Source organism: Arthrobacter mangrovi (assembly GCF_026011795.1).
Classification (GTDB): Bacteria; Actinomycetota; Actinomycetes; order Actinomycetales; family Micrococcaceae; genus Crystallibacter; species Crystallibacter mangrovi.
The window spans coordinates 1-53,239 of record NZ_BRVS01000022.1 but is presented as its reverse complement, the minus strand read 5'-3'; the positions used below and the strand labels follow the sequence as shown (position 1 = coordinate 53,239).

Annotated in this window: 45 protein-coding genes; 19 read left to right on the top strand and 26 right to left on the bottom strand. The window is 63.9% G+C overall.

Features of this window, described 5'->3' with window-relative positions; all coding sequences use genetic code 11:
- The 7 genes from AHIS1636_RS16070 to AHIS1636_RS16040 all read left to right on the top strand — a co-directional run.
- Positions 1-1,194 (top strand): acetate--CoA ligase (locus AHIS1636_RS16070; RefSeq protein ID WP_264796854.1); only part of this gene is annotated, 1,194 nt, incomplete at its 5' end.
- Between the two features lie 728 nt (positions 1,195-1,922).
- Complete coding sequence (locus AHIS1636_RS16065; protein ID WP_264796853.1) at positions 1,923-2,132, top strand: hypothetical protein; 210 nt, start codon at positions 1,923-1,925, stop codon at positions 2,130-2,132.
- 58 nt (positions 2,133-2,190) lie between these two features.
- A complete protein-coding gene (locus AHIS1636_RS16060; protein ID WP_264796852.1) occupies positions 2,191-2,388 on the top strand; it encodes a hypothetical protein in 198 nt (65 codons plus the stop codon).
- Between the two features lie 32 nt (positions 2,389-2,420).
- The gene (locus tag AHIS1636_RS16055) at positions 2,421-3,071 is read left to right on the top strand and encodes a hypothetical protein (RefSeq protein ID WP_264796851.1); all 651 of its coding nucleotides are present in this window, start codon (positions 2,421-2,423) and stop codon (positions 3,069-3,071) included.
- A gap of 159 nt (positions 3,072-3,230) precedes the next feature.
- A complete protein-coding gene (locus AHIS1636_RS16050) occupies positions 3,231-4,409 on the top strand; it encodes an IS30 family transposase (RefSeq protein WP_309298618.1) in 1,179 nt (392 codons plus the stop codon).
- A 142-nt stretch (positions 4,410-4,551) separates the two neighbouring features.
- The gene (locus AHIS1636_RS16045; RefSeq protein ID WP_264796850.1) at positions 4,552-5,124 is read left to right on the top strand and encodes a recombinase family protein; all 573 of its coding nucleotides are present in this window, start codon (positions 4,552-4,554) and stop codon (positions 5,122-5,124) included.
- A gap of 166 nt (positions 5,125-5,290) precedes the next feature.
- Entirely contained in the window at positions 5,291-6,832 is a 1,542-nt protein-coding gene (locus AHIS1636_RS16040) for a GAF domain-containing sensor histidine kinase (protein WP_264796849.1), read from the top strand.
- Between the two features lie 384 nt (positions 6,833-7,216).
- Here AHIS1636_RS16040 and AHIS1636_RS16035 read toward each other — a convergent pair whose 3' ends face one another.
- The 5 genes from AHIS1636_RS16035 to AHIS1636_RS16015 form a co-directional block, all read right to left on the bottom strand.
- Positions 7,217-7,399 (bottom strand): hypothetical protein, encoded by a 183-nt coding sequence (locus tag AHIS1636_RS16035; RefSeq protein WP_264796848.1) that lies wholly within the window; start codon positions 7,397-7,399, stop codon positions 7,217-7,219.
- A gap of 652 nt (positions 7,400-8,051) precedes the next feature.
- Complete coding sequence (locus tag AHIS1636_RS16030) at positions 8,052-8,576, bottom strand: hypothetical protein (protein ID WP_264796847.1); 525 nt, start codon at positions 8,574-8,576, stop codon at positions 8,052-8,054.
- A gap of 291 nt (positions 8,577-8,867) precedes the next feature.
- Positions 8,868-9,173: a hypothetical protein gene (locus tag AHIS1636_RS16025; protein ID WP_264796846.1), complete on the bottom strand. Its 306-nt coding sequence runs from the start codon at positions 9,171-9,173 to the stop codon at positions 8,868-8,870.
- On the bottom strand, positions 9,173-10,159 hold the full coding sequence (locus tag AHIS1636_RS16020; RefSeq protein WP_264796845.1) for a caspase family protein: 987 nt from the start codon (positions 10,157-10,159) through the stop codon (positions 9,173-9,175). Before AHIS1636_RS16020 ends, AHIS1636_RS16025 begins: the two co-directional genes overlap by 1 nt.
- Before the next feature lie 6 nt (positions 10,160-10,165).
- On the bottom strand, positions 10,166-10,537 hold the full coding sequence (locus AHIS1636_RS16015) for a TIR domain-containing protein (protein WP_264796844.1): 372 nt from the start codon (positions 10,535-10,537) through the stop codon (positions 10,166-10,168).
- Between the two features lie 281 nt (positions 10,538-10,818).
- Between AHIS1636_RS16015 and AHIS1636_RS16010 the strand changes: the two genes are divergently transcribed.
- The 7 genes from AHIS1636_RS16010 to AHIS1636_RS15980 all read left to right on the top strand — a co-directional run bounded on the left by AHIS1636_RS16010 (position 10,819) and on the right by AHIS1636_RS15980 (position 28,432).
- Complete coding sequence (locus AHIS1636_RS16010) at positions 10,819-12,864, top strand: hypothetical protein (protein ID WP_264796843.1); 2,046 nt, start codon at positions 10,819-10,821, stop codon at positions 12,862-12,864.
- Positions 12,864-14,480 carry a class I SAM-dependent DNA methyltransferase gene (locus tag AHIS1636_RS16005; RefSeq protein ID WP_264796842.1) on the top strand — a complete coding sequence of 539 codons (1,617 nt, stop codon included), beginning with the start codon at positions 12,864-12,866 and terminating at the stop codon, positions 14,478-14,480. Before AHIS1636_RS16010 ends, AHIS1636_RS16005 begins: the two co-directional genes overlap by 1 nt.
- A complete protein-coding gene (locus AHIS1636_RS16000; RefSeq protein WP_264796841.1) occupies positions 14,477-15,592 on the top strand; it encodes a restriction endonuclease subunit S in 1,116 nt (371 codons plus the stop codon). Before AHIS1636_RS16005 ends, AHIS1636_RS16000 begins: the two co-directional genes overlap by 4 nt.
- Positions 15,593-15,738: 146 nt before the next feature.
- Positions 15,739-18,945: a type I restriction endonuclease subunit R gene (locus tag AHIS1636_RS15995; protein ID WP_264796840.1), complete on the top strand. Its 3,207-nt coding sequence runs from the start codon at positions 15,739-15,741 to the stop codon at positions 18,943-18,945.
- Between the two features lie 117 nt (positions 18,946-19,062).
- The gene (locus AHIS1636_RS15990) at positions 19,063-21,216 is read left to right on the top strand and encodes a GmrSD restriction endonuclease domain-containing protein (RefSeq protein WP_264796839.1); all 2,154 of its coding nucleotides are present in this window, start codon (positions 19,063-19,065) and stop codon (positions 21,214-21,216) included.
- A 95-nt stretch (positions 21,217-21,311) separates the two neighbouring features.
- Positions 21,312-26,600, top strand: a complete 5,289-nt coding sequence (locus AHIS1636_RS15985; RefSeq protein WP_264796838.1) for a PDDEXK-like endonuclease domain-containing protein — start codon at positions 21,312-21,314, stop codon at positions 26,598-26,600.
- A gap of 1,688 nt (positions 26,601-28,288) precedes the next feature.
- Positions 28,289-28,432: a VOC family protein gene (locus AHIS1636_RS15980; RefSeq protein WP_264796837.1), complete on the top strand. Its 144-nt coding sequence runs from the start codon at positions 28,289-28,291 to the stop codon at positions 28,430-28,432.
- 749 nt (positions 28,433-29,181) lie between these two features.
- On the opposite strand, the gene AHIS1636_RS15975 is transcribed toward AHIS1636_RS15980, so the two are convergent.
- Positions 29,182-29,595 (bottom strand): hypothetical protein, encoded by a 414-nt coding sequence (locus AHIS1636_RS15975; protein WP_264796836.1) that lies wholly within the window; start codon positions 29,593-29,595, stop codon positions 29,182-29,184.
- Between the two features lie 479 nt (positions 29,596-30,074).
- On the opposite strand from AHIS1636_RS15975, the gene AHIS1636_RS15970 reads away from it, so the two are divergent.
- Positions 30,075-30,515 carry a VOC family protein gene (locus AHIS1636_RS15970; protein ID WP_264796835.1) on the top strand — a complete coding sequence of 147 codons (441 nt, stop codon included), beginning with the start codon at positions 30,075-30,077 and terminating at the stop codon, positions 30,513-30,515.
- A gap of 468 nt (positions 30,516-30,983) precedes the next feature.
- Here the strand turns inward: AHIS1636_RS15970 and AHIS1636_RS15965 are convergent, their stop codons facing one another.
- From AHIS1636_RS15965 to AHIS1636_RS15910, 12 genes are all read right to left on the bottom strand, one after another.
- Complete coding sequence (locus AHIS1636_RS15965) at positions 30,984-32,003, bottom strand: glycoside hydrolase family 26 protein (protein ID WP_264796834.1); 1,020 nt, start codon at positions 32,001-32,003, stop codon at positions 30,984-30,986.
- Between the two features lie 615 nt (positions 32,004-32,618).
- Positions 32,619-33,893 (bottom strand): sensor histidine kinase, encoded by a 1,275-nt coding sequence (locus AHIS1636_RS15960; RefSeq protein ID WP_264796833.1) that lies wholly within the window; start codon positions 33,891-33,893, stop codon positions 32,619-32,621.
- A gap of 4 nt (positions 33,894-33,897) precedes the next feature.
- Complete coding sequence (locus AHIS1636_RS15955; RefSeq protein ID WP_264796832.1) at positions 33,898-34,620, bottom strand: response regulator transcription factor; 723 nt, start codon at positions 34,618-34,620, stop codon at positions 33,898-33,900.
- Positions 34,621-35,019, bottom strand: coding sequence for a hypothetical protein (locus AHIS1636_RS15950; RefSeq protein ID WP_264796831.1), 399 nt, complete (start codon positions 35,017-35,019; stop codon positions 34,621-34,623). It lies immediately after the preceding gene.
- Positions 35,003-36,808 (bottom strand): Ig-like domain-containing protein, encoded by a 1,806-nt coding sequence (locus AHIS1636_RS15945; RefSeq protein ID WP_264796830.1) that lies wholly within the window; start codon positions 36,806-36,808, stop codon positions 35,003-35,005. The genes AHIS1636_RS15950 and AHIS1636_RS15945 overlap by 17 nt, the downstream gene beginning before the upstream one ends.
- Positions 36,809-36,986: 178 nt before the next feature.
- Complete coding sequence (locus tag AHIS1636_RS15940; protein WP_264796829.1) at positions 36,987-37,565, bottom strand: signal peptidase I; 579 nt, start codon at positions 37,563-37,565, stop codon at positions 36,987-36,989.
- A gap of 73 nt (positions 37,566-37,638) precedes the next feature.
- Complete coding sequence (locus tag AHIS1636_RS15935) at positions 37,639-38,184, bottom strand: TasA family protein (RefSeq protein WP_264796828.1); 546 nt, start codon at positions 38,182-38,184, stop codon at positions 37,639-37,641.
- A 195-nt stretch (positions 38,185-38,379) separates the two neighbouring features.
- Entirely contained in the window at positions 38,380-39,246 is an 867-nt protein-coding gene (locus AHIS1636_RS15930; protein ID WP_264796827.1) for an ABC transporter permease, read from the bottom strand.
- Positions 39,247-39,256: 10 nt separating this feature from the next.
- A complete protein-coding gene (locus tag AHIS1636_RS15925; protein ID WP_264796826.1) occupies positions 39,257-40,201 on the bottom strand; it encodes an ABC transporter ATP-binding protein in 945 nt (314 codons plus the stop codon).
- Positions 40,202-40,227: 26 nt separating this feature from the next.
- The gene (locus tag AHIS1636_RS15920) at positions 40,228-40,521 is read right to left on the bottom strand and encodes a transcriptional regulator (protein ID WP_264796825.1); all 294 of its coding nucleotides are present in this window, start codon (positions 40,519-40,521) and stop codon (positions 40,228-40,230) included.
- 2 nt (positions 40,522-40,523) lie between these two features.
- Positions 40,524-41,192: a hypothetical protein gene (locus AHIS1636_RS15915; protein WP_264796824.1), complete on the bottom strand. Its 669-nt coding sequence runs from the start codon at positions 41,190-41,192 to the stop codon at positions 40,524-40,526.
- A 136-nt stretch (positions 41,193-41,328) separates the two neighbouring features.
- Positions 41,329-41,688 (bottom strand): winged helix DNA-binding protein, encoded by a 360-nt coding sequence (locus AHIS1636_RS15910; RefSeq protein ID WP_264796823.1) that lies wholly within the window; start codon positions 41,686-41,688, stop codon positions 41,329-41,331.
- Positions 41,689-42,039: 351 nt separating this feature from the next.
- On the opposite strand from AHIS1636_RS15910, the gene AHIS1636_RS15905 reads away from it, so the two are divergent.
- Positions 42,040-42,492 (top strand): SRPBCC domain-containing protein, encoded by a 453-nt coding sequence (locus tag AHIS1636_RS15905; protein ID WP_264796822.1) that lies wholly within the window; start codon positions 42,040-42,042, stop codon positions 42,490-42,492.
- A gap of 436 nt (positions 42,493-42,928) precedes the next feature.
- Here the strand turns inward: AHIS1636_RS15905 and AHIS1636_RS15900 are convergent, their stop codons facing one another.
- A complete protein-coding gene (locus tag AHIS1636_RS15900; RefSeq protein WP_264796821.1) occupies positions 42,929-43,093 on the bottom strand; it encodes a copper resistance protein CopC in 165 nt (54 codons plus the stop codon).
- A gap of 366 nt (positions 43,094-43,459) precedes the next feature.
- On the opposite strand from AHIS1636_RS15900, the gene AHIS1636_RS15895 reads away from it, so the two are divergent.
- Positions 43,460-44,344: an aldo/keto reductase gene (locus AHIS1636_RS15895; protein ID WP_309298619.1), complete on the top strand. Its 885-nt coding sequence runs from the start codon at positions 43,460-43,462 to the stop codon at positions 44,342-44,344.
- A 623-nt stretch (positions 44,345-44,967) separates the two neighbouring features.
- Here AHIS1636_RS15895 and AHIS1636_RS15890 read toward each other — a convergent pair.
- From AHIS1636_RS15890 to AHIS1636_RS15870, 5 genes are all read right to left on the bottom strand, one after another.
- The gene (locus tag AHIS1636_RS15890) at positions 44,968-45,204 is read right to left on the bottom strand and encodes a hypothetical protein (protein ID WP_264796820.1); all 237 of its coding nucleotides are present in this window, start codon (positions 45,202-45,204) and stop codon (positions 44,968-44,970) included.
- Positions 45,205-45,231: 27 nt separating this feature from the next.
- On the bottom strand, positions 45,232-45,726 hold the full coding sequence (locus tag AHIS1636_RS15885) for a hypothetical protein (protein ID WP_264796819.1): 495 nt from the start codon (positions 45,724-45,726) through the stop codon (positions 45,232-45,234).
- Positions 45,727-46,103: 377 nt separating this feature from the next.
- On the bottom strand, positions 46,104-47,066 hold the full coding sequence (locus AHIS1636_RS15880) for a response regulator (RefSeq protein ID WP_264796818.1): 963 nt from the start codon (positions 47,064-47,066) through the stop codon (positions 46,104-46,106).
- Between the two features lie 475 nt (positions 47,067-47,541).
- Positions 47,542-47,967 carry a MarR family winged helix-turn-helix transcriptional regulator gene (locus AHIS1636_RS15875; protein WP_264796817.1) on the bottom strand — a complete coding sequence of 142 codons (426 nt, stop codon included), beginning with the start codon at positions 47,965-47,967 and terminating at the stop codon, positions 47,542-47,544.
- Between the two features lie 328 nt (positions 47,968-48,295).
- Positions 48,296-48,517, bottom strand: coding sequence for a hypothetical protein (locus tag AHIS1636_RS15870; protein ID WP_264796816.1), 222 nt, complete (start codon positions 48,515-48,517; stop codon positions 48,296-48,298).
- Between the two features lie 299 nt (positions 48,518-48,816).
- Here AHIS1636_RS15870 and AHIS1636_RS15865 point away from each other — a divergent pair, with 299 nt between their 5' ends.
- Together AHIS1636_RS15865 and AHIS1636_RS15860 are read left to right on the top strand one after the other, a co-directional pair.
- Positions 48,817-49,200, top strand: coding sequence for a hypothetical protein (locus AHIS1636_RS15865; protein WP_264796815.1), 384 nt, complete (start codon positions 48,817-48,819; stop codon positions 49,198-49,200).
- Positions 49,200-49,964, top strand: coding sequence for an RES domain-containing protein (locus AHIS1636_RS15860; protein ID WP_264796813.1), 765 nt, complete (start codon positions 49,200-49,202; stop codon positions 49,962-49,964). Before AHIS1636_RS15865 ends, AHIS1636_RS15860 begins: the two co-directional genes overlap by 1 nt.
- Before the next feature lie 106 nt (positions 49,965-50,070).
- On the opposite strand, the gene AHIS1636_RS15855 is transcribed toward AHIS1636_RS15860, so the two are convergent.
- Positions 50,071-50,259 carry a helix-hairpin-helix domain-containing protein gene (locus AHIS1636_RS15855; RefSeq protein WP_264796812.1) on the bottom strand — a complete coding sequence of 63 codons (189 nt, stop codon included), beginning with the start codon at positions 50,257-50,259 and terminating at the stop codon, positions 50,071-50,073.
- A gap of 244 nt (positions 50,260-50,503) precedes the next feature.
- Positions 50,504-52,711, bottom strand: coding sequence for a glycogen debranching protein GlgX (gene glgX, locus AHIS1636_RS15850; RefSeq protein WP_264796811.1), 2,208 nt, complete (start codon positions 52,709-52,711; stop codon positions 50,504-50,506).
- Positions 52,712-53,239: the final 528 nt, after the last annotated feature.

Below are 53,239 nucleotides of genomic sequence, written 5' to 3'. Positions count from 1 at the left end.
CCGGTCCCGCACGACTCGGAGCACCCGCTCTTCATCCTGTACACCTCCGGCACCACGGGCAAGCCCAAGGGCATCCTGCACACCACCGGCGGCTTCCTCGCCCAGGGCGCGTTCACGCACAAGGCGACCTTCGACCTGCACCCGGAGACGGACGTCTACTGGTGCACCGCGGACATCGGCTGGGTCACCGGCCATACCTACGTCACCTACGCCCCGCTGATCAACGGCGCCACCCAGCTCATGTACGAGGGCACGCCGGACACCCCGCACCAGGGCCGCTGGTGGGAACTGGTGGAGAAGTACAAGGTGTCCATCATGTACACCGCCCCGACGGCCATCCGCACCATGATGAAGTGGGGCGAGGACATCCCGGCGAAGTACGACCTGTCCTCGATCCGCGTCCTAGGCTCGGTCGGCGAGCCGATCAACCCGGAGGCCTGGATGTGGTACCGCCGCGTCATCGGCGCGGACAAAGCCCCCATCGTCGATACCTGGTGGCAGACCGAAACCGGCGCCCACATGATCGCCCCGATGCCGGGTGTCACCGAGACGAAGCCGGGCTCGGCCCAGGTCGCGGTGCCCGGCATCGCCGTCGACGTCGTCGACGAACTGGGCGAACCCGTGCCCAACGGACACGGCGGCTACCTCGTCGTGCGCGAGCCGTGGCCCGCCATGCTGCGCGGCATCTGGGGCGACCCGGACCGCTACAAGGACACCTACTGGTCCCGGTTCGACAACATGTACTTCGCCGGGGACGGCGCCAAGAAGGACGACGACGGGGACATCTGGCTGCTGGGCCGCGTCGACGACGTGATGAACGTCTCCGGGCACCGGCTCTCCACCACCGAGATCGAGTCCGCCCTGGTCAGTCACCCGTCGGTCGCCGAGGCCGCCGTCGTCGGCGCCACGGATGACACGACCGGCGAGGCCGTCGTGGCGTTCGTGATCCTGCGCGGCAGCGCCGCGGAGGACCCGGAGATCGTGACGACGCTGCGCAACCACGTCGGCAAGGAAATCGGCCCGATCGCCAAGCCCCGCCAGATCCTCGTCGTCCCGGAACTGCCCAAGACCCGCTCCGGCAAGATCATGCGCCGCCTGCTCAAGGACATCGCCGAAGGCCGCGAAGCAGGTGACGCGAGCACGCTGTCCGACAACACCGTCATGCAACAGATCGCCACCTCGCTCAAGGGCTGACACCTGCTACCGCGGCCTCTAGCCCCTGACCCAGAAACGACGTTGCGTGACACACCACCGTTGCAAAATCACCCTCAAGGCAGCTGCCGGTAGCGCCTGGAGTGCCCTCCAGAACCAGCTGCAGACCGCCCATAAAGAAGTCCGGTCCCCGGCCGTTTCCGGTGGAAGATACCGTACGAATTACCCGACACCGCCATGCTGCCTATCCGTCGCCGTAAGCCCTGAGGTTCCCTACGGCATGACCTATGAGCGGAACAAGCCCGGAATTTCCCCCCTAGGAATACCCCGCTGCCACACCCCGCACCCTACCGAGACCTGACGGCGCCTGACTCGGCGCCGTCGGAGACGGGCGCCTCCGCCACGGACACCGCCACCATTACCCCTGCAGGTGTTCCCCAGGCGACCGTTCCGCCGGTCACTACCCGGCAGCCACGCTGGATCCGGATTCCTATCCCCCTACAGGGGTCCGGATCCAGCGTCGGACACAGCAACGTTTATACCGACGGCCAGGCTCCGCCGCTGCCGCGCGAACCGCTCCGTCGCTGGAAACTTCCGCACGGGTTCCACCGGGGCAGGACCTTGGCCACGGCGTCCTGCCCCGGGCCCTGGATCGCATGGGTCGCCCCGAAGCCCCCTGTCACCTCTGCTTTTGACGGCTGCGCCTCCGACAGATACCACCACACCCACCCCGCCTCGCCGGCACCGGCCTACAGAAAGGCAATGGCACCATGACAGACAGCACCGGCAGTGCTTTCGACTCCGCCGTCCTCCGCCCCGGGGACCGCATCGACGTCCACAGGAGCGGGTACGTTCCCCGCAGTGGATACGTCGAAGACACGATGCCGCAGCTTAACATCGTCTGGATCCGGGAAGTGCGCACCGGGGAACGCAGAATGATCTCCACCGACGAGTGCCTCATCTTCCGATACGAGATCTGAACGATCAAGCCGATCAGCCAAGCACCTCCCAGCTCCCCCTATGGAAGGACTACGACCCATGACGCGGCAACACATCAGCGCAACCAGCGCCGAGGAGGCAGACAAACTCCTTAACGACGTCGTCGAAGAACTTCTGCATCTGGCCTGTCAGCAAGGCGGTCCCGGCATCCTCGTCACTAGGACAGGCCCGGGACAGTTCAGTGTCGAACTCAGCGACAACGTGCCGTACGGCCTCACCTTCGAGGCCATCGCCTGAGCAGGGGCCCACCGGAGCCGTACGGTAGCCGGATGGAACGCTTTGCAGGGTTCATCGCGGGTCTGGGCACCAGCACGGGTCGCCGACTGGTGGTCGGGCACTGGATGGACTCACCGCTCGGCGCCTTCACGGACGTCATGATCGAGGGCCGCGACGGGCTGCGGACACTGCTCGCCCCCAACCGGGCGGTGGCCGACTATGTGTCCGCGACCTACCGCTTCGACGACGTGGTGGTGGCGCCGCTGGACGCCAGCCTGAGCCCCGCCGGCGAACGGAGCGCGGAACCGGGGAACGGACCCGGGACCGCCGCACTGGTCCTCCGCGTTTCCGGAGGCCCGCTGGAGCTGCGCGCCGACCTGGGCCCCGTGACAGCGTTGGGCCGGATGCTGCAACTGGTCCCCGCCCGGATCGCCGTCCACCCGGCGTGGCTGGCAGCAGTGAACCGCGCCGCGGGCATCCTGCTCCCGGGGGTGGCCACCGCCGGGACCGCCGGAGGCGGACGTCGGGAGTACTATGGCGTGCGCTCCATCCGTAGCGTCGAGCGCGCCACGGTGAGCTGGAACGGGGCCGGCCTCGGGCCCCTCGCGCCGGTGGATCCGCCCGTGGGCTTCGGCTTCAGTTCCGTCCCCCGCACGCCGCAGGCCGTGGCCGTCACGACGACGATCCTCCCCGCCCGTCGCTGAGGCGGGACCGTAGCGGAAGGAGGTTAGCGGCGTTCATGGCCGGAGACAACAAGACCTATCCCTTCTCAAGGTTGGGAGTTGATCGCCTGCGAGTCGCATAAGCCAGTGGCGAGTTCAAAGGGTCGTCGCAACGCCGCGTTTTGATGTGAGGTGTTGTGTATGGTTTCCCGACGGGATTTGGCGGGTATGCGGGCCGCGTTTTGGGTGTTGATGGCCGGGGGTTCCACATTGACTGCGGCGTGTGATGCTGTGGGTGTGAACAGACAAACAGGGCGGCGTTGGCGCCTGGCAACCGGCGGACGAATACCGCGGAGACGCCTCAAACCCTCCGGGCGGTATCTGTCATTGGATGAACGCTTGCAGATCGCAGATCTGCGGTTGTCCGGTGCCTCGGTGCGTTCGATTGCCCTCGGGATCGGGAGGTCGGCTTCAACCGTAAGCCGTGAGCTGCGTCGAAACGGCAGCACCCGTAATGCCTATGCTCCTTATGCCGCGCAGAAGCGGGCAGAGTTCCGCGGACGCCGGCCGAAGGCCAGTAAGTTTGACTATCCCGAGCTGGCATTACTGGTGCAGACCAAACTGTGCGTGAAATGGAGCCCGGAGCAGATCAGTCTCCACCTCGATGAAAATTTTCCCGACCAGAGCCGGATGCGGGTCTCCCACGAAACCATCTACCAGGCCCTGTTTGTTCAGGGGCGCGGCGGGCTGCGCACCGGCCTGCACCAGCATCTGCGCACCGGCCGCGCGGTGAGGCGGCCGCGCGGACGCACCGGAAAACGCCCATCAAAGATCCCTGACATGGTCCTGATCAGTGAACGCCCTGCCGAGGTCGCTGACCGTGCCGTGCCCGGGCATTGGGAGGGCGATCTAGTTCTTGGCTCGAACTGCCGGTCGGCCATCGCCACTTTGGTCGAACGCAAGACCCGCTACGTGATGCTCGTCCATCTCCCTGATGACCACGGCGCCCCGGCCGTCCGCGACGCGCTCCTGGCCGTGATTGCCACCCTCCCGACACACCTGCGCAAGTCCCTGACCTGGGATCAGGGCACCGAGCTGGCCAGGCACCGGGAGATCACCCTGGCTACGAAGATGGACATCTATTTCTGTGACCCGCACAGTCCTTGGCAACGCGGCTCCAACGAAAACGCCAACGGCTTGCTGCGGCAGTACTTCCCCAAAGGGACCGACCTGTCCGTCCACGCCCCGGAGCGTCTGCTGGAAGTTGCAGCCGAACTGAACGACCGGCCCCGCAAGATTCTCGGCGGAATCAGCCCCGCACAAGCCATGCAGCGGCTACTGTTGGACCCCGAAGTGCCCCTCGTTGCAACGACCGCATGAATTCACCGGTCCTTCACCGCAATACTCGATCGCCGCTCCCCTGCCGAAGAAAATTCCATACAACTACTGGGCTCGTCGATTCGCATATACCCCGCCCGTTAAAAAGCCCGGTTAAGGTGCCCCAACCGCTACACTCAGTCGGGTGACTGCACACCTCGTCGGATACGCCCGGGTTTCAACTAATCAGCAGGACCTCACAGCCCAGCGCAACGGGCTAGCTGCCCTCGGTGTCCCCGAGGATCGGATCTACACCGACCACGGGCTGACCGGAACGAATCGCGCCCGCCCTGGATTGCGCGAGGCGATTGCCGCGGTCCGCGACGGCGACACCCTGGTCGTGACGAAGCTTGACCGGCTCGCCCGCTCTGTCCCCGATGCCCGGGACATTGTCGAAGAGCTGACGAAGAAGGAAGTGAAGCTCAGCATCGGCGGCTCCGTCCATGACCCCTCGGATCCGGTCGGCCGGCTCCTCTTTAACGTCCTGGCGATGGTCGCCGAGTTCGAAGCCGACCTCATCCGCGCCCGTACGCGTGAAGGCATGCAGGTCGCCAAGGCCAAAGGCCGGCTCCGCGGTAAGCAGCCCAAGCTCTCCAAGAGTCAGGAAGCCCACCTTGTCTCCCTATATAAGGGAGGCAACCACACGACCACGGAGATCGCGGAACTGTTCAAGGTTGCCCGCAGCACGGTGTATCGGATTGTCCAACGAACTCCCTAACTCAAAAACACGCTCAACCCACGGCAGACGCCGCGACGAGGCAAAGCCCTCGACCAGGGACAGGGACAGTAATGCAATCCGCTGACCGGATAAAAACGCGGGACCGGCAGGTCCCCCGGCTGGCTCGTCTTTTCCGGTGACGCCCTTGATGGGCGAACATGGTGATGTGACCGATCGTACAGACGGGCTGATTGACGCCCGTGCCCGGATCGCCGGCCTGCTTGATTCCGCCGCCGACGGAGCCGAAGAGCTCAGCCTTCGCGCCATCCTGCAGCGACTAGTCCGGGTCGCCTGCCGCCGGACCGGAGCCGGCTACGGGTTGCTGGATTTTGGTGCCGCCAACGGCCGGGACACCGGCCGCTTCATCGCTGCTGCCGGCGGAGCAGCGGCCGGGTCCGGGGTCCTGCGGCCAGAAGATCTCGTGGCTTCGTGGGATAACACAGCTTCAGGTCAGGCGGCCGGCGGTGCCGGGATCCTCAGGCTGCCCGTCCGGACGCGCAGAGCCCTCTACGCCTACCTGTACCTGGCGGATTTGCATCCTGAAGCAGGCATTGGCAGCCAGGCTGAAGAATCGGCCGGCGACCTGGCCGGACTGGCCGGCGCCGCGATCGATAGCGCCTGGCGCCGCAGGCACTGGCTGGCATCGATCATGGAACTTCCCCGGCGGCTTCCAAGGGAAGGAGACGTTCTCCGGCTAATCACCGAACAGGCCCTGAACGCCGGACACGCCGAGCTCGTCCTGGCCGCGGCACCTACCAGCGGGGGCGGGCTGCGCTGTCGGGCAGCAGCCGGGACAAACCGCGAGCTTTACGTCGGCAGAGATCTGCCGGCTGCAGACAGACCGGCAGATAGCTTTCCGGCAACCGACCGGCCCATCCTAGGCACGAGCGTGCACTGGCTGGGTCCCGCGCACCCGGCATCGGCTAGGTGCGCCCTCGTCCCCCTACACCTTCCCGGGGAACCACCCGGACTCCTCCTGCTGTTCCGCAGCCCCGGGGCCGAAGACTTCTCACCGGTTGACCTCGACATGGCCGCCGCGTTCTCCGAGCAGGCCGCCCTGACCGTGGAACTGGCCCGCGCCGAACGCCTGCGGGAGGCGCACGCGCTAAGCGCCGAACGCGACCGGCTCGCCGGGGAACTCAACGACCTGGTCATCCAGCGCTTGTTCGCGGCAGGCCTGGGCCTGCAGAGCCTGCGCCGATTCGCCAACGAGGACGAGGCCCGTCAGCGGATCAGCGCCCTGACCTCGGAGATCGACCACGCGATCACCGAACTTAGAGCTGCAATCTACGCGCTGGCACCCGAACCCGCCGACGCGGAACCGCTCAGCCGGCAGATCCTGCGCACCATATCCGACACGCCCCCTGCTTCCGGCCTCAGGACCACCGTAGACCTCAGCGGCGACCTCGACGCCGCCTCTGCCAGCCCCGCCGCCGATCACCTTTTATCCGTGCTCCGGCACGCCCTCGCGCACGCGGCCAAGACCGGGGACATCGCGGATCTGCGTGTATCTGCCGCACTCCAGGACCGCCTGCTGCGGCTCGGCCTCGAAACCAACGGACCCGCGATCGGCCTCACGGCCCTGGCCGCACAAACCGGCGCCGCCCGGCACACACTGCACATGACGAAGACCGCAGACAACACCACCCGACTGGAATGGGCCATTCCCTGGACGCCAGACGCCGCCGAAGACCCTTTACGGGACTAAACCCGCACCGCCCCGCACCCTGGGTGAAACGCCTACCCGTCGACAGAGGCTCCGGGAGACGGGCAGCGTTCTGCCTGTTCACCCGTCCGTCCGGCCTGTCCAAACAAAGGCCCAGGTCCGCTATAGCTGGGAATAGGAGCGTGAGACTCATTGATGAGACAACCTAGCCCCAAAGTAACCGCGGCTACGCGACACCACCAGTCGGCCGGCGCCCAGTCCTGATAACCGGTTGTATTTCGAGACTCAGCAACGGCACGGATAGGGCATCTTGCGTGCTTTTTTCATCGTGCGGCCTAAACGTGCATCCAAGCAGCACAAATGGACTGAGAGGTCGCATGGACGTTAGCCAGCTCGACGGCGGACCGTGCTCTTTGTGCTCGGGAGTCACGGTCGTCGCTTTGCTGCGTCGGCGAGCTTGTCTAGTGAATCAGGGTCACCCGCGATCTCCACTCTGCCTGTCTCTGTCACCACAGTCATAGCCTGGTTCCCCAGGCCAGAGACGTACTTCCGCTCCCTGCCGCTGATAGCCCGGCGCTCGGGACGCACCTCCAGAACCTGGATCTTCATGGGGCGCCCCGATGGTTCTAAGGTGTCATACACGGCGGGCTGAAAGTCGATCCATCCAACCTGAGGCGTCGCGATGCCCATATTCCAGATTCCGCTGAGGGAGCCCGGACGCGAGTCGGGGTAACGCACATAGGCCAGAACTTGGCCATGCTCGTCGAGGCGGGCTGCTGTCCTGCGAGATCGCCGAGATTCGAACGCCCACACTATGCCAGAAGCTGCGGTCCACATTCCTGATTCGATGCTCGCGTCTAGTAACGGACGCCCGAAAAGCAGGAAGACAACCGCCAGGATCAACCACTCAACAAGCAACGCCAGTGCCGTTGCCCACCGGGGATGCAGTCGGACCCATTGCTTCATGGCGAGATCTTAGACAACTGAGCTTCCAAAAACCTCAGGCACCGGTGTCGATGGGCAGCCTCATCGCAGGGGGGCGCGTTAGAGGGCCTTCTGGTAGTCGATCCCCTTGCGGGCTGCGAGGTGACAAATAGCGCTGCACAAAGACCGCCATTTACCGTTGCGAGTCACACAATATGTTGTTCGCCGATCGAAGGTGAAGGTTGAAGAGGAAATGGTCGTCTGTTGTCCATATGGCTCGCTCTGCCTTTGACACGGCTTTGCACCGCGTCCGGTTTGGGGTAGGCCGGGACAAATACTACTTCCAGCCCGCTTGGTATTGGCGAAGCTTCTTAGTTGTCTCCTTCGAAGCGCTCCCGCTCACCCGAATGAAATCACTCATCTCGGCGGCTGCGTCCCTTTCCCAATTCTCCAACTCCTGTTCCCATCCCTCGATGGTCTGGGTTAGCTTCTCAAGCTGTTCTTTCACGCCAGCCGAATAGGGATTGCCTGGGGCTAGGGATACACGACCATCACGGGCAACGAAAGTCCGGTCCGGATTCCTAATGACGTGCTCCGCCATCTCCAGTCGGAGCCCAGCTCTCATATCCCTTAGCGTGGCGATATTCTGCGCGAGTTTCTTATGCTGCTGGCGGGACTTGCGCCTTCGGGCCCCCAGGCGCAGCAGCTGGAACACACCTCTCCATGAGAAATCGGCGAATACCACCAGCCACAGCTGAGTCGCTGGAAGAACCATGACACCGAAAAGCCCGAAGTACATGGCCCAGAAGGCAAGCTTTCGCGTGAAGGGGAAGTCGAGGCCCTGTGATTCTCCCAGTAGCACCTGCAAGGATGTGACGCCGGCATAACCTAGGCCAAGAGCACGGACGAGGCAAAGAAGCCTAGACCGTATCGCCTGAGAGGTAGGAGCTTGTGCCAGCGAATAAGACGGATTTCAACGACGGCTGCTAAACCAAGCACAGGAACGATTTGTGCAACGACGGTCCAGTAGGCAACGTTGTCCTGCTGCATTTCGCTGAATCCTTATGACAATTTGCTGGTTAATCTTCGCTCCGGTGCTGTGCTACCCCAGCACCGTTCCAAATCCAGTTCAATGCAATAGCGAGCAGAGCTCTCAGTCCGGGTAATGCCGGGCCTTATTTTGCTGGACTCGGATCAGAGCGGCGAGGTACTCGCGGGCTTGCTCGCGGTCACTGTCCTTCTCACTATCGCTCAGTTCTGAGTACGGAGTGGATAGTTGCCTGCTCCACCGGTCTACGAGTGTCGCCGGAATGAGAAGGCTGCCATCCTGACCTTCGATGCACTGAGCATGCAGGTACCGCTGCCAGTGCGCCCACCGGTCATGCTCAACTGCAGCAACCGCTTCAAGGGCCGCTTCGGTTTGTAAGAAATCGACAAGGTTGGATTCGGACCGCATCATCAAATCAGCCTCTGGTCGACGAGATTCCAATAGTGCTGGCCAAGTACGGTGAGCTCGCATGCCTTGCTTCCCATGGCCGCATGGTACATATGCGGAGCATCCACTGGGCGGACTAGGTTTACCTTGACGTAGTTTTGCAGGATCTTGAACGTCGCGTTCCTCGCTGGATTCGGTGCTGGGATTGATGGGTCAGCCGTTTGTTCAGCGGATCGTTCGGGTTCGTAGGACGGATCAAGGGGAAGCTGGTACTCGGGAACTGGGAAGATCGATGTGAGCTGCTGCAACTCCGTGAGTGCGACTGGGGCTTTCGCGCGCCGCAACGATACGAAGGTCTTCACATTCGTCTTGAAGACGGGCCGTTGCTGCCACGGCCCCAGCGACTGGTCGATGTGTGCATAGACGCTACCGGGAGTGATGTCCCCGACCAGGTTTGCTGCAGCCCCATTCAACGCGTCCACGAGGAGGCTGGTGAAAACTCCCGAGCCGCCTTCCTCCATCGCGTACTGATCCGCCGTTGACGCGGCCAAGATCGTGACCCCGTCCCGGATTTCTGCCTGCCGGGCATCGATAGGGTCGGTCGCCGCAGCACCGCTATGACAGCTGTCAAGCATGATGACCTTGTTCGTCGCTGGCGATTGATTGGCCAGAGTCATCACCTCGCTCAGAGAAAGTCCATCGTCGCCAGTGCGGGCATCACTGGAGCATAGGAAGCCGCCTGTGTCTTCGAGATAGCCGTGCCCGGAGAAATAAAACAGCGCTACTTCAGCGTCGTCACGAAACAGTTCTCGGACGGCATCCTTTAGCTCCGACCGCCTAACAGCAGCTCCAGAACCTGTGCTGGTCAGCAGCCGTGGATTTGGAAAGTTGAGTGTCCCGTCTGCCTGTCGCTCCAGGACCGCGTTCACACTGTGGGCGTCATTCACGCAGCCGCGAAGACCCCCAATGTGCTCGTAGTAGTCGATTCCGACAATGAGTGCTTTACGCATCTGCTTCTACAGGGAATCGATAAAGTCGCTGATGTTCTTGTCACTCCAGGTGACCGTGCGAACGCCGGCGACGGAGGTGCGGTCGTTGGAGTAGGCCCAGATACCGAGAATGGGCTTTCCTTCCTCTTTCGCGCAGGAGATCTCCCACTTCTGGCCGGAAGATGTGAGTGAATTACTGCTGACTAGCACTATCACGCCGTGCGATCGCTTGATTCGCGTGCGGACTTTAGCCTTCCAATCAGAGTCGTACGCTTCCTTCACCGACATATCGATGAACTCGTAGGGCGCTCGGGGGGACAGCGACTGCCCCTTCAGGAAATCCCGCTGCCGCTCATCCTCAATTGCGAAAGCAACGAAAACGATCTTCTTGTCTGTCATTCCCCTTAATCCTTTCCCCAACACCATCACCGTCTCAGCCTATCGACTGGTCCTGACAAAAAGTGGTGGATCGGTTCACCGTGTAAGAGCCCGGACGATTGCTCCCCCTTCAACCGCCCGGGCAGGAACGACAATACAAACCGTTCGGTGAGACTTTCCGAAATATCCCGATAACCCCCCTTATCAGCAAATTGCAACGGAAGCGTTGCGGCTCACAGTTAGGCTGGCTCCGTTACCACCCAGGGAAATGCGAGAATGGACGACGCGCGGAAGGGGGATCAGTGCAGACACAAGCGCGCGTTCAGCTGCGCCTCACCCTTACCGACATCGCCCTGCTCACCCGGGTCCAGCGCCCGGTCGTGTCCATGTGGCGAACCCGAAGCCGCGACACCGCCGCGCCTTTCCCTGCCCCCGCCGACGTTGAAAACGCTTTGGAACTCTTCGATGCCGCCGAGCTCTTGGACTGGCTGGCCGCCACCGGCCGCGGAAACAACCCGAACGCTGCCGAGGACATTGCCGCCTTCGCGGCTCTAGACGGTTTCCGCCGGCACCCGGGTCGGCATGTAGCCGGCATCACGGCTCTGCTCACGCTCCGCAGATTGTTGGACCGGCCGCTGCACGGCCTGATCACCGACGATCTGCTGGATGAGGCGGACGCCGTCGACCCGGACGACGGATTCCTCTACTCTGAGCTCGAAGCTCTCGGAGAAGACTTGCCCCGGATTGCCGCCTACACCGATCTGCTGGCCGATGCCGCCTACAGCCCGGAGGCCGCGTTCGAAAAGCTGATGGCGGACCGCTTCCGCAACGGCCAGCGGGAACAGGCCGCCGCCGCATTCACTCAAGAGGCGATCGACCTGTTGGCGGCCGCCGCCGTCGAACTGGGTTCCAGCCAGCCGAACCGGGAGGTGCCGGTGTTCGTTGACGGCACCGCTGGCGGCAGCGACCTGCTTATGCAGATCGTGCGGTACTCCGGCGAGGACGCGCATCTGACTTTCATGACCACAGCCAACGACGACGACGTTTCCCGGCTGCTGCGGCGAAGGCTGCGGATCCACGGAGTGCAGTGGAAGAACCTGGAGGGGGACGCGGCCGGACGTTTCGGCCTGACCGGCCCGGTGGTGCATGTGGCCCAGTTCCCGCCGCCCGGTCACCGGGACATGTCCCCCGTGCAGATCCTGACCACGGTGGAGAACATCATGCTGCAGATGAACGATGAACAGCGCGGTGTGATCATCGGCCCGGCCGGGGTACTGGTCGATGCCCTGGCATCTCAGGAAGCCGATGATCTGCGCTCTGGCCTGCTGCGCCTGGGCACCCTGCGTGCCGCGGTCCGGCTGCCGCAGGGGCTGCTGAAAATGAAGCCCCGGCAGGCCCAGGCTTTGTGGGTGCTGGGACCGTCGCAGCGGGACGTGGACATCGCCGAGCGCTGGACCATGGTTGCGGACCTGTCTGGACAGGACCTGACCGCGGACGTCCGCGAGGACGTGATCAGCGACCTCGCCGCCTCCATGGGTAGCCGCGCGGTTTTGCGGGCGCACTCGTTCCGCTTCGCCCGGCTCGTCTATACCCGCACCCTGCTGGCCGGCCGCGGATCCCTGCTGCACACGGCAACACCGCCTTCTGCCACCGCGTCCGGCTCCGAAGCCGCCGCACGCATCGATGCCTTGGTGGGCGCCCTCAATGAGGAACCCGCACCGACACGGCTGGAACTGGACCTAGAAGCTGCGAATTCGGACGTGTACCCCGCACCGTCCACAGTGGGTGAGATGATCGCTGCCGGGAACCTGAAATACCTGCCGGGCAACCGCTTAGATGAAAGACTCCTGATGAGCCGTGGAACGGGACGCGTGTGCCTCCTCGGTCTCCCGGAACTGCTCGGACAGACCGAGCCTGGTGACCGGCGTATCGACCAGCTGGTGCTGGCCGCCACCTATCCAGCCGCCCGCCGGACCGAACCCGGGGACGTCGTGTTCTGTACCGGGGAGCGGACCGCAGCATGGGTGGACGCTAAGGGCGGCGCCGTCGTGTCTTTTCCGGTCCGGGTGCTGCGGATCAGCGATACCGATCCCGGCGGCCTGCTGGCCGAGGTGTTGGCCGCTGACATCAACGCTGCACCATCCAACGGCGGCCGGTGGAAGCGCTGGCCCGTCCGCCGCCTGCCCGAAACCGCGCAAGCACCGTTAAAGGCGGCGCTGCATGAACTACGAGAAGTGCGCGAGCAGGCCCGGCGCCGGCTGGACGCACTTACCGAACTTGAATCCCTGATCGTGGACGGCGCGACCGGCAGCCGCCTGAAGATCGTGTCAATGAAAGGAACCGGCTGATGCCTCCAAAGAAGAAGGTGGATGCGCTGCCATCGACCATGAAGGAACTGAAGGACACCCTGTGGAAGGCCGCGGACAAGCTGCGCGGCTCCATGGACGCGTCCCAGTACAAGGACGTGATCCTGGGACTGGTGTTCCTCAAGTACGTCTCCGACGCATTCGATGAGCGGCGCGAGCAGATCCACGCCGAGCTGGCGGGCGAAGGGATGGACGAGGACCAGATCGCCCAGCTGATCGACGACGTGGACGAGTACACCGGCCGCGGCGTCTTCTGGGTGCCCGCCTCCGCCCGCTGGGTCTACCTGGCCGAGAACGCCAAGGGACTGCCCGCCATCGGCGGCGAGCCGGCCAAGTCGATCGGCCAGCTCGTCGATGAGGCCATGGACGCGCTCATGACCGCCAACCCGTCGCTGGCGGCAACCCTGCCCCGCCTGTACAACCGGGACAATGTGGACCAGCGCCGACTGGGCGAGCTGCTGGATCTCTTCAACTCCGCCCGCTTCACCGGCGAGGGCGCTAAGAAGGCCCGCGACTTGCTGGGTGAGGTCTACGAATACTTCCTGGAGAAGTTCGCCCGTGCCGAGGGCAAGCGGGGCGGGGAGTTTTACACGCCCGCCGGCGTCGTTCGCGTCCTGGTGGAGGTGCTGGAGCCGACCAGCGGTCGCGTCTACGACCCGTGCTGCGGTTCCGGCGGCATGTTTGTGCAGACCGAGAAGTTCTTGGAGGCCCACCACAAGGAGGGCTCGGATATTTCCGTGTACGGGCAGGAGCTCAACGAGCGCACCTGGCGCATGGCCAAGATGAACTTGGCCATCCACGGCCTCAACGGCAACCTGGCCTCCCGCTGGGGCGACACCTTCGCCCGGGACCAGCATCCGGACATGCAGGCGGACTACATCATGGCCAATCCGCCCTTCAACATCAAGGACTGGGCTCGCTCCGAGTCCGACCCGCGCTGGAAGTACGGCGTGCCCCCGGCCAACAACGCTAACTACGCCTGGATCCAGCACATCATCTCCAAGCTCGCCCCCGGCGGTTCGGCCGGGGTGGTGATGGCCAACGGCTCGATGTCCTCCAACTCCGGCGGTGAAGGCGAAATCCGTGCCCAGCTGGTGGAGGCGGATCTGGTCTCCTGCATGGTGGCCCTGCCCACCCAGCTCTTCCGCAGCACCGGCATCCCCGTCTGTACTTGGTTCTTCGCCAATGACAAGGGAGTTGGAGCGCGCGGTTCCGTGGACCGGACCGGTCAGGTGCTCTTCATCGACGCCCGGCACCTGGGCCACATGATCGACCGCGCCGAACGTGCCCTCTCCGACGAGGACATCGCGAAGATCGCGAACACCTACCACGTATGGCGCGGCACCGCTTCCGCGGGGCACTCCGGGCTGAAGTACGACGACGAACCCGGCTTCTGCTACTCGGCCTCCCTGGCGGAGATCAAGGCTGCGGACTACTCGCTGACACCCGGCCGGTACGTCGGCACCGCAGAAGCGCAGGACGACGGCGAGCCGATCGAAGACAAGATCGCACGGCTGAACAAGGAGCTGTTCGAGCAGTTCGAGGAATCAGAGCGCCTGGCCAAGGTTGTGCGAGAGCAGTTGGGAAGGATGCAGTGAATATCCCTGAAGGCTGGCAAACCAAATGCCTTGCGGACGTCGTGGAAATCCAGCGGGGATTCGACCTGCCGCACCATGCCCGCCGCCCAGGGCCCTATCCCGTACTTACGTCCGGTGAGACAGGTGGGTTCCACGACGAAGGGCCAGTTGAGGGGCCCGGTGTAACCATCGGCAGGGCGACGAACCTCGGAAAGCCGAAATGGTCTGATGTCGACTTTTGGCCCCACAACACGACAATGTTCGTGAAGGACTTTAAGGGAAATAATCGGCGCTGGGTCTATCACCTATTCGAAAATACCGATCTTGCTGGCTTTGACTCCGGTTCTGTGCAGCCGATGCTGAACCGAAATTACATAGCTAGGGTTCCCGTAGCCGTTCCACCAATTCACGAGCAGGGGGCGATTGCGGAAGTACTTGGGGCCCTCGACGAGAAGATTGCCGCCAGCGCCAAGCTTGCAGGCATTAGCGATGAACTTCTGGCAGCAAGGTTTGCAACATTAGCTCAGCACGGTTCCGAAGAAGTGGCTTTAGGTTCCATCGCGAGAGTCAATGCAGAGACGCAAAAACCCGTTCCCGGAGGCCTACTGCGATACATCGACATATCTACTGTCGATGTCGGCTCATACAGCTTTCCCGAGATCTCTTCCTGGGATGACGCGCCTTCTCGTGCGCGCCGAAAGGTGAGCAAGGGTGACACAATCTGGTCAACGGTGCGCCCCAACCGGCGATCACATGCCTTGAACCTCTCCGACGATCCGTTACTGGTCGGTTCAACAGGATTGGCTGTTCTTTCTCCGGTCAAAGTCGGATTCGCCTATCTATACGAAATAACCAGACTTCCCCAGTTCACTGCATACTTGGAAAACGTCGCTGAAGGAAGCGCATATCCTGCCGTACGTGCGGATCGTTTTGCCGATGCACTAGTTCCGTTACTCCCAGTGGAGGCCAGAAACGAGTTCGAATCACTCGCTGCTCCTATGAGAGAACATATCCACTCCCTTACTGAGGAAAACATGAGACTGGATGCCACCCGCGATGCGCTGCTTCCAAAACTGATGTCAGGCAAGCTACGGGTAAAGGACGCGGAGACAATGGTCGACGACGTCGCATGATTCTGGTTAGTTGGCCACTTTCTGCAACACAGGTTGCTGGAATTTGGTACAGCATCGAGGTTGTGGATTCACAACTTTGAAAGCGCGCAGCCATGCAGCAGTAGTGTGCATAGAACAGAACTCAGTCCCTGGGGAGGACATCAGCAATGACACAGACAGTCACGAGCTTCACGGAGGCTGAGTGGGAGGGCCTGGCCCTGGACCAGTTGGCCGAGCCTCTTGGGTGGAAGCGGGCATCCGGTGATGCCATCGCCCCGGGTTCCGGTATGCGGGAGTCATGGGATGAGCTGTTGCTCCGCCAACGCCTGCTCGAGGCACTGCAGAAGCTGAATCCCACGGTCCCGGCGCAGTATCTGAAGCAGGCTTTGGCGGAGATCACCCAGCCCAAATCTAATGATGCGGTCACTGAGAACCACCGAATTCACCACTACCTAGTGGACGGATTCCGACTAACCTACATCGACTCGGACGGCACGGAGTCAAATCCGACCATCCGCCTGATCAGCGCGGATCCGGACGAGAATGACTGGCTGGTCGTCAACCAAGTGACCATCGTCCAAGGCGATTACCGGCGCCGGTTCGACATCGTGCTCTACTGCAACGGTATGCCGGTTAGCATCGTCGAGCTCAAGAAGGCCGGCAGTGCGGCGGCGGACGTTGCCGCCGCACACGCCCAGCTGCAGACCTACCTGCGCGAGTTCCCCATGGCTTTCCGCTTTTGCGTGCTCACGCTGGCCTCGGACGGGATTCTCGCTAAGTACGGCACGCCGTTCACACCGCTGAACCATTTCTCGCCGTGGAATGTCGACGACGACGGCACCGTCGTTCGCCCAGGCGATCTGCAGGACGGTGAGCCCACCACGGGTTTGGAGACCGCGTTGCTGGGTCTGTACAACCAGGAGCGGTTCCTGCAGCTGCTGCGAAACTTCACGGCCTTCGACCAGGGCTCCGGCGGGCTGGCCAAGCGGATCGCCAAGCCGCACCAGTACTTCGCGGTCACCAAGGCGGTCGGCAGCACGGTCCAGGCGGTGGAGAGCAACGGCAAGGCCGGCGTCGTCTGGCATACCCAGGGCTCGGGGAAGTCCATGGAGATGGAGCTTTACGCCAACCTTGTCAGCCGGCACCCAAAGCTGAAGAATCCCACCCTGGTGGTGATCACTGACCGCAACGAGCTGGACGGACAGCTGTACGAGACGTTCGCGCGCAGCCTGCTGCTGCCGGAGGACCCGAAGCAGATCCGCAAGCGTTCCCAGCTGCGGGAGGAGCTGAGCAACCGGACCACTGGCGGCATATACTTCACCACATTGCAGAAGTTCGGCCGCAGCAAGGACGAGAAGGACGCGGGCTTTGACCATCCGTTGCTGTCCGAGCGACGGAACATCATCGTGGTGGTCGATGAGGCGCACCGCAGCCACTACGACGACCTGGACGGCTACGCCCGGCACCTGCGCGACGCGCTGCCGCACACCACCCTGATCGCGTTCACCGGCACTCCGATCTCTTTCGATGACCGCAACACCCGCGAGGTATTCGGTGACTATATAGACATCTACGACCTCTCCCGGGCCGTGGAAGACGGGGCCACCGTGCCTGTCTATTTCGAGCCGCGGCTGATCAAGGTCGGGTTGGCGGAAGACGTAACCCAGGAGGTCATCGACGAAGCCGCGGACGAAGCCACGGTCGGGCTGGACGAAACGGAACGGGCGCGCATCGAGAGGAGCGTCGCCGTCGTCAATGCCGTCTACGGAGCACCGAAGCGCATTGCGGCCCTGGCCGAGGACCTGGTGACCCACTGGGAGAACCGCAGGGAGCAGATGTGCAAGTTCATCGAGGCACCCGGCAAGGCACTGATTGTGGGCGGCACCCGGGAGATCTGCGCCAACCTGTACACGGCCATCACGGCGCTGCGTCCGGGCTGGCACTCGGACCAGCTGGACAAGGGCAAAATCAAGGTCGTCTATTCCGGCACCGCCTCCGATGTACCGCCGGTGTCCGACCATGTGAGACGGGATTCCCAGAATGCGGTGATCAAGGAGCGGCTCAAGGACGTCAACGATGAGCTGGAGATCGTGATTGTCAAGGACATGATGCTCACGGGATACGACTCCCCTCCCCTACACACTCTGTATCTGGACCGGCCGCTGAAGGGTGCACTGCTGATGCAGACCTTGGCCCGGGTGAACCGCACCTTCCGCGGCAAGGAAGACGGCTTGCTGGTCGCCTATGCACCGCTGGCAGAGAACCTTGCCAAGGCGCTGGAAGAATACACCCGCACCGACCAAGAAAAGAAGCCCGTCGGCAAGAACATCGACGAAGCAGTGGCGTTGACGGTCACCCTGGTGGAGACGCTGCGCGGGCTGTTGGCCGGATACGACTGGAAATCGGTCTGGCTGAAGGGCGGACCCAAGGGCTTCCTCAACGCGGTCACCGGAGCGGTCAACTACCTGCGGAACCCCGCCACCCCCGGCAACCAACCATCCTCTGACGGGGAGGAGACCGTGGCCTCAAAGTATCGGCGGTTCTCCGGCCAACTGTCACGGGCCTGGGCCCTATCCTCCGGATCCGAGACACTGGCCGAATTGCGGCCGGAGATCCAGGTATACGAGGAGATCCGGGTCTGGATGGCCAAGTTCGACGCCGACGAGCGGCAGTCACGCGGCGAGCCCATTCCTGCCGAGATCCAACGGATGCTCAACGAGTTGATCGCCACCGCCACGGAAACCGGCGAGGTCCTGGACATCTACAACGCCGCCGGCATGCCCAAACCTTCGCTGGACGACCTCACACCAGAGTTCATCGCTAAGACGAAGCAGGCCCGCAACTCTCAGCTGGCGATCGAGGCCCTACGGAAGCTGATCACCGATGAATCAGCGAAAACGACCCGGAACAACCTGGTACGTCAGCGGGCGTTCTCGGATCGGATTACCGAGCTGATGAACAAGTACACAAACCAGCAGCTAACCTCGGCCGAGGTCATTGCCGAACTGGTAGAGCTGGCCAAGGAAGTGGCAGCCGAGGGCAACCGTGGTGAACACTTCTCGCCTCCTCTGAACAACGACGAGTTGGCGTTCTACGATGCCGTGGCCCAGAACGAATCCGCGGTCGAGGTCCAGGGCGAAGGCGTGCTCGCCGACATTGCCCGGGAACTGGTCTCCGTCATGCGCCGGGATGTACGGACCGATTGGACCGTGCGGGACGATGTACGGGCGAAGCTGCGGTCCTCCATTAAACGGCTGCTGGTCAGGTTCGGGTACCCGCCGGACAAGCAGCCCGCCGCCATCAAGCTGGTCATGGAACAGATGGAGTCCATGGCACCACGGTTTGCAGAAGGACGTGGGGTACATGCCAGCTAATAAGCCCGATAGTGGCGTCGCCTCAGGCGGACCCTTGAATTTAGACTCTGGAAACCCACTTTTTGTCGCGCAAAACGCACCGGCACAAGCCGACGTTCACCGCACAGGAGGCGCTGCGTGAGCACTCTTTTTAAACCCGTCGGTTGGAACGTCCAGAGCCTGGTGGACAATGTCCACAGCGGAGTTATTCAGCTGCCCGACTTGCAGCGCCCCTTTGTGTGGCCGAAGGCAAAAATCCGTGACCTGCTCGACTCGATGTATCGCGGATACCCGGTGGGCGAGCTCATGTTCTGGAATGTCTCCCAGGAGGACACGTCACGTGCCATTTCCGGGGCAACGAACCGCGCCGGTTCACATCAAATCATTGACGGCCAGCAGCGCTTGACCAGTCTCTACGCGGTATTCAAGGGCTCACCGGTCCGCGATGCCGATTACAACTCACGCAGCATGGTCATAGCGTTCAACCCCTTCACCGAAAAGTTCGAAGTCACCAACAGGGCCATCGAGAACTCTGCCGACTGGATCCCAAACGTCTCGGAGTTCTTTCTCAACCCGTTCAAAATCAAAAAGGCCTTCAAAAAACGCTACGAAGAGGCCAAGGAAGAGCTCAACGAGGAGCACGAGGAGCTGCTTGAAGACCGCCTCGGAAAATTGGACCGGCTCCGCAGCTACGAATTCACCGTCGTGGAAATCCAGCCCTCGGCGGACAAAAAGGTGGTTGCGGATATCTTCGTGCGCATCAACTCCGAAGGAGTGAGCCTCAAGGCGGCCGATTTCATCCTCACGTGGCTAAGCGTGTTCTGGCCCGAAGGACGAGAACAGCTGGAAGCGTTCGCCCGAGACTCTCGTCTGACACCGCAGCGGGCCAGCGAGATCGCCGACCGGCCGGTGGCCTGGACCCCGGTCAATAACTACCTGGCCGTGGACGCGGGCCAGCTGGTGCGTGTGCTGGTCGCCGTCGGGCAGAATCGCGCCAAACTGGGCGATGCCTACAACGCCCTACAGGCCAAGGACCGCCACACCGGTTTCGTCAACGCCGAGCGTCAGGAAGTCGAACTCAACAAGCTGCGTTCAGGCCTGCCCCTGGTGCTCAAGGAACTTCACTGGACCGAATTCATGCGCTGCCTTGCAGTGGCCGGCTTCAAGTCCCGCAAGATGATCACCTCGGATATGAACATCCTCTCCAGCTACGCGCTGTGGATCATCGGGCGAACCCGCTTCAACGTCGACTTGGCCGTCCTACGCAACCTCATGGCCAGGTGGCTGCTCATGTCCCAGCTCTCCGGCCGGTACACGGGCAGTTCCGAGACCCAGCTGCAAAAGGATCTGGACCGCCTCACTGCACCGGACAGCCGTGATGAATCGGCCTTTGTCTCGACCCTGGAGTCCATCATCGCGGCGGAACTCTCGGACGATTTCTGGACTCTGCGAATGCCGGATACCCTGATCACCTCCTCCGCAGCGTTATCCCCGGCGTACCAGACCTATCTGGCAGCACTGAACATCCTGGATGCCGATATGTTCATGCTGAACAACAAGGTTCAGCAATGGATGGATCCGTCTCTGCCTGCGCCGAAAGGCACCGAGGGACATCACCTCTACCCGCGCAAGTACCTGGAGAAAGTGGTCGGGATCAAAGACCTGAAAAAGATCAATCAGGTCGCCAATTTCGCCCCAACCGACTGGAGCACCAACCTCTGGATCTCCGACCGTGCCCCCAGCGAATACTGGCCGGCCCTAATCCGGGAGCGTGATTTCAGCGGCAGTGAGTTGGGCCGGCAAATGTTCTGGCATGCCTTGCCGGAAGACTGGGAAACACTGAGTTTCGACGAATTCCTGCAGGAACGCCGGATTCTCATGGCTCAGGTCACCCGTGCCGGCTACGAGCAACTTAAAACAGGCCGAGCAGCCACAATCACTGCCCCGCAGCCCGCCGTCGTCACTCCTTCCCGCTTTGCCGGACCGGCCGAAGTATCAGACCTCATCGAGGCCGGAGTCCTGAAACCGGAAGACTTCCTCACCCCGGCGGATGAATCCCTCCGCATCCGGGCAGAAATCTCGGAGGACGGTGCCGCAATCATCGATGGTCACGAATTCGCTTCCCTGGATGCCGCCGCCCATCATGCCGGCGCCGACAACATCCCAGGCCTCGAATTCTGGCAGCTAGAGGTAGACGGCGACATGGTACCTATCCTCGCTCTGCTGCAGCGGACGCCAAGGCCTCCAGTAGCGACTAGCATTCATCCCGCATCAGGCCCGGGCTCCCTTTGAGATAAGTCATTAGTATGGGTTAGTGCTTTCAGCACCGTGAAGGACAGAGGCCGCCGGACACGTCGTCAGGCAGCAGGTTATGGGGGGGGGATCTGATGGCCGATAGCGGCTTCGTCGGTTCAGATAATGTTCGGGACCACGTGCTTGAGCTGATCGATTTTCTGCAGGCCTACGATGCACAACGCAACAAGCCCGTCAGGAACATCGCTCAGTTCTCGATGTTCCGAGTGACCGAGCCAGAACTCCCTGTACACCATGCCGTTAGCCTGCCCCGCTCTGACTCAGCCTGGCTGACCGTCGACTTCATCGACTTGCCGCCAGCACCCAAAATCCCGGCTCCCCTACAGCAGCTGATCAACGCCGGACTCCCGGTAAAAGCCGATGATAGGCCTTCAATTGTTCCGCCATGGCCGAAAGAGGATTCCCAGGCCTCTGAAGACGCCGGAGAGGATTTCCCCACCCTCAAAATCACCGAAGAAGAACGTCAGCGTCGCGCCAACCTGCTTGAGCAGGCCAAAACCTGGATCGACACCGTGTGGGAACCGTGGAGTAAAACGTGGACCGCGGGCGCTGCGGTCAAACATCTGCACCGCCAGCTCTTCGAACAACGGGAAAGTCTGATGTTGGATCGGGAGTCGCTGGAGCTCATCTGGGGCTTCGGCCGTGGTCGGTGGATCAAAGACGACTACTCCATTGATCATCCGCTGATTTCATTTCCTGTTGAAATCGACTTGAACCCGGACACCCAGCAGATCTCTGTACGGGTCGCAGGTCCCCACCAGATTGAGGCAATGTATCTTGCCGGGCTTGATATCCATGACCGAACGTCCTTTACAGCCGCCCGGACAGCATCGAACGAACTGGAGCTCGATCCCTGGTCAGAGGAGGAGGAAGCTAAGGATCTCATTACCCGTCTGGCTCGCTTTATAGATGACAATGCCGTTGTCGTCGACGATGTGGCCACGCCAGGGCCCCACTTCCAGGCCGATGCCTCCTGGACCTTGTTCATGCGCCGCAAAGTCGCGGACTCGCAGGGGTTCCTGGAACAAATGCGCCGGAGCTATCTGGACCCTGAGGGCCTCATTCCGGCACCCCTGCAGGACATCGTTGCCCTTCCGAACGACTCCTCGGCTGTGTCAACCAGTGACACAAATTCGGGCAGCACGGCCGCCTCTGAGCCTCTCATGCTGCCGTTGGCCACCAATGAACAACAGCAGCGCATTCTGCGGCTGGCACAGACCTATCCCGGTGTCACCGTGCAGGGTCCTCCCGGAACGGGAAAGTCACACACCATCGCCAACCTGATCAGCCACTTCGTCGCCTACGGTAAACGCGTCCTCGTGGTCGCTGAGAAGGAACAGGCGCTGAAGGTGCTGGCTGAAAAGGTGCCCGAAGGCATTCGTGATCTCACAGTCTCTGTTCTTGGAGCGGATGAAGACAGCCGGAAAGAACTTGAGAAGTCAATTTCTAACATTCAGGCACATGTCAGCACCCTCGATAAGGATGATGCCGATGAACACATTCAGCGGCTCCGTACCGAACTCGATGCCATAGACCGTGGCATTGCCAGCACGACCAATGACATGCTCGACGCCCGGGCAGCGGAAACAGTTGTCTTCGAAGGGAGCTGGCAGGCAGGGCAGGACCCAACCCCGCAACAGGTCGCGGAATGGCTTCGGCTCAATCAAGGCAAATACGGGTACATCGAGGACCGCATTGCTCCTGCCGTACCTGCTCCGCTGACACCGGCGGAACTTCATGAACTCATTTCCCTTCTCGAATCGATAGGTCTGGCGACCGCCGAGCACGCCGTCCAGACACTGCCCGAGCCTGCCGAGCTCCCCCAAGGATCTGAACTTCAGTCTTTGGTGGCCGAAATACGAACCGGTCAGGGTCGCGCAAGTAAGGTTCGGTCTGCATTCGGGCACTGGGAAACTTTCGAGGCGGCGGACCCTCGCGCGATTTCCGCTCTGAAGTCTGAACTAACGCAGACAGCTGACTGGCTTCAGAGCATAGAAGAATCACCCTACGAAGCGGTTCTTCAGCATGCCTCTGATGCCTTTCGCGCCCATGAATGGGGTACATATCACCGCGGCCTTACCCAGCTACGCGAGGAAGCGTATACGCTGCGCGGCCCATTGCTCTCACATACGCTCGCCCTGCCTGCCCTCATTGATGAAGGGCTCCTCCACCGGCTTCAAGAGGCCCACTCCCTGCTCGTCGCGAACGGCAGGCTGGGATTTTTCGCACGGCAAGCCAAGAAGACGGTCGAATTATTTACCGTCGATAACCGAGTGCCGGCTACTGCCGATGACATATCACTGTGTATCCGTGCCGTGTCCCTTGAACTGATCCGCAATCGGATCCGCGCGCTGTGGCGGAACCAGTCTCCTGCCGGCACATCGCAGGAGCTGTCACCGCGGCCGGAGGATGATATCGCCGGCGAACTGGCAACACTGGATCGGATTTTTCAGCACCATGACGCACTTCAAAAGCTGATCACTTCCCTTGACCAGATGGGGTACAGCCGACTGCACTACGTCGACTCGGCAAGCCTGGCGACGGCGGCAAACCATCTCTCTGAAGGGCTACACTTTCACGCTGTTTCCAGCGCCATTGAACGGCTCAGCGCCCTGCAGAACAACTTGCGTTCAACAGCCACCGATGCCGGTGTTTCGCCGCTCTTCCAGCAACTGGCCGACGCCCTGGCTGCCGAAAATTTCACTTCCTGGGATGAACTTCGTAAGGAGTGCCTACGTCTTCATGAGGCCAAAGAGACCTCCAAACGGCTTCTCGAACTCAGAGCCAATTTGTCGACCGAAGCTCCGGTCTGGACGGCGAAAGTTCTGAGTGACAGCAAAGCTGCCGGAGATCCGCAGGACTTTCCGATCGCATGGGAATTCCGGCGGCTTGAATCGTGGGTTCGCGAAGTTACCAATAAGACCGACCCCGGTCAGCTTCAGTCCCGGATCGATGACTTGTCCCACCAGCGTCGTAAGGTTGTCACCGACCTGGTCAGCCAAATGGCATGGCGCCGGCTCGCCGATAATCTCGGCTCAAAAGAACGTCAGGCGCTGCAGAGCTACGTCCAGGCGACAAAACGCTACGGAAAGACCGGCGGCAAGTTCGCCCAGCGCTGGATCGGCGAAATGCGGCGTGCCCTGGACGAATCCAGCAGCGCCGTACCGGCGTGGATTATGACGACATCCCGTGCCCTGACAAGTTTCCAGCCGGCACTGGTTCCCACGTTTGATGTCCTGATCATCGACGAGGCTTCCCAAATCGGTTTCGAAGCGTTGCCGCTGCTCTCGCTGTCGAAGACCGCCATCGTGGTCGGCGACGATAAGCAGACGAGCCCGGAGAATGTCGGCCTCGACCGCCAGCAAGTCTTCGACATCATGGATGGCTACCTCGCCAAGGTGCCGAATTACCGAACGCTGTTCGACCCGGACAACAGCCTGTACGACCTGGCCGTCCAGAAATTCGCAGTACCGGTCATGCTGACGGAGCATTTCCGGTGCCTGCCGGAAATCATCGAATTTTCCAATCAGCACTCCTACAACGGCAACATTATTCCTCTGCGCGACCAGCCTCCGCGGCAGGGATGGAGCGCCCTTGGGCTGCTGAGAGTCCGCGACGGGTACCGACGGGGCGATATTAACGAGCCTGAGGCTGAGCAGGTCGTTAATCTGATTGCCGACCTGTGCGAGGACCCGGACTATGACGGCATGACATTCGGTGTGGTCAGCCTGCTCGGTTCCAGCCAGTCAAAACTGGTCTGGGAAAAACTTTACGAACGGCTCGGCCCTGAAGAGATGGAAGCCCGCCGGATCCGCTGTGGTGAGGCCGCCAATTTCCAAGGCGACGAGCGGGACGTCATCGTCATTACAACCGTTGTGGCCCACGATCCGTCACTGCCTAAGACACGTTTTGGTGCCATGACCAGCGTCCGGGACCAGCGGCGGATCAACGTGGCGGCCTCGAGAGCGAAGAACCAGCTATGGGTTGTCTCCTCTGTTGATCCCGACCTGCTGCCTAACGGGGATCTCCGTGCGGCCCTCATCCGGCACTGTTCGACAGCAGGAGCGACCGAAGCGCGCAGGAGGGATCTGCTCGAAGCATGCGACTCCGAGTTCGAACGGCAGATTGTCCGGCAGCTGCTGAACCGCGGATACAGAGCCATTGAGGTACAGCACGTGGTTGGCCGCTACCGGATCGATATTGTCGTCTCCGGACCGGACGGACGCCTTGCCATCGAGTGCGACGGCGACAGGTGGCATGGGCCGGATGTCTGGCATAAGGACCGTTCCCGACAGGAAGTCCTCGAACGCGCCGGTTGGACCTTCGAACGCATCCGAGGCTCCGCCTACTACCGTGACCCGGAGGCCGCTATGCAGTCCGTCTGGGAACATCTGGACACCTTGGCAATCCCTACAGGTGACGAGTGGATGCTGTCCCCCCGTGGACCGATTGTCCGGGAAGTCATAACCCAAGTGGACACCGACGGCGATGATGATGATGCAACTGAGGACGACACCGAACTGCCCGGCAGCGGCTCGGCCGCAACATTCCCCCGGGGCGCTCTGCCCTCCTCATCCATACAGCAGCTGCCCCTCGAATCCGAGGATCGCCAAAATGACAAGCAGCCAGAGCCAGCCGCACATATTCCGGCTTCTGCCCCCAGCAACGGCTCCGAACCGCTTGCTAACCACATTGCAAATCTGGAAGAAGCCCACAAGGCTTCCAGCGGTAATGCAATGTATCCACCTTCACTAACCAAAGTAGAAGATGTGCCCGAATCTGCCGACATCGAGGAAGATCTGGCAGAAGCCAACGGAGAAAACGACCAGCCGGACCTGCGGCTTGCTGCCCGAAGCTACCTCAAATTAGTGCCCTACGACTACTGGCAGCCCAGACCGCTCTCTGCCGTTTCTGCAACAAACCTTTCCTCCGTTCAATTCGGACTGATCGACATCATTCAGGCAGAAGGGCCGATTATCGCTCGCCAGGCGTATCTACGGTATGTCCAGGCGTCCGGAGGTCAGCGGGTAGGCAAAGAAAGCCAGAGGCTTTTCAATCAGGCTGTCAGCCGTGCTCTCCGAGCCCGATCAATCAGTCGGATCAGCGATGGCGTCCCGGGAATCGTCAAGTCGACGCTCTACCTGCCCGACCAGGAACCAGTGAAACTGCGTGAACTTGGTCCCCGGACTATCTTCGACGTGCCTGAATCCGAGCTGTCGGCATTACTGGATCGGTTGGCCGCCCAAGGCGTACCAGAGGACGCGTTGCCCCGCGAGGTTCTAAACGCATACGGGCTCCGAAAACTGACTCAAAAAACAAGCGCCCACATTCTAGCCAACAGGCATTACGAATGGACGCCATGATAACTGAGCCCCTCGTGGACGGTAGTTGGAACGCCCGTTATTCGGTCAGAGTGGTGGTGGGAGCCCAAAAGCCTTGACAAGCCCGATCAGCAGCGATCGGTCGATCCATTCGCCGATAACGGCGCATATGTCGTGACTCGGCCTGTGTCTGGCGGTCATCGCTAGCTGCCGTCTCGAGCCGGCGGTCTTAGCTTCCTTGCTCCCGGGCTGTTCTGAGCAGCCGGATGGCCTTCGGACCGATGCCGTGAAGACGCTTAAGCTCCTCCAGATCCTCGGGTAGGTCGGATATGGAGGAGTAGCCGGCATCAATGAGGGCACCGGCGGCCGGCCGGCCTACGTTGATGCCAGCGAACGTAGGCCCACGGTCTGGTTGCATGCGTTCAGTGTTACACCTTGCCAGCAAGACCCCAAGTGAATGGACACCCTTGGAATGGCGGAGGCCCACGGTCCTGGCATTCGGTCCGGCTGCGTACCGCCGCAGAGGGCAAACGATTCCCAGAGGCTCCTCCTGCCAGGCCTAACTAGGATTCCGCTCCAGCGCAGGCCTTCTCCGCTAGGTTCACAAGGTCCCTGGAACGAACCCCGATAACAGCGCCTATGTAGGAAGAAGGCCCCCGCCAGTCTCGGAGCGGGGGCCTGGCGCGGCGGGCAATGCGATGGGGGATCACGGGAAGACGCCCGCTTCGCGGCCGGTGTCTTGGGGGAAGTGTGGCCGCTGCGCTCAGACGATATTACATGCGTATGCACGCAATCATGAACCACCGCAGCGGCAACCAGCGCCTCCCACCCAACGTCACGGGTGCCATAACGGCGCATATGACGTGGGAGTCGTTGTTCCGTACTGTCATCTCGTTCGATTCAGGTGTGGGCGGCAGTGGAAACTGGCTCTTTGTATGTGATGGATAAATAAGAGCAGATGGAGAATCGGCTGCGGACGCGGCCTCGATTACTCAGCCGGTAACTGAATCCAGGCAGCGATGGGATCCGACAGACGAAGGAGGGCGGGGTAAGGAAGACCATCCCGAGCTTGAAGGTGGGGCTCATTGACAGTCCGGAGGATAAGCGTTTTACTTGGGTTTCTGCCGCGGATCGCGTGGCAGTTTCCTGGGGGGAATCAAATGGGGATCAAGAGCGCATTCCGGACAATAGTCCGGCACGCCCGAGGAACCAGGCCTAGCGAATTCGAGTGCATAGTGGACCACGGACGGCCAGAGGGGCTCGCAGCGGCCACGACAGCAGCCGCAACCGTGGGTTTCGACCGTTCCGAGGCCGACGAAAAGATCATCCTGTCCGGCCTTGTCGTTGACGACTGGGACGGGGCAGTCGCCCTCCTCTCGCGACGACGCTGAAGGCGGGGAGAGTTCACGGCAAATTGGACTCCTCGCCCGCCCGCAACGTCATGAGCGCGGGTCTCCATCACGTCACCCAACGCGCCGGCCTTAGTCCCATGGGGCAAGATTTAGGCGGGACGCGGTGCCGCCTTTCCTGGCTGCTTCCGGCCATACCGCATCAGGCCCCCTTCTATTCCGGTCTTCTGGGGCTCGAGGAGGCCTTCGCCACCCCAGACCGCGGAGTCATTGCCCTCGCAGGAGCAGGCCCCATGCTCACCCTGATGCCGCGTTGACCACTATGTTCCGCCGTCCTGGCCAGATGGACCTCAACACCAGCAGCTTCATCTCGACGTCGCCGTGGAGGAACTGGATGTCGCAACCGAAGCTGCGGTCGCGTTGGGAGCCACCCTGGCTGAGCACCAGCCGGCCCCCGAGCAGTGGCGCGTGCTGCTGGACCCCGTCGGGCACCCGTTCTGCCTTACCGGGGTGCGCCCCGATTGAGTTGCGGCGGGATGGCCGATAACGGGCGCATACGTTAGCTCCCCAGGTTCTAGCAGCACTTGCTCTGCGCCGATGTGAGGACCAAGAGGAAGGCCCCTGCCAGTCTCGGAGCGGGGGCCTGGCGCGGCGGGCAATGCGATGGGGGTATCACGGGAAGAACGCCCGCTTTGCGGCCAGGTCTCTTGGGGGGAAAGAATGGCCGCTGCGCTCAGACGGTAGTACATGCGTATGCAAGGAACGATAAATCCGTCACCCCTTCAACTCATCGCCTTGTCACGCAACAGGCGCAAATGCCGATAACGGCGGCGCATACGTCGGCTCGAACTCGGCCCATTGTGAGGCGCGGATTCCAGGGGCTGACTTGCAGAGTGATGCATCCGGGCTCTGGTCCGGTCTGATGCGACGCGTGCAAGGAGACCACCACAGTAAGGAGATTGACTTTTCCCCGATGTGGGGGCCGACGTTTTTACAATAGTGTTCCGCGATCCTCTTGGTATGGCCGAAGGTGGTTGCTGACACTCCCAGATGGATGAATGGTCACGCTCCGGGCCCGGTTTCGTCTTCCGCCCCCGCTGGCGATGCCGGGTCCGGTTATCCTGCGGCTACATTCTCGTTCAGATACCAGCGGTGCTGGACCGCTGAGCAACGGCGCATATGACAGTCAGGGGCAATCGGGCCCGGGTCTCCTACTCCTGCCAGGATCAGAGGCTGGCCGGATAACGGGCCGGGATGACCGTCGTACGCACGCGTTAAGTGGCGCGACCGGTTCCGGCAAACGCTTCGGGACGCTCGGCGACACAGGCTTCGACAGCATCCTCCAGCAGATCACTGCCTTCGATGCCGAAGAAGAGGGACACCGCCCGCTCTTCCAGCAGGGTCTGCTGATGGTGCGACTCCGGGGTGTAGAACTTTATGGTTGCCGCTTCGGCGGCAACGGACTCGATGCCATCGGCCAGCCGGTTCAGGCCAAACCAGCGGTACCCCGCCACCGCACTTGCCAGTTCCCACGCTTTCAGTGTCCGAACTGCCTGGACCAGGCCGCTGCTTTGCGCCAGGTTGTCCAGGACCAGCAGGTCATGCAGGGCCCGGTCGCCATCGGTACGAGGCCGGCCATGTTGTTGGTGGAGCGCCCGGCTCCAGACCGCTGCTGTATCACCGGTCACAACTACTCTTCCCGTCAACTTCGCCCGCTGCTTCACGGCATGCCAAGCTAACCGGCTCGCCCTAGGAAAATCCTGAGTCCCCTTACACCGCCGCATTGCGCGACGACTCGCGGCACAGACAACTGCCTGCAGGCAGAGCCGCTGAATCCTTGGAAGGGACCGGCCCTCCGATCCCTGGACCGGCGCCGGCACCGGCCACCGGCACCGGCACCGGACAACAGCCGATCATGACCGGTAGCGTCCCCGGGCGTGAACCGGGTCCGTAGAAGTGCCGTTGCCAATGGTGGCCGTTCATCGAACCCGAGCCCGCTCATCTCTTCCCCGTACGGGAAGGTGTCACCTGCCGTTGCCTGATGACGCGACGCGCAGCCGCCTGCCGACCAACCTGCGGTGATGGCCGGCCCTTCCGAGAGGGGGCCGGGATGCGCAACACTGGATCCGGCACCGTACGGGCCGACACTCACACCGGAAGGCAGGCTATGGCACTCGGACTCAACCCTTACTTGCAGTTCACCGGCAACGCGGCGGAGGCCGTCGCGTTCTACCACTCCGTGTTCGGCGGCGAGCTGAACAAGATGACCTATACCGAAGGAATGGGTGATGAGAACCCGGCGACCGCATCGAACATCATGCACTCCTCGCTCTTCACGGACCGCGGCTTCCATCTGATGGCTGCCGACGCACCGGTCGGCATGCCCTCACCCGCCAACGGCACGGTCTCGCTCAGCTCCAACGGGGAGAACCCTGCCGATGACGACACACTGCGCGGCTACTGGGAAGGCCTCAGCGACGGCGCGGCCATCACCGTGCCGCTGGAACAGGCCCCGTGGGGCGATTACTTCGGCCAGCTCACCGACCGTTTCGGCGTGAACTGGATGGTCAACATCACCGGGCAGCAGAACGCCGACGCGGCCCGATAGGTCACGCCTGAGCGGTGCCGGTCATCCCGCCCGGTACGCACGGCCGTGGCAGTGCCTCGGACAGGACGGGCGCTGCCACGGCCGGCATGGTTCGGGCCGGTCCTGCAATCCTCTCGTTTGGGGATTGCACCGACCCCCGCAATTGACTCTGGCTCAGGCCCCCAGCGGTTGCGAGAATGATGGTGTCTCCCGGATCGCTCATCCCAAACACTGGGCGCACCAGGATGGGGCGGATGGTTCCCCAACGCCATCCGCCCGTACACTCCCCCGGCATGGGGGACGGCGGCTGTGCCCCGGACCGGTGCCCACCAGGCTCCGGGGCACCGCCGTTCGCCGAATGGCACGCCTTAGCCGGACGGCTGCTACTGCCGGCGGCGGGAGGTTCCCACCCTGGCCTCCATCCCCCGATAGCCTTACACCCGCCTGCGGAGGTCGGCCGGGCGGTCGGGGCCTCGCACGAAGGAGTGCTCAGCCCTGCGGGCAGGTGCCACCCGCGGCCCCAAAGCGCAGCCAGGCCGGCAGGGCGTCGCGGAAGGCGGTGCGGATGCCGGGGTCGCCGGCGGCCCGCCAATCCACGTCCCCGCCGATCTCGGTTTCGTGCTTGTGCCATTCGAACCAGTTGAGCATCCGCAGCTGCGGGAAGTCCCGGGCGGTTTCGGCGGCGAAGAGCTGTTCCCACCAGGCTTGCTTGATCTCGGCTTCGGAAGCGCCGCCGCCGTCCTCGACATACAGGGCCGCGGTCTCCGGGATCGCCAGCGGTTTGCCGCGCTCCTCCGCGTACTCGGCGTAGAAGTCAGGCACGGGTGTGTCGTCACCGCCGAGCCCGTCATAGGTGCCGGTGAGCTGGTCGGCGAACTTGCCCGGTTCCGGTACCTCGTTCTCGCCCCAGGGGTGGGCCGAGCCCCAGTGGTAGAGCGACATGCCGACCCAGTCCACGGCCGCGTCCCCCGGATAGTACGGCGCGTAGGGGTCGTCCGCCATGGTCAGGACGCCGTCGCCGTCGGTGTCCAGCAACCGGAAGTCGGCGGTTCCGGTCCTGGCGGCGTGCTTGCCGCCGCTGAAGGGGTAACCGCCCCCATAGTTGGGTGCCCACATCATCGATGAGCCCGGCGCTTCCTCGTGGACCGCGTCCGCGACCTTGCGGAAGGCCTTGATGTAGGCCTTGGGCTGCTGGGACCAGGCGTACCAGGAACCGTTCATCTCGTGGGCAAAACGCACGATCACCGGCACACCGGCGTCGTTAAAGTCCTTCAGGTCCGCAGCCAGGTCCTCGACAGCGCCGTCCGTCACTGACGTCAGCCCGTCCCGCGGCTCCAGCGTCAGCAGCAGCGACTGCCCGTCGCCGCGGACCTGCTCGACCGCGGCCTGCAGATTCGCCCGGTCCGCCCCATCGTAAGGGAAGTCCGTGAAGGACACCGCGACCGCGGGTTTCTGGCCCAAGTCCGCCGCATAGCCGGCCAGGGACTGGTTGGCCCAGTCCAGGTTCACCCCGAACAACGTCCCCGATTCCGGCGCCAGCGCAGCCCCGGCGCCGGCGGGACAAACCGTCGGGGACGGCGTGGATGGAGCCGCAGCCGGGTCTGTTCCTTCCGTTCCGGACACGGACGTACCGCACCCGACCAACATCAACATCAGTCCGACGAATGCGGCTGAGGCTAAAGGTTTCTTCACAGCATCACGCTAATCCACGACTACGTGAATCGCTATGGCTTCCGTTCCGCCGATAAGGACAACGAAGAGCGCAGACACTCACCTCGGTCGATCCTCACCGGTATACCCGGCTGGCCCAGCTCGGCCACCTACCGGGCTGTGCATCAAGGTCGATGCCAGGAAGACGTACAAGGCAGACGTTGCCCGGTGATCGGGCCACTGCCCACAGGCTGTGCGGGCGTCCGCAGGATTGCAACGGGATCCACTCCAGGACCTCATCGAGGTCAGAGCCGCTCAGCTCCCACTCCTCGCTGGCGGCACAGTCGTCTGCCCAGCGGTCGCGGGGGTCCACCGTCGGCGTTCTGATCGAGGGGCTTCAGGTTTCGCTTTCAGCGCGCGTTTCCGTTCACCGGGAACCGTGGCCCGCCGCGACAGCTGCAGGAAGGTGGGTGTCTAGGAGATCGTTAGTTCTTGTCCTGCGCTGGATGCTGTCCGGGCGGGGACCGGGATCGGAAGCTTTAGGATGAAGCTGGTCTTCCGGGCGGTGGCCAGGCCAAGGTGGCATCCGATGGATTCGGCGAGTTCGCCGGCCAGGGCCAGACCGATGCCTTCTCCGGTTCCGTCGGTCACGTGGCGGTGGAAGATGTCTCCGGCGGGCCGCGGGCCGGCGTCGGCCACGGTGAGGGAGAGGTGGGTGCCGGCGTCGGCGGCGCGGACGGTCACGGTGCCTTGGCCGTGTTTGAGGGCATTGTCGATCAGGACATCGAGGATCTGCTGCACCGGGCCCTTGGGTACTGGGGCGGGAAGGGAATCGGGCAGTCGGGCTTCGAGCAGGCGCCCCTGACCGGCCGCGGCTGGCCGCCAGCGGGTGACGGCGCCGGCTGCGATTTCCGCGAGGTCGGTCCCGGTTCCGGCGGCCATCCGTTGGTTGCGGGCCAGGTCCAGCAGGTCACTGACGGCTTGATTGAGCCGGTCCACTTCCCTTAGGGCGCGTCCTAGGTCCTCCGCGATGCCGGGCGGGGTGTCCCTGCGCAGGGTGAGGTCTTCGATCTCCAGGCGCAGCGCGGTGAGGGGGGTGCGCAGCTGGTGCGAGGCGTTGGATGCGAACTCGCGTTCCCGGCGCAGCATGTCCTTGAGTGCGAGGGAGCTGGACTGGAGGGCGCGGCCGATGCCGTCCGCCTCCGGGACCCTGAACCTTGGGATGCGGTCTTCGAAGCCGCCCGAACCCAGCCTTTTGGCCAGCCGGGCGAGTTCCAGGAAGGGGCGTGCCATGAATCGTGCCATGACGAGGCCGGCCGCTACGGCCACCGCCAGGAGCCCCAGCCCGAGGACGGCCAGGTCGGTCAGTTCCCGGGTGACGCGGGCTTCCACGAAGTCGCCGGACCGTGCGAGGGTGATGGCCGATCCGTCCGGCAGGGTGCGGCTCATGACGATGTTCGAGGGCAGCTCGGGCAGTGCCGCGCCGGCGGCGGCTACGAGGCTGCCGTCCGCGGCAGTGTATTCGAGCCGTTCCTCCTGGTTGAGCAGCCCGGCCAGGTACGCGTCCGTGATGGTGCCCGATTCGTCGTGTTCGGGTAGGAGCAGGGCCATCAGGTCGATGGAGCGTTCGATCTTGCGGTTCTCGGCGGCGCGGATGTCGGCGGCGATGTCGTAGGAGCGCGGGATGGCGTAGAAGGCGACCAGCGCGACGGCCAGGCTGACGAAGGCGGCTACGAGGCGTTCACGCATTGGCTTACGTCGCTTCGAGCCGGAAGCCGACACCGCGGACGGTGGTTACCCGGGCCGGGGCCCCGTGTTCTTCCAGTTTCTGGCGGAGCCGGCCGATGGTGACGTCGAGGGTCTTGGTGGATCCGAACCAGTTTTCGTCCCAGACGGTATCCATGAGTCTCTCCCGGGTGAAGACGGTGCCCGGTTCGGAATTCAGCAGGGCCAGGACGTCGAATTCCTTGGCGGTCAACGGGACTTCGTGCCCTTCAACGAGTGCACGGCGGGACTGGATGTCCACGTGCAGGACAGATGGCGGGGTGGCGGCCGTCGCCGCGGCGGGCCAGGCGGCAGGATCGGCTGCTCCGGCGGCCGGCACGGTCACGCGGGTCCGGCGGAGCAGTGCCCGGGTCCGGGCCAGCAGCTCGGCGAGGCCGAAGGGCTTGGCCATGTAGTCGTCGGCGCCGACATCGAGTCCGACGACCCGGTCCAGCTCACCGGCGCGCGCCGTGAGGATCAGGATGGTGCCGCCGTAGCCGTCCTCGCGCAGCCGGCGGCACACTTCCAGGCCGTCCACGTCCGGCAGTCCGAGGTCGAGGATGACCAGGTCGACCGGGCCGGCCAGTGCGCGCTTAAGACCGGCCAGTCCCTCGGACTCCCGTGCCACGTCATAGCCTTCGCGTTGAAGGGTCCGGATGAGGGGCAGGGCTATACCGTCATCATCCTCAACCACCAGCACATGGTGAATCATTTAACACATGGTACCGGCGTCCGGGTTGATGAAGGAGCGGTATCCGGCGAGCGTGACCAGAACCAGAACAGCGGACGAAAGGACGGCTGCCAGCACTCCGTACACGGTCCAGCCGGTGGCCGGGTCGCCGGGCCAGCCCATGGTCACCCGCAGGATCTGCCCGAGCAGGGCGGAGAGCGCAAGGATCGCGGTGAACAGCCGTGACTCGAAGCAGCCGGTGATCAGGAGCCGCACCGCAGCCGCGGTCCCTGCGGCCCCGCAGAAGGCCAGCACCAGGCCGATGTGGTCCGCGCGGCCGAAGCTCTCGAAAGCCTGGCCGAACTGGATCAGCGACAGGGTCAGGGCCGCCACGCCCGCGGCTCCCAGGAGTGTGTTGCGGGGCTTAGAAATCACGGTCAAGGGTTCCTCCTTCGGTGACGGGCGCGGTGGAGGCCGCTACGCCGTTGAGATCCCTGGCTGCGCTGGACGGGGTCCAGACCATGCTCGCCGCCGTTGATGCCGTGCGCAGGCTGCTGCTGTTGCTGGCGACCGTACCCAGGGTGATGGTGACCGTGCTCGCCTGGAGCCCGTTCGCCGTCGTCGTACCCGCGGTCATGGTGGCGTTGAACGTCACGGTCTTGCTGGCCTTGACGAAGTTCTGCTTTAGGTTCACGGATCCGAGGTTGACCGCTCCGCCGGCGTACTGGACGTCGAGGGTGTCGCCGGTCGTGCCGAGTCCGAGCAGGGCGCCGTCGCGCAGCCGGACGGTGATGGCCTGGGCGCTGCCGGTCCAGCCCGCGGCGAGGGAGGTCAGGTTGACGCGCTGGTTGTAGGTGAAGGTCAGTGAGTCTCCGGGCTGGAGCTTGCCGACGGTCACGGCGTTGACGGCCTGGACGTCGTAACCGCGCAGCGGGGTGTTGTCCACCTGGTGCCCGGCAGTGGGTGCGGAAATCGTGGTCTGCCCGGCGCCGTCGACCAGGACCGCGCGGAAGTCGTAGAGCCCGTTGGCCACGGTGGCGCTGTTCCAGCTGCAGCTGTAGGGTGCGGTGGTGTCGGTGCAGACATCGGTCCAGGTGGTGGTGCCGCCGGGTGCGCGCTGGATGGTGACCGATCGTACGCCGGCGTTGGAGCTGGCCGCAGCGGACAGGGTGACGGTGCCGGTCAGGTAGATCCCGGGGTTGTCCATCGAGACCGCCGAGACCGTGTTGTCCACCACCCGGCTGGCAGTGGGCGCGGATACGGTGCTGTTGCCGGCCAGGTCGGTGGCGACGGCCCGGAAGGTGTAGTTGCCGTCGGTCAGGGATTTCGTGTCGAAGCGGCAGGAGTAGGGCTCGGTGTTGATGGTGCAGAGGTCCCTGTAGGTGCCTGAGCCGGCGGGCGCGGACTGGATGACGGTCTTCGCGATGCCGGAGTGGGCGTCGGAGGCGGCGGCCTGGAAGGTGCGGGTGCCGCTGAGCGGCGTGCCGGGGTCGGTCATGGTGACGGCCGGGGCCTGGTTGTCCGCCAGCACGTCGTCGGCGATAACGGAGTAGTAGGTGGTGCCCCCGGCGACGGCCACCGCCCGCACATCATAGAAGTCGTTGGCCAGGGCGGCGGTGTTCCAGGAGCAGGAGTACGGGGCCGACAGGTTGGTGCAGATGCTCTTCCAGTTGTTCGTGTCGGCGGGCGAGTACTCGAACCGGACCACGGGCACCAGCAGGCCGGCGTTGTAGACGGCGGCGGACAGGCCGGTGCTGCCGCGGACCGCGTCGGCCACGTCGCCCAGGACAACCAGCAGGTTGTTCGCCACGATGGTGCGGACGGTAGGGGACGTGGCGGAGTAGCCCGCGTTGTCGGTCGCGGTCGCCCTGAGCTCATAGCTGCCGTCGGCGAGCGTCCTGGTGTTCCAGGCGCACGCGTAGGGCGCCCCGGCGGCCGTGCAGATCGTCACCCAGGTGGAGCCGTCGGCGGCCAGGTACTGGATGGCGGCGTTCTTCACGCCGGTCTCGCCGTCGGTCGCGGCGGCCGTGAGCGTCACGGTGTCCTTGACCGAGGCGCCGGGGGCGGTGAGCACGACGGCAGGTGGCGTCCAGTCCGCGGCGGCGGTCACCCGGGAGCCGGTGTTCGTGGTGCTCGCGGTGTAGGCGGCGGTGGAGAATCCCGGCATGCCGGCCCAGATGACGGCCATGGCGGCGGTCACGAGGACGAGCAGTGCTGCACGGGCTCTCATTTCCGGGGCTTTCTCCTGGTCGCGGCGGCGTGGGGACGGTGGTGGTTTCAAGGCTAGGCGGCGGCCGTACACAGCCTGTCCAACGCAGGTCCACGGGAAAGTAACAGTGCCGAAGGCGCCGCCCCCAACGCGGCGCCTTCGGCACTGTTACTTCCATGCGGCCGGGTCCGGCCGCGTTTCAGGCCCGCCCGGGGTCTCCCGCGGGGGCCAATTGGTCTGCGTCAAGCGTCTTCGGCCGCAGCCCGCGGATAAGGTCTACCAGGAAGAGGGCGGCGACGGCGCCGGCCGGGACGCCGATCATGAGCATCCGCTGGTTTTTGTCGGCCAAGGCGATGAATACATAGCCGGCGTACGGCACGGTGGTCACAACCCGGGGCTGGGTGGGCTCATCGAGCCGGAACTCCCATGGGTCCTGCGAACTGTTCGCGTCGCCCTTAGTCCGGTAGACCGGCCCCTCTGCCGAGGCTTCGATACTGACGATCCGGTGCGTGACCAGGTGGCTGATCCCTGAATCGGGCGGCGGCATGTAGGTGATGACATCGCCGACCTGCAGCTGGTCCACCGGGACCTGTTCCTCGAAGGCCAGCGAACCGCGCTCGAAGGTGCCTGACATCGAGGTTCCCGTGATGACGTAGCGCTCGATGCCCAGCAGCCCGGGAACCAGGACGGCGGCGGCGGCGGCGATGCCCAGCACGGCGGCCAGGTTGAGGACGCTGCCGAGGAGCCGCCGGCGCCAGGCGCCTTGTGTGCGTGCCATGTCAGGCCTTTCGGGGTTGAGGGTGGACCGCCGCGGCCCACGGGGGATGGACCGCGGCGGCGGACCGTGGTGGTTACGGCTGGGTGTACGCCTGGCCCGCGGCCTGGGTGGAGCCCCATGTGTACTCGGCCGTAGCGGTCTTGCCCTGCTCGGTGTTACCGGCGGCCGGGGACAACGTCGCGGTGAAGACGAAGTCGCGCGCTTCGCCCGCTGCCCAGGAGCCGAGGTCCTTGGTGCCCAGCGCTCCCAGCGCGCCCGAGTAGACCGTGGACGAGTTCTTGGTATCGGTGACCTTCAGGGTCAGCAGCGCGGGGTCCGTGAAGCCGTTGGTGGCCGTCTCTTTCAGGGTGAAGGACGCCGGCAAGGAACCGGAGTTGGTGATGGTCACGGATCCGGTGACGCTATCGCCGGGCTTGAGGTTGCTCATGTTGAACACGGCCTTATCAGCCTTGCTGTTGGTCTGGGAGAGCGAGCCGGCCGTGAAGGCGTTGCCGCTATTGACCGAGCTGGCGGCGAAGTCGGCACCCGAACCGACGGCGACCGCGCCGGCGACGAGCAGGCCGGCGAGCGGGATCAGGATGCGGCTGCGGCGGGCGGTGGAAGTGGTTGCCTTAGTCATGGGATTTCCCTTTCGGAAGGAGCGGCTTGCTGTTGGGTAAAACGTTATTCAGGCCACCGCTACAGAAATCCCACAAAATCCACCCGGAACTTCCACCGTTCCTCCACAAACGGCAACACCCGCCCTAGACGCAACAGGCAGACGCTCAAGTCACCGCTGCCCTCACGGCAACAGCCCACGCCAGGCGGGCGGAACTTACCGGAAGTGGCGGCCCTGGTCGCGCCGGTTGGCCCACAGCGCCAGCCCGCCCAGCAGTACCGTCCACACGATCAGGCACAGGACCGAACCTGCGTGCAGGCCCTCCCCGCTCAGGGCAAACACCGAGACATCGCGCGCGGCCCGGGACGGCAGGATCAGGGAGAACACGTCGAGCCAGTACGGGAAGGCCGCCGGCGGCAGCATCATCCCGCCGGCGAAGGCCATCGGGAAGAACACCACCTGGGTCACCGCCACGGCCACCTTGGAGGTGCACAGGTAGCCGATGAACAGCCCGAGTGCCAGGAACGGCAGCCCGCAGGCCAGCCACACCAGCACGGCCAGCGGCACCCGCCACCAGGACAGGCCGCCGTCGCCGAACGCCTCCGGCGCGGCGGTCAGCAGCGCCCCGATCACGAGCACCGGCAGAAGCGCGAAGAACGCGAACAGCATGGCCGGCAGCGCCCGGGCAATAGTCGGCGGCACCGGCCCGACGGGCAGCGTGCGCAGGTAGCTGCTCCACGGGTTGGCCCGCTCCTCGGCGATGCCGATCCCGTAGTTGAACAGGAACGAGCTCATCACGCCGAATAGCGCCAGCTGCGCGATCGCGGTGAGCGACGCCAGCGGGTCGGCCGTGACGGACTCCTGCGGGATGACGAAGAACAGCAGAGCGAGCGTCGGAAAGACGGTGGACGAGATGACGGCGACGGGGATCCGCAGCTGCTCGAGGATCTGTGCCTTCGAGTGCGCCAGGACCAGCGCGGCCCGGGCCGGCGCGGCGGTGGCAGCCGCGTCGGGCTTCTGTCGGGCGGCCCCGGGTTCGGAAGGTGTGGGCCGGGCCGGAGTGGGCCGGATCAGGGCGCTCATGCTGGTTCCTTCACGGTCTCGGAGGTTTCCGGATGGCGGGTGAGTGCCACGAAGGCTTCCTCGAGGGTGGCGGCGTGGACTTCGAGGCCGCTGAATTCGATGCCGTCGCCGACCAGCCGGCGCACCGTCGCGTCGGCGTCCTGGGTGACCACGGTGGTCGTTCCGGCGCCCGAAGCGGACGTGCTGACCGTGTGCGGCCAAGTGTCGAAGGACGACGACGGCAGCGGGCTTCTAACGTGACCTTGCTGATGGCCACGTGGCTGCGGATATCGTCCACGCTGCCGTCGGCGATGACGGTCCCGCGGTCGACGACCACGACCCGGCTCGCCAGGGCCTGGATTTCTTCGAGGTAGTGGCTGGTGATCAGCAGGGTGCCGCCTTGGCTGCGGTAGTCCCGCAGCTGCTGCCACAAGGTCTCCCGAGCGTCGACGTCCAGGCCGGTGGTCGGCTCGTCGAGGACCACCAGCCGCGGCCGCCCGACCAGGGCCAGGGCAACGAGCAGGCGGCGCTGCTGTCCGCCGGAGAGGGCCCCGCATTGTTTGTCCGCCATGTCTGCCAGGCCGAAGCGGACCAGCAGTTCGGCCGTGGGGGTCGGTTCCGGGTAGTGGGCGGCGACGAAGTCCACGGTTTCGCGCAGCTTCAGGGTCTGCGGGACAGAGGTGGCCTGCGGGGTGATGCCCAGCTGCAGCCGGGACTTCGGGTCCAGCGGATTCCGCCCGAACATCTCGACCGAGCCGGCATCGGGCCGGCGGAGTCCGCAGAGCAGGCTGATCAGCGTGGACTTTCCGGCGCCGTTCGGGCCCAGCAGGCCTACCGCTTCGCCGGCGTTGATGGACAGGCTGAGCCCGTTGAGGGCCTTGGCCCTGCCGAAGCTTTTGGTGACATCCGTAGCCGCGGCGAGTACCGGCGTCGTACTTTCACCGGGTGCTGCCAAGGTTGGTGCAGGGACTGGCATGTGTTTGCTCCTTGGATAGATGCGGTTCAGGCGCCGCCGAGCAGTTCCTGCAGCGCGGCGCGGTAGGCGGCGTAGGCGGCACGGCCCTTGGGCGTGATCCCGACGTAGGTGGCCGGCGTCCGGCCTTCGATGGTCTTGGTGACCTCGACGTAGCCGGCGTCCTCGAGCTTGCGCAGGTGCGTCGAGAGGTTGCCGGCGGTCATCTCGAGGATCTTGCGGAGTTTGGTGAAGGCGATCTTGTCCCGCTCCCCCACCTGGTTCAGCACCGTGATGGTGCGCAGCCGGGACTCGGCATGGATTACCGGGTCGAGTTCGGGCACGGTCAGGCACCTGCCCTCGGACTGCGGCGCCGGATGCTGCCTGCAACCGCTGCGCCGAAGAAGCCAAGCGGACCGAGGACGGCCAGCACGGTCAAGAAGTGCAGCGGCCCGGCCAGCAGCGACACGACGTTCACCACGAGGAACCAGACGCCCAGGACGGCCTGGTTCCGGTCGTTGAACATCGCGCCGCCGGCCAGGTACATCAGCCCGACGATCAGGATCGCGATCCCGTTCAGAGCCATGCTGCGCAGCCAGAAATCCGCTGTCATGGCCCCCACGACGGCGCCCAGGCAGCCCATGGTCAGGAAACCCAGCGCCCACCCGCCCCCGTACAAGGCACCGAGGTAGGACGAATGGCCGCGGATCACCCGGTTCCGGCGGCTGATGAGCACCACCGTGGAAACCAAGGCCGCCAGGATGCAGCCTCCGTGAACCGCCAGCCCCTGCCCGCTGCCCACCGGCAGCCAGCCAAACCGGGACCCGTGCAGGGTGCCATAGCCGAGCAGCCAGGCGGTCCCCCATATCACGTAGATCACCGCCTCGTTGCCGTACAGCTCCTGCCGGGCCTTCGCTTCCGCATCGTTGACCAGACGGAAAGCGGCGTGCAGGTCGAGCGGCGCCTCCTGGGGCTCGCCGCCGGAAACGGAGTGGTCATGGGATGGTGATGTCACGACTCTTCCAACCTCTTGTTCGGGTCTTCACAAACTAGTTTGCACTACAAAGTAGTTTGCATCAAGAGGCAGCTGCGCAGGCGCGCGCAACGGGCTGCTGGCCCCGCGGGATTCAGACCGGCACCATCGATGCCGATTACGGTTCCCGTGCTCCCGCGATGCTGCCCGCTGGGTGATGGAGTCTCACGGGGAGGATGAACCTTGAGTCCTCCCCGTCAAGAACAGGGGGCTGGTTCCCGCGCCGGGTGCGCATCTCCGGCGTCCGCCAGCCCCAGCAGTCAGCGCCGAGCCGCCGGATGACGACTGTCAGCCTGTCGCGCATACCCTCCGCCTGACCCTCGCCTCCGGGCACCACCGTCCGCTCAAGCTCCCGGGCCTGCACCAGCACCGCTCTCCCGAGGTCGGAAACGGCCACCCGATGGGAGCGCCTGTCCACCTGATTCGGCATCCGGGTGATGTGCCCGTGCTCCTCCAGCCTCGACAAGGTCTTCCCCATGGTCTGCGTGCACGCGCACGCCGGCAGGGACCGCAGCCTGCACCATGGGACCGCCGGCGTCGAGAGCTTCCGACGCAATTCTCCCGGCATGGATCAGGCCCAGGGATGTGAGCTGTTCATCTCAGGCATGCTCGACCATTCGCGCGGCAGTGGACAACAACCGTGCCGTCGGCCAGTTGCTAAGGTCCGGCATCTCTCCACTATGGCAGCATGCGCTGCAACGGAGGCGCCCGGCGCACGACCGGGCTCGAAACCGCACGGTTCGAGCGGCTAACGGCACATCTGGTGGACGCCACCGGCCCGTATGCTGGCATGGACCGGCCAGTATCTGATCGAAAGTCTGAGGCAAGCATGGCATCCGCGCACGAGGGAACCGCGACCACCCACCGCACCACGTTCAGCCGCACCACCAGCGTCCAACGCGCCATCAGTGCGGAACCGGCCACCATATGGAGCCTGCTCACCACCGCTGCGGCCTACCCGCAGTGGAACTCGACCGTCCTGTCCCTCGACGGAGCGATCAGGCAAGGCGGCAGGATCCGGCTGGTTTCCGCCCTGGCCCCCGAACGCCCCTTCACCCTCAGAATCAAGCAATGCGAGCCGCCCGCCCGCCTCGTATGGGGCGACGCCATGGGAACGCGCACCTTCAGCCTCTCCCCCGCCGGCCCGGGGACCACCCTGTTTCGGATGACCGAGCGCATCGGAGGCCCGCTCTTCCCGCTCTTCGCCGGCAAAATCCCGGACTTCGATGACAGCTTCACCCGGTTCGCCGCCGACCTGAAAACCGCCGCCGAAGCCTCCTGAACTCAACCGGATAACCCCCGGTTCTATATCGATGCGAAGCTCCAAACGACGGTCACTGCGCCCGCAAAGACATCGATATGCGGCGGCCTTCTGCAGACAAACCCAGGGGCAGCCGATGACGACGCATATGACGCAAGGTCTGCCTGACATACAGAGACGGGTACCCGGCTTCTCCATTCCACGGACAGCAGCCGTAAAGGACTTGAAGCGGCCACATATTATGCAGCTGCTTCCCGGGATTGCCGGCACTGCCGGGTGCGTACATTGATGCCAGGGGGGAACCGGCCGATTGGCCGGTTCCCCTGTCTGTTAGCCGGATCGTTTTGCGGACGAGTCTGCGCACGCCAAGGGCGATGACCGCTACCGTCACGCCAGTACGGCGGCAGCAGTGAAAACTACCGTCCCGGTCGGGAAGGCCGTGCCGGCGGCAACAGATTCAGTGTCCCGCACCGCATCGGCAGATGCGGGCGCCCGACCTTCCCCGCCGGCCGTCGCGGTAAACCCGTAATTTCCCTCGGGGGTGGGAGTCGTAGGAGACCACGCGCCAGGAGACGGTGTAGTCCCCGCCGGGAGCATCGGGGCTGATGGGCTGGTTGACCACCAGGCAACGATTATCGGCGCTGAACCGCCGCCGCCCGGCACACGGCCGCCGCCCCCGTCCGGCAAATCAGAGCCATAGGTCCTCCAGCAGCCAGCGCCTGAACGCAAAACCGGAACCACCCCGCAACCGCTACCGGCGCCTACGTCTGGTGAACCTTTATGTAGCGGCCCGCGTAGGTGTATTTGCTCTGGCCCGGCCGCGTCGAGGGGCGCGCCGAGGAGTGCCCGCGCGGTCGAGACGGCAACGGACTGTGGGTGGGGTTCCTCCTGACGGCGGACCCGCGGGTGCCATATCCTGACTGGGGCCGGTCATGCGCGGTGGTGGCCTGAGGGGGAGAAATGAAGCAGCGGACGCTCGGAAAAAGGGCTGTCAGTATCCGAGATCAGCTTCGGCGCTGGCGGATACTGGGGCATGAAGGCCTTCGACGACCGCCAGGCCGCGCGGCTGGTGGAACAGGCGCTCGACGGCGGGATCAACCTTTTCGACACCGGCCCCAATTACAGCCGTGGCCACGCCGAAGAACGGCTGGGTCGGATCCTCCGCGGCCGCGCCAAGCACCTGGTCATTTCCACCAAGGTGGGCTCGGTATGGTCGAAAGGGCGGAACACGAAGGATTTTTCGCCGGCTTCGATCGAACACAGCCTGCGGGAGAGCTTGCGGCGGCTGCACCTTGACCATCTGCCGCTGCTGCATTTCCATGGCTTTCCCAGCCCTGCCGACCCGGCGATCGAGACCCTGCTCAAGCTCAAGGACAAGGGCATGGTCGGCGAGCTGGGCGTATCCACCGGGCCGGGCGGCGCGAAGCGCGCCCTAAAGCTGGGGATCTTCGACTGCCTAATGGTCGAGTACAACCTCGTTGACCGCTCGCTGGCAACGATCATAGCGGCCGCGGGGAAGGCCGGGACCGGCATCATGATCAAATCGCCGCTGGCACAGACCCTCTACTCACGCGACATCTTCAAGATCTCCGCCCCAAGCGACGTCTGGTACCTGCTGCGCGCGCTGAAGAACCACCGGCACAAGTTCATCCAGGGCCGGAAATTCCGTTTCATCAACGACGTCGAAGGGCTCAAGGCCAGCCAGGTCGCCCTTGCCTACGTGCTCAACAACCCGCACGTCACCAGTGCCGTGGTCGGCACTGTGCGGCCGGAGCACCTGCAGACGAACCTCGAAACGACGGCCATCAAGCTCCCTGCAGACCTCCTGCACCGCATCGAACAGGCCGGAACCGCAACAAAGACAGCCGGCTGAACATACGCCGCAGCCCAAACTACCCGGCTGTAGACGGGCTTCCGGTATTTCCCCTGCTCTGGGAGGTGGCTGACCTAAAGACCTGGGCGTCCTCCACTTGCCCCGGCTATCCGCTGGAGGGCACGGCCGTCCCACTCGCCGGCTTCGCCGCTATCCTGGTCGCCGTAGACTGGAACGCCCTCGGCAAATAACCGCCTATCAGATCATCGAGCAAAGGAAGCCCCGCCACAGCGAGCAGCTGCGAGCGGTCAGCTGGCACTACCCTGAACCGCAAGGATCAGTGAATCAGCCGAAGTTCGACAGCCATATCCCTACGAAGATCAATGACAATACGGAGAGGAGAGCCACGATAGCGGCGAAACCCCAACGTCCTGTGCTCATGATTTCCCCCAATGCTCAGGAGAGCCTCCCAGCCCTCATCCGTGCACTTCCATACAGTTTGGCGCTAACGAGGTAATCCGGCAACAGCCGACGGCCACGCCCGGCGCCTACGACTCAGGCAGACGATCCGGGTACGACCCCGTCGAAGAGGTACCGATAACGGCGCATACGTCAACTTCCGGAGTCAAAGCAGCAAGGCTAAGTACAGCATCGAGAAGTAAGAGGAAAGGCCGATGCGGGCTTTATCCGTCCCTCAGGTCATCGGCCACCCGGTTCAGGTCCTGGACCCAGCCGGTTGAGCGGCTAACGGTTCCACCGGCGGCCTCAAAGTTGCTCAGCGCTGCCGCGATGTTGTCCAAGGCCATGGCGATATTGGTTTTGACCGTACGGTAGCCTTCGTTGGACCGGGGATCGGAGGATGCGGCGCGGAGCAGCTCGGCCCCGGCCCTGATAACCAGTGATGTCTCTGACTCGTTCATGCCCGTACTCCTGCCTGGTGATTGACTTTATGGATTTTCCGGGCCTAGCCCTGGCTGCCTGCCGTCCTGCCTAAGAAGTCCGGTGTGCACCCCGGTGGCGTATGCGGTGCCGATGGCCGGTGCCGCGTCCTGGAAAACGGTGCCCCCTCCGGGCAGGACCATGTAGGCCAGGAACTCCTGATCGAAGGAGACGATCCCCGAGGCTACGGCCTCCAGCTTCGCACGGATCAGCAGGGACAGTCTGTGCCAGCACCAGCGGGCCTGCTCCTCCACAGACTTAGTGCCCGTCCCCTGCCTGCGCGGCTGCAGCCGATCACCGACAGAACCGGCTAGGTCTGCCGAACCGGGAAGGGCGAGGACGAATCGGAACCGACGTTCACCGGCGGTGAAGGCGATGGCTACCCTGCCCTCCTCCCAGCCGCAGCGGAATCCGGTGGCACCGTAGTCGGTGAGCATGTCCTGGATTTCCACACGGGACGCGGCGCTGGTGATGGAAGCACCCCGGACATAATTAGTCGTCATATCTCAGCGTACGCCCGCCCGGCATCCCGGGCGGTTCGCCGGCGAAACCGCGACAGCGGCCCGGAAGGTGCTGGCGGCCGGGCGCAGCAAAGCCTGTCGGGCCGCGGGTCTCAGCCCGACAGGTTGCCGGAAGGGCACGACGGCTATGGGGGTTTGTCCGGGAGCCTTTCCGTATGCCGGGTGCCGATTGCCGCAAGGAGCCTGTGAACAAGACTGACACACCCCGCGCCAAGCACCCGATCACCGCACGCCACCGCCATCTGCCCGCAGTATGATGGCACGGCGCAGCCGGGAGCGCAGGCACCGGTGATCAAGGCCCGTATAGGCGGCCTGGTGACACTTCACTGGTTCCGCTTCGCACCCATCCGACAAAACCCCTACGTACTGCCCGGTCGAGGGCCGGTGACCGTCGGCCCGGTCCGGGTCAGGGTCAGGGCGTCGGCAAGCCGGGCCGCGTTTGCTGTCCGCGCTTCGTCCGTTGGCGGCACGGTGCCGGTTTCGCTGATGCAGTTCAGCAGCGCGGCCGTGACCTCGGGGATCAGTTCCGGGAACCGGCTGGACCGGTAGCCACGGTTTGCGGTGTCTTCCGAGTAATCCAGTGCCCTGGTGACGAGCACGGCGGCCTGCGTTCTGCGCGCCGCGCCCAGTTTCCGCAGGATGGTCGAGACCATGTTCTTCACGGTCTTTTCCGCCAGAGACATCTCCTGACTGATCTGGCGGTTGCTCTGCCCTTTCCCGAGGCCGATGGCGACGGTCATTTCCCGTTTAGTCAGAGTCAGGAGTCCCTCATCCGGCCGTTGCTGCCGAGACGGGGAGACCGGGGCCGTGATTACGGTTCGGAACCGGGCGCTGTACGCGGTGTGCCCTGCCAGGGCCCGTCGGATCAGCCTGAGTTGTTCGCTATTGTCATCTCCTTTGGACAGGCACCCCCACGCCCCGGCCAGAATGGCATCGATCAGCACCTGTTCGTCGCAGTCCCCGGTCATCAGCACGCACCTGATGCGCGCGTCCGCCACGGCGATGGCCCGGCACACGTCCGCACCGGCACCGTCCGGAAAATCGGCACCGATGATGACCAGCTCGGGGCGAAGGGCAGGGATCCGCCGGACCGCTTCGCGCGCAGACCCTGATTCCCCGGCGATACGGCGATCATCGAATTCCAATAGCTGGCGCAGGCCCCGCCTCACGACCTCGTGGTCGTCGAGCAGATAAACGCCCCGGGCCGTTAAAGGGTGCTTTGCGTGAAGTCCTGCACCAGTCATCGCTGTTGCCTTCCTTCGCCTTTGGCTGGAAGGCCTTAGTAGTGTTTCCACCGGCGCCGGGTGCACCGTACGAAACAAATCGATCCTGAACCGGCCCCTGCCGGGGGCGAATTCAAACGCGCAGGGTCTACTCCTTACGTTAGCCCTGATAGGGACCCGGCGATATGGCACCAAGGAAATAGTTCCCCTAGCCGGGAAGTCCCCCAGACCTGGCCGGGAAGTCCCCCAGACCTGCGCAGAGGACCGGTTCTCCTCACCCCGCCACAGGCGTGAAGCCAACCCCGGCACGGACACGCAGGGCTGAGCGTGGCCTACGGCGCGCCGGCCGCAGGCCCGGCGATGTTCGCCTCCATTGCTGACGGCAGCCGGCACCCACCAAAACCCGGGACAGTAATGATCGTCGTCATCGGACCCGATGCAGGCGATGATCTTCGGGGAGATATTTGACCGGTACATCGGTGCCCCAGGCCTAGGGGCAGCCAACACGCCGATGCCGGCGAATCTGTCCGGTTGGGAGCCCGATTCGTCGCGCTCACTCCGGGTCCCCCTCTATCTACCCCCAGCGGTCAGACCCAAGCCGGCGAATGACGGCCGCCAGCTTGTCGCGCAATTCCACCGCGTCGGCGTCCCCTCCGGGAGCCAACGTCAGCTCAAGCTCCCGGGCCCGAACCAGCACCGCTCTCCCGAGGTCGGAAACGGCCACCCGGTGGGAGCGCCTGTCCGCCTGATTCGGCACCCGCGTGATGTGCCCGTGAGCCTGCAGCCTCGATAAGGTCTTCCCCATGGTCTGCGCCTGCACGCGCACGCCGGCAGCGACCGCAGCCTGCACCATGGGACCGCCGGCATCGAGAACTTCCAACGCAATCCTCCCGGCATGGGTCAGGCCCAGGGATGCGAGCTGTTCATCCCAGGCATGCTCGACCAGTCGCGCGGCAGTGGACAACAACCGCGCCGTCGGCCAGTTGTTAAGGTCCGGCATCCCCCCACTATAGGCCGCATGCCCTGGAACGGAGCGCCCGGCGCATAATCGGCTCGAAGCCAGAGGATCCGGGTCGCTACGCGCGCGTGTGAATGTCCGCACCTTCCCTCTGCTGTTCGTGGGACGCTGCGTGCAGGCAGGAACGCGCATTTTCTCCGTCCGGAAGGATCGAAGGCTCTCGCGATCAGATGCGCCGGCGTCGCGGTGCCGAAGCAAAGCTTCATGAACGGTGGAAGCCCCCTGACGGGGACGGACAGAGCATTACCGGCAAAGAGACTGCCTGAAAGTCCCGGAACCGGTTATCAAGCATTGCCGCGGGAAACAACAGTCAGCCAGCCCGCCCGCAACCCTCTTGCCGGAAGGCGAGCACGAGGTCGACCAGCGCCTGCCTCATCAGGGTTTCCTGCCGTGCCCAACCCGCACGGCTGTTGCACTCCCTGAAGGCCTGTTCCTGTAACTCTGCCGACAAGCGGACCAGGTCGTCCACGGACAGTGAGCCCAGGTATTCAGGAAAGAACGCCTCCGGCAGGCAGTACGATTTGAGCACCATAAAACCATCGCTTCCTCCCCAACGCCTTGAGTCTAAATGCTTCCCCGGATTTGATGGCTTCCCCCTTTTGAGGTCCCAGGGAGGCCGAACCGGCAGCAGGAGCAGATCCGGCAGCTTGACTCAGACATCTGCAGATAACGGCGCACATGAGAGGAGAGCGCGGAAGACCTGGATCTCGGACAGCTCCATGGCCGCTCATCCGTAGCCTTCGCCGTCTTGACCCCAGGCGTGGCTTTTTGGTGGATTACTTGTGGCAGGACGGATAGAGTGGACTGACAGAGCAGGAGAGGAGCGACCCCATGAGTATTTCCATCGACATTGGCGCAGCCCACGCGGGCACCGCGCGGCTGGGCATCCGCGAGATCGTCCGCCAGCTCAACAGTTCCCTCGGCGCCACCCTGGTGGCGGCCCTCGCCGGCAGCAAGGATCCGAAGATCAGCTACAAGTGGGCCCGTACCGACGGCCCTGAGCCGAAGCCCGAAGCCCAGGCGCGCCTGCAGCTGGCCCACCGTGCATGGACGGCCGTCTCCAGCGTGGAAGGCGAGCACGTCGCCCGTCTCTGGTTCATCGGAGCCAACCCGTGGCTCGGCGAAGTATCTCCCATCCAGGCCATCAGCGAATTGCGCTCCAAGGAAGTGATGGACGCGGCGGTCGCCATGACCGAAGACCGGTTCGCCGGTTGATGCGAATCTGCACCGAAACCGGCCTGGCCCTCATCGACACCCGCTTGACCGGCTACCGGATCGCCAAGAGCTCCTACGGACCGCTGAACCCCCGACCCCGGCCGGACCTGCCAGGGACGAACCGCTCCGGATGGTCCCGCTTCGATACTCCGGGCACGACAATCTACCTGGCCGGCGACCGGCGGACAGCCTACGCCGAAACCCTCGCCCCCACCCGCGTCGGCGACCAGTTCAACTCCGCCGTCGCCTTCGCCGCCGAACAGTTCGGAATCACAAAAGAGAACGCCCAGAAGCTCGTGGAGGAGGACTGGGCCCGCAACGGCAACATGATGCCCGGCTGGCTGCCCGCGAGCTGGCGCGACGGACGGCTGATGTACCGGCTGCGCATGAACACCCTCGCCTCCTGGGTTGATCTCACCGCGGCCGAGTCCGTCGCCGCCCTCAACAGATTCCTCGGCGAGGCATTCGAGGAACAGCTCGGGATCGCCGGCATCACCCTGGGAACCCTAACGGGTGAGAACAGGGAAGCGACGACACTCATTGCCCAATGGATCCGTGAGCAGGTCCTCGACGACGGAAGCTACCCCGCCGGCGCGAAATTCCATTCAAAATTCGGCGGCGGCACCTGCTGGGCCTACTGGATGCGCCGCACCGATGACGGCCTTGGACCCGAACCGGTAGACATCATCAGCGAAGACGAGATCCAGCCACACGACGGTGACCTCGACTATGTACTGAGCCTCTATGGGGCCTCCTGCCGCTGACCTGACGGTCAACGTGTGCGGTCGCGAAAAGCCGATAACGGCGCATATGTCGTGACTCGGCATGCGTCTGTCGGTCATCGCTAGCTGCCGTCTTGAGCCGGCGGTTTTAGCTTCCTTGCTCCCGGGCTGTTCTGAGCAGCCGAATGGCCTTCGGGCCGATGCCGTGAAGACTCTTGAGCTCCTCCAGATCCTCGGGCAGGTCGGATATGGAGGAGTAGCCGGCATCAATGAGGGCACCGGCGGCCGGCCGGCCTACGTTGATGCCAGCGAACGTGGGCCCACGGTCTGGTTGCATGCGTTCAGTGTTCCACTTTGCGAATGGACAGTCCTCTTGGAATGGCGGAGGCCACGGCCCTGGCATTCGGTCCGGCTGCATGCCGCCGCAGCGGGCGAACGATTGCCAGCGGCTCCTCCTGCCAGGTCCTAACTAGAATGCCGCTCGGCGCAGGCCTTCTCCCAGGTACACAAGGTCCCTGGGACCAATGCCGATAACGGCGCATAGGTTCCGAGCGTTTGTGCAACGGTGCGGGAGTCCGTGCTCAGGATGGTTGCGTGCCGCCGGTGCGGGCGACGGTTCTGGTGCGGGCGCTGCGGGTGAGGATGGCAAGGGACGCGGCCACGGAGTGGTCCGGTTCCTCGGGCGGCGGGGTATGGGCCCGTAGGACCAGGACGGATTTGCCGGTGACGTCGATTTCACCGTCTGCGTCCAGGATCCGGCTGTCCGCGCGCTGGCCCGCGGTGTCGAGCACCTGTTCCCATTGCGCGGCGTATTCCGCCGGGGGCAGGGTGAACACGACAGGATTTTCGTTGGAGTTGAAGTAGAGCAGGAAGTTATCGTCGGTGATTGCCCGGCCGCGGTTGTCTTTACCGATCCAGGCGCCGTTATAGAACACGCCGATGGCCCGGGCCAGTTCCCGGTCCCAGTCCTCCGGGAGCATGGGGGAGGCGTCCAGGTTCAGCCAGACGATGTCCGGGAGGCGTTCGCCTTGGGAGCGGCGCACCGGCCGGCCCTGGAAAAACCTGCCCCGGCGGAAGGTGGGATGTTCGCGGCGCAGTCTGCTCACGGCGGCGGCGAATTCAGTCAGCGGCTGGTCGGTATCTTGCCAGTGTACCCAGGTCAGTTCGGAGTCCTGGCAGTATGCGTTGTTGTTGCCCTCCTGGGTGCGGCCGAGCTCGTCCCCGTGCAGCAGCATCGGCACGCCCTGGGACAGCAGCAGTGTGGCCAGGAAGTTGCGCTGCTGGCGTGCCCGCAGTGCCAGGACTTTCTCGTCCGCGGTCGGGCCCTCGATGCCGCAGTTCCAGGAGCGGTTGTGCGACTCGCCGTCGTTGTTGTGCTCACCGTTCGCCTCGTTGTGTTTCTCGTTGTACGAGACCAGGTCGCGCAGGGTGAAGCCGTCGTGTGCGGTGACGAAGTTGATCGAGGCCACCGGACGCCGGCCGGAATGCTCGTACAGGTCTGCCGACCCGGCCAGGCGGGAGGCGAATTCGCCCAGCGTGCCCGGTTCGCCACGCCAGAAGTCGCGCACCGCGTCCCGGTATTTGCCGTTCCACTCCGTCCACAGCGGCGGGAAGTTGCCGATCTGATACCCGCCCGGACCTACGTCCCAGGGTTCGGCGATCAGTTTCACCTGCGAGACGACCGGGTCCTGCTGCACGAGGTCGAAGAAGCTGGCAAGCCGGTCCACGTCGTAAAACTCGCGTGCCAAGGTCGCCGCGAGGTCAAAGCGGAAGCCGTCCACGTGCATCTCGGTTACCCAGTAGCGCAGCGAGTCCATGAGCAGCTGCAGCGAGTGCGGGTTACGGACATTGACCGTGTTCCCGGTGCCGGTGTAGTCCATGTAGTAGCGCCGGTCCTCCTCGACCAGCCGGTAGTAGGCCTCGTTGTCGATGCCCCGGAACGACAGTGTGGGCCCGAGGTGGTTGCCCTCGGCGGTGTGGTTGTACACCACGTCCAGGATGACCTCGATGCCCGCCTGGTGCAGGGAGCGCACCATGGCCTTGAATTCCTGGACCTGCTGCCCGGGCTCGCGCGTGGAGGCGTACGCGTGGTGCGGGGCGAAAAAGCCGATCGTGTTGTAGCCCCAATAGTTCGACAGACCCCTTTCCTGCAGGGTGCCGTCATGGACAAACTGGTGCACCGGCATCAGCTCGATCGCGGTGACGCCCAGCTTCTGCAGGTGCGCCACGACCGCGGGGTGCGCCACGCCGGCGAAGGTGCCCCGCTCCTCCTCCGGCACCTCCGGGTGCAGCATGGTCAGTCCCCGGACATGCGCCTCGTAGATCACGGTGTCGTTGTACGGGATGTTCGGGGGCCGGTCGCCCTGCCAGTCGAAGAACGGGCTGATCACCACCCCCTTGGCAGTGAAGGGCGCGGAATCAAGGTCGTTGAACGAGTCAGGATCACCGAAATTGTAGGAGAACATGGCCTGATCCCAGCTGATCGTGCCCGTTACGGCCTTCGCATAGGGATCAAGCAGCAGCTTGTGCGGGTTGCAGCGCAGTCCCTGGGCCGGGTCGTACGGGCCTTCGACGCGGTAGCCGTACAGCTGCCCGGGCAGCACATGAGGCAGATAGCAGTGCCAGACATAGGCATCGACCGCCTCCAACGCGATCCGGGTCTCGCCGCCGTCGTCGTCAAAGAGGCACAAGAAAACCTGCGTGGCGGCCCTGCTGAAGACAGCGAAGTTCGTGCCGTTGCCGTCATACGTGGCACCCAGAGGATACGCATTCCCTGCCCAGACCTCCACCGCTGCTGTCCGCCCCTTCCGGCCTCCGCACTAACGCCCCCCGGCATCGGAACGGAGGGCCACCTACACTAGTCGACGATTTATGCCGATCTTGGCAGCAGAGCCTGCTCCGCGCCGCTGTCCCGTCGCACCCTCTGCCTGGCAGAGACTGCATGTATGACCCGGGGTTGGTCGTCCTCGGCCGGCGCCAGCGTCGGCGCCCCGGCTTCACCCGGTACAGAACTCAAATCGATGATGTGGGCTGTCGCAGCAGCTTCACGAACCTGCATGACTGCTTTCGCTGCCGCCTGCTTGTCGGGGAACGAGCCGACAGCGCACAGGAGGCCACACTGCTCGTCGGTGAGCAGAAGACGGTAGCCACCTGTCCCATCACTGTGAATCTCGAACCTGCTGCTCACTGATTCCGCCTTCCTTCTCGAAACACGATGGCGCCGAATATTGCCATACAACTCATTCCGACTTCACTTCCGCCCCACCCAGAACATGCGGCGTCCGTGCGCTTAGTCATTTGTAAGCGGCCATGAAAAA

Coding starts and splice junctions, on each gene's coding strand:
- AHIS1636_RS15865 (WP_264796815.1), top strand. CDS start 48,817: ATGAGTATTTCCATCGACATTGGCGCAGCCCACGCGGGCACCGCGCGG.
- AHIS1636_RS15930 (WP_264796827.1), bottom strand. CDS start 39,246: ATGAGCGCCCTGATCCGGCCCACTCCGGCCCGGCCCACACCTTCCGAA.
- AHIS1636_RS15860 (WP_264796813.1), top strand. CDS start 49,200: ATGCGAATCTGCACCGAAACCGGCCTGGCCCTCATCGACACCCGCTTG.
- AHIS1636_RS15910 (WP_264796823.1), bottom strand. CDS start 41,688: ATGGGGAAGACCTTGTCGAGGCTGGAGGAGCACGGGCACATCACCCGG.
- AHIS1636_RS15940 (WP_264796829.1), bottom strand. CDS start 37,565: ATGGCACGCACACAAGGCGCCTGGCGCCGGCGGCTCCTCGGCAGCGTC.
- AHIS1636_RS15970 (WP_264796835.1), top strand. CDS start 30,075: ATGGCACTCGGACTCAACCCTTACTTGCAGTTCACCGGCAACGCGGCG.
- AHIS1636_RS16020 (WP_264796845.1), bottom strand. CDS start 10,159: ATGCGTAAAGCACTCATTGTCGGAATCGACTACTACGAGCACATTGGG.
- AHIS1636_RS15925 (WP_264796826.1), bottom strand. CDS start 40,201: ATGCCAGTCCCTGCACCAACCTTGGCAGCACCCGGTGAAAGTACGACG.
- AHIS1636_RS15875 (WP_264796817.1), bottom strand. CDS start 47,967: ATGCCGGACCTTAACAACTGGCCGACGGCGCGGTTGTTGTCCACTGCC.
- AHIS1636_RS16035 (WP_264796848.1), bottom strand. CDS start 7,399: ATGAAGATCCAGGTTCTGGAGGTGCGTCCCGAGCGCCGGGCTATCAGC.
- AHIS1636_RS15905 (WP_264796822.1), top strand. CDS start 42,040: ATGGCATCCGCGCACGAGGGAACCGCGACCACCCACCGCACCACGTTC.
- AHIS1636_RS16015 (WP_264796844.1), bottom strand. CDS start 10,537: ATGACAGACAAGAAGATCGTTTTCGTTGCTTTCGCAATTGAGGATGAG.
- AHIS1636_RS15995 (WP_264796840.1), top strand. CDS start 15,739: ATGACACAGACAGTCACGAGCTTCACGGAGGCTGAGTGGGAGGGCCTG.
- AHIS1636_RS16055 (WP_264796851.1), top strand. CDS start 2,421: ATGGAACGCTTTGCAGGGTTCATCGCGGGTCTGGGCACCAGCACGGGT.
- AHIS1636_RS15935 (WP_264796828.1), bottom strand. CDS start 38,184: ATGACTAAGGCAACCACTTCCACCGCCCGCCGCAGCCGCATCCTGATC.
- AHIS1636_RS15885 (WP_264796819.1), bottom strand. CDS start 45,726: ATGACGACTAATTATGTCCGGGGTGCTTCCATCACCAGCGCCGCGTCC.
- AHIS1636_RS15955 (WP_264796832.1), bottom strand. CDS start 34,620: ATGATTCACCATGTGCTGGTGGTTGAGGATGATGACGGTATAGCCCTG.
- AHIS1636_RS15890 (WP_264796820.1), bottom strand. CDS start 45,204: ATGAACGAGTCAGAGACATCACTGGTTATCAGGGCCGGGGCCGAGCTG.
- AHIS1636_RS15960 (WP_264796833.1), bottom strand. CDS start 33,893: ATGCGTGAACGCCTCGTAGCCGCCTTCGTCAGCCTGGCCGTCGCGCTG.
- AHIS1636_RS16005 (WP_264796842.1), top strand. CDS start 12,864: ATGCCTCCAAAGAAGAAGGTGGATGCGCTGCCATCGACCATGAAGGAA.
- AHIS1636_RS15945 (WP_264796830.1), bottom strand. CDS start 36,808: ATGAGAGCCCGTGCAGCACTGCTCGTCCTCGTGACCGCCGCCATGGCC.
- AHIS1636_RS16025 (WP_264796846.1), bottom strand. CDS start 9,173: ATGATGCGGTCCGAATCCAACCTTGTCGATTTCTTACAAACCGAAGCG.
- AHIS1636_RS15855 (WP_264796812.1), bottom strand. CDS start 50,259: ATGCAACCAGACCGTGGGCCCACGTTCGCTGGCATCAACGTAGGCCGG.
- AHIS1636_RS15985 (WP_264796838.1), top strand. CDS start 21,312: ATGGCCGATAGCGGCTTCGTCGGTTCAGATAATGTTCGGGACCACGTG.
- AHIS1636_RS15870 (WP_264796816.1), bottom strand. CDS start 48,517: ATGGTGCTCAAATCGTACTGCCTGCCGGAGGCGTTCTTTCCTGAATAC.
- AHIS1636_RS16065 (WP_264796853.1), top strand. CDS start 1,923: ATGACAGACAGCACCGGCAGTGCTTTCGACTCCGCCGTCCTCCGCCCC.
- AHIS1636_RS16050 (WP_309298618.1), top strand. CDS start 3,231: ATGGTTTCCCGACGGGATTTGGCGGGTATGCGGGCCGCGTTTTGGGTG.
- AHIS1636_RS16060 (WP_264796852.1), top strand. CDS start 2,191: ATGACGCGGCAACACATCAGCGCAACCAGCGCCGAGGAGGCAGACAAA.